This is a genomic window from Ruegeria sp. HKCCA5839, assembly GCF_013035585.1.
Taxonomy (GTDB): Bacteria; Pseudomonadota; Alphaproteobacteria; order Rhodobacterales; family Rhodobacteraceae; genus Ruegeria.
The window spans coordinates 1-44,150 of record NZ_WQIE01000016.1; the positions used below are offsets into that span (position 1 = coordinate 1).

Sequence of the window (44,150 nt, forward strand, 5' to 3'; positions counted from 1 at the left end):
CAAACGGTTTGTCTCAGACAGGATATCTCAATGAAAATACATATGAGATGCTGCTTTCTTTGGCGTCGCGGCAAAGGACAACAGGTTCAGTAGACAGCGGAACAAACGCAACGGAAAGCATCATTGCAAAAGCTTCACCTGACAGTCGGCTATCCCGTGTGCGCAGAGTGTTTCCCGGTAAAGACCTCGTCGTTGGAAACTTCGACGGAAGGCTGTATGTTGTTGTGCTGACCTGGTCGTCTCACTCATTGGCGGAGGCGCGTGCCCTTGCGCGGCGTAGTGGCGGTACCCTTGCGTCAATAACCTCGGCGGCAGAATACGACTTCGTTATGAAGCTTGCTCAGAGCGACAGCCGATTGTGGACTTCGGATGATCCCGAACACCGCCACGGGCCCAGTATCGGACTGTATCAGTCGAAAGGCGCTCGTGAACCTTCGGGGGGTTGGGTATGGGATTCTGGTGAAAGCTATACCCTAAATCGGTGGACGCGTAGCGAACCCAATAACCATGATGGCGGAGAAGATGTTGCCGCTCTTTGGATCAAAAATGGGGGTGGAGGGCGGACCGTTGGCTGGAACGACACCAAAGGAATCTCTCGATCCTTTATTATTGAGATACCCTAGTGCGGGGTCGCAGAACAAGCCACGCCGCAAGTCCGTCACCTATCTCAGCTAGTAAACCCGCGTTGTCGCGCTTTCTGGAGGGGACAGAGACAACGCGGGCCGTCAGTGAGTGGGGTACCATGAATGTAGTGCTGAAATCGGCTCAATCAATCACGCTCTGGACAAGTCAAGCTTAGACAGCTGTCAGGACAAAAAAGATTACGGCCTCTATCTGTCCTCATTTCGCAATGACGGAAAGGAATGACCACTAAACACGCGAGCCAACGGTTCTTTCAGACAAACTATGCGGGGAAAGAAGAAGGCAGGTATTGGCGCAATCCAGAGCGAATACCTAAGAAATACGGACCGGTGCGCATGCGTTGACCAACGACCGCTTCGAGCCCGAAGCCGGCTCTGCGGAGACGGGCGAAACGCTTCTTTTAGTCTCCATTAGGAGATGCAACTCAAAAGGAGCCAAGTCAACAATGCTTCGAGTAGCCGGGCTTGTGGCGCGGCTTACCAGCATCTTTCGGCAACTTGCATTGAAAACATCTGAGTCTTTTGCGTTACTCAGCGCATAAAGGAGAGGCATTCACCATGGGAAACACGTCCAGACGCGCATTTATAAGATCCTTTCTGACAAGCACAACGATCCTCGCTACTCCGAGTACATTGTTCGGACAAGAAGGCACGCTGACCGATCTTGGCGGAGCGATACTGGATCTTGATGAAGTCACAATTTTTACGGCTCGCGAGATCGTCACACTTGATCCTGACCTTCCGAGCGCCGAAGCAGTTGCCGTTGTGAACGGTCGGATTTTGGCGACTGGCACGATAGATCAAGTACAAGAGGCGATTGGTGAGCAACCCTTCACCGTTGATGACACCTTCGCAGACTACATCATCGTTCCCGGTTTTATCGCCCAGCATGATCACCCAGTTTTGGGCGGTTTAAGCCTGTCCTCCGTCATTCTGTCAATCGAGGACTGGGACCTGCCGCAAGGTTTGTCGCGCGCCGTCGTGGACAAGGATGACTTTTTGACGCGGTTGTCAGACGCTGCGAATGCTCAGGCAGCCCCTGACACACCTGTCATGACGTGGGGATACCACGCGGCATTCTATGGTCCTCTGACAAGGAATGATCTGGACCAGATCAGCAGTGACCGCCCGATCTTTGTTTGGTCGAGGTCCTGTCACGAATTCGTTCTGAATTCAGCGGCCATGGAAATCGCAGGTATTACTCAAGAGGTCATGGATGCCTGGTCCGACTCGGAAAAGATGCAGTCCAGCTTCGAGAATGGACACTTCTGGGAACAGGGCTTATTTGCGGTTCTGCCTTTGATTGCGCCATACGTGGCAACCCCTGAAAAGTTCCGCTCCGGTTTAGAGACCATGCGCGATTACCTGCATGCAAAAGGCGTGACCTACGGCAACGAGCCCGGCGGTATTCTGGCGCGCCCGGTTCAGGACGCGGTGAACGCTATATTCTCGGCACCCTCAATGCCGTTTCGTTGGAGCTTCATTCCGGATGGAAAAAGCCTGATTGCCAAATTTGACAATGATGTCGAGGTGATCGAACAGACCGAAGCCTTGGTCGATTGGTATGGTGGCAAGACCAGCATGGCGCAAGGCAGCGTCAAGCTATTTGCTGACGGTGCGATCTATTCCCTTGCCATCCAACTCAGGGATGATCCGCTTGGCGACTATCACGGCGAATGGATGATGGACCTTTCGGCCTTTGAGCGCGCATTTCAAACCTATTGGGACGCCGGATACCAAGTCCATGTTCACGTCAACGGCGATGCTGGGTTGGACCGTGTATTGAACGCCTTAGAGAAAAACTTGCGCAGAAACCCGCGTTTCGATCATAGAACGGTGATCGTGCACTTTGCTGTGAGCGCGCCAGATCAGATCGATCGTATCAAGCGTCTGGGTGCGATTGTTTCCGCAAATCCCTACTACGTTACGGCACTTGCGGATCAATACAGTAAAACCGGTCTTGGTCCTGCACGCGCCAATGAGATGGTCCGTCTTGGCGATCTGGATCGGGCGGGTGTTTCCTGGTCACTGCATTCAGATATGCCGATGGCACCCGGTGATCCATTGTTCCTGATGTGGTGCGCCGTGAACCGCGTGACGAGTTCCGGTCGGGTGGCGGGACAGGACCAAACAGTCCCGGTCGAACAGGCCTTGCGCGGGGTGACAATCAACGCCGCTTATTCTCATCGTCTTGAACAGGACCTTGGGAGCATCGAACCCGGCAAGCGGGCGAACTTCACGATACTGGAAAACAACCCATTGACTGTCGACCCCATGGGACTCAAGGATATAAAGGTTTGGGGCACAGTATTGGAAGGCGATAAGTTTCCAGTGGGCGACAAGGCAGAACAGGAAGACGCAGGTTTGCCTCTGAATGATCCAGACAATAAACGAGAGTTCGCAGTGAACACTCTCAATCACGCGCTGTCAGTTGTTCACGCCCATCTTTAGGCGCTTTCACTCTAGCAGCAAAATAAGCCGAAATCCTTTGTGCCTGATCTTAAGGCGAGACCGCGCTGAATACCAAATTTACGCATACTTCTGGTGCCGGGTTTGGCGCAATGGCTGTCGCCATTTTCATGTAACCGTGAATGGCCCTTTAGTCCGGCGGTCTCAATGGATCGCCGCAACACTTCACTTTGCGATCAAGGCTAAGACAAAAAACCTGTGCGAGGTTTACCGTTCGGGTTTCCGCTGATCGACCGTGCGAAAGGACAATAAGGTGTGGTCGTATAGGACACGGGCAACTATGCGTACAGCGTCTTCCAGGGGAGTGCCGTCCGCTTCGAAAGTCTCGCGCAACGCCCATGTGGTATCAAAAATAAGTTCCGCATCACCGGTTGCTGTTTTACGCTGTTCCGTCAATGTCTGAACGATCAGGTCCAAATGTTTCATTTTTGGTTCATTACCGCTTTAGTCTGCTGTTACTTGGCAGATGGTTCGCGGTGATGAATTGCGCTTGTGAATTTCGGTCAATCGAAACGTTAAATGGTCATTTTGTGGCGTATTCTCACCTCCCGTAGTGCAATGACAATTCCCAAAACCCAAAGTACCGCCAATGCCATTGCATCAGTGCAGGAATCGAACGGCGGTTTTATCCGCTCATTCGAAATCGGCTACTCAATAAGCGTCATAAAACTTGGCGAAGTCTGAACACTTCTCCCAAGTCATTCCTTTGCAGCGTGCCGTCCGATGAAGAAGATGTAATTTTCGCTTAATCGTTACCAAAGCTTCGAACACCAAATCCATTGTACTACATGTCAGTGGGTTAATAGGGTTTTGAAAACAATGGTTTATGAAATCGGTGTAGACATGGCGCTTTCGGCCATGAAGGTATCTTTGGTAGTGAGTGAAAGAGATGACCAGCTCTATGCAATGGGGGTCTGTGAGGCGATGGGACTTACACCGCGTGAAGCTGCCATCGTCATTTTGGCGAAAGATAGTGATTTTGCGAGACCCAGAGATACGGAAGTATGCATCAAAAAATGGGCGCGCGAAGGAAGTTTGAATCCGACAGAACCGGCTGTCGCCAGCGCCCTTTCAAGGCTGGGCTATTCAGAGATCTAGGAGCCCGTCATAGCTGCACAGACTTGCGCGTCTCAAGTTGGCGAGGGGATCTTGGGGCAAGGCTGGGCAAAGGTGCTGTTCTGGACGAAAAAGGGCGCGCTCTAACTAAGCGCGCCCCAGTTGACAGGGAGGACAGTGAAAAAATCTCGCGCTCCAAACTCAACATGAGCGCTAACTCTTTAACTGAACCCAATATCGTTGATTCTACCGCGTTGGTCAGTGAAGTGGGTTACACAGATTTGGTTATTCTGAGAATTCAAAGGTTGGCCCCGGTAGGCCGGCGTTTCCGAAATCCGTGTGTGGATCGGATTGCAAGCTTTTAGTTGCAGACTGATTGTCCCGCATACATCCCAACGCCTGCACCCGCTGCAGTCGCTAATGTCTTGCCCGATCCGCCACCGAAGCGATTTCCAACGACCCCTCCAAGAGCAGCGCCACCCAGGATCCCTGCAGCGCAGCGAGCGTCATGCTGGACCTGAGCCTGAGTTGGCGTGGTCGGTGCTCCGCATGCGGCCACAAGCAGCGAAATGCCAATCGCACATGTTAACGTTACTTTGTTCATCTTGAATGCCTCTCAAGATACCAATGAGTTATCTGACTAGGTGGCCCCAGGGCGCTTATCGTACAAGGTTTCAATCCCCCGAGGATTTGAGATTAACCAAATCTTAATGAAGACCGCTTTGGGTTGGGCCTTTCATTCGATGCCCGTGGAACTGATCGGAAAAAGGCCCACAAACGCTTTCATCTTTCAGATAAGCTTCTCCAATGTGCGGACGACTCGGCAGACCTGATATGACATGGGCAGAGCTCTATGCCCTTCAGAACTGGATCGTGAATGGTGTCCCGATCCCGACAAAGCGGGACCCGAACGCCAAAGACCTGAGGATGAGCTGGAACGTGAAGCCCACTCAGATGTTGGATATGGCCTTCATCCAAGACGACCGCTTGATAAGCTCAACGGCCCGGTGGTGGCTTGTCCCGCACTGGTTCAAGGAAGACGTAAAGCAGTGGAAACCGACCACATTCAACGCGAAGATAGAAACAGCGAATAAACTGGGTTCGTTCCGGGTCGCTTGGAAGAGCAGCCGGTGCATTATCCCGGCCAGTTTCTACTATGAATGGACAGGTTCCAAAGGGGCCAAGCAGCCTTGGGTTATCAAGGCAGATACCAATGACCCTTGTATGTACTTCGCGGGCCTCTACTCGCGCCTCTCATCCGGCCTGAATACTTGTACAATCCTCACCCGTCCCGCTTTACATCAAATAGAACACATCCACGCCAGGTCACCGGTCATCCTGACAAATGAGAAGCTGGTGCCGTGGATGGCTGGCGAAATTGATCATGATGAAGCCCAAGAACTCGGGACCGAATGGGATGGGCGCATGCGTTACCACAAGGTTGCACCCATTGGACGCGACGATGACGGGCCGGAGTTGATTGAGGAGTTTGTGGAATAGCAGTGAAATCTCGAAAAGAGTTTTGCGGTCATCTTTTCCCGGTGACAGCAAGCGCGCCGGTTTTGTTTACGAAAATGAGCATTCAGACAACCCACCTGGATTCGAGCGATCTTCATTGGCTTGCCGCCCAAACACCTTTCGCTCTGACAACGCTCCAAAGATATGATCTTTGTCCCCTATATGTCCCCCAGGCGCGCAAAAACAGGATGTCTTGGTCGAAGCTCGCGTCGGCCGGATGTTGCGTAAGATACTGTTTTATTTACGAGAAACAGTGGGGACCCGTATAGGAATCGAACCTGCGACTACTTAGGCCGTACGATGCAATATGAACACAAGACCAATGGCGGTATGATCGCCGACTTGGGTTGATTCAAAGGCAGATGGAAGTCAAGGTAAATCCATTAACCATTTGGCAGCGATATGTTTTTCGGAAGAAGTGGTGCCCAGGAGAGGACTCGAACCTCCACGTCCATACGGACACTAGCACCTGAAGCTAGCGCGTCTACCAATTCCGCCACCTGGGCAGGTGTCGTGGAGGGGCGTTTAAGCCGAGTGGCCGGGGGCGTCAACCTGATTCAGGCAGTTTTTGAAAGTTTTTTGAACCGGCGTTTGACAGACTGTTGAACTGGGTCAGCGCGACGCAATTGCAGCTTGTTTGCACGACGCGAGAACGCTACATCAATTCAGGACCCAGACAGCAGGAGCGCCATCATGTCCAAACTGGTCACGGTATACGGTGGATCGGGATTTGTCGGCCGGTATATCACGCGTCGACTGGCAGCCGAGGGCTGGCGCGTTCGGGTGGCTGTGCGGCGACCGAACGAGGCGATGTTTGTGCGCCCCTATGGTGCGGTGGGGCAGGTCGAACCTGTCTTGTGCAACATTCGCGACGATGGCTCGGTTGATGCGGCCATGCATGGAGCAGACGCGGTGGTCAATTGCGTGGGCATCCTGAGCGAGATGGGCAAAAACGAATTCGACAGCGTGCAGGCCGAGGGCGCTGAACGTGTCGCGCGATTGGCAGCGGCGAATGGCATTCCCCGGATGGTGCATGTGTCGGCAATTGGTGCCGATGCGGACGCCGCCAGCGCCTATTCCCGCACAAAAGCCGAAGGCGAGGCCGGAGTTCTGGCCCATATGCCCAACGCGATCATCCTGCGCCCTTCTGTGATTTTTGGCCCCGAAGACCAGTTCTTTAACCGGTTTGCAGCCATGACACGGATGGGTCCGTTTCTGCCTTTGGTGGGGGCCGAGACCAGATTCCAGCCGGTTTATGTGGATGATGTGGCTCAGGCGGCGGTCAAAGGCGTATTGGGACAAGCTGCCCCCGGTACCTATGAGTTGGGCGGGCCCGAAGTTGCGACCTTCCGCGCGCTGATGCAGCAAATGTTGGATGTGATCCATCGCCGTCGGGTGATCTTGTCGGTGCCCTTCTTTGCGGCGCGTATCATGGCTGGTGTCCTGGACATCCTCAAATTCGTCAGTTTCAAGCTGTTCCCGAACAATATCCTGACACGTGATCAGTTGAAAAACCTGGCACGTGACAATGTTATGGCGGATGATGCAAAAGGCTTTGCCGAATTGGGTATCCGCCCCACGGCGCTTGAGTCTGTTTTGCCAGAATACCTATGGAAGTACCGTCCAAATGGTCAATACGATGACATTCAGAACTCGGCCCAGAACCTGCGCAGCTGATCAGCTATAGGCGATCACCAACAGAATGATGCCCACGATCACCCGATAGATCACATAGGGCGTGAAGCTGATACTGCGCAGCAGGCGCATCATGAGCGTCAGAGCAAGCAAGGCAGCAATGAACGCAAATGCGGCCGCGATAGCACCGTCCTTGGCCAATTGCGCATCCGCTTGACGGATCACATCGACCGACAGCAGCGCACCCGAGGCCAGAATCGTCGGGATCGACATGAGCATGGCGATGCGTGCGCCGTCCTCGCGAGAATATCCCAGCTGCCTTGCGCCGGTGATTGTGATCCCGGATCGCGACGTGCCGGGGATCAGTGCCAGAACTTGCCACAGACCCATGACAACCGCATCACGGATCCCCCAATCTGCGGCTGTTTTGGTCTGCGCACCGCGCTGATCCATCACGTATAAGACCAGACCAAAGCCCAACATTGCCCAGCCTATTACGGCAACCGACCGCATCGCCTCGTTCCAGCCTGTGACATGCAGGACCAGACCGACAAGTACAACTGGGATAGTCGCAATCCCAAGGCACAACGCCAAACGCGCCTGAGGAGAGGTGATCCGTCCCGATAAGATCTGCGGTATTCCGATCAGAGCCTGTTTTACATCCTGCCAGAAATACAGAACCACCGCCCCAAGTGTTCCAACGTGCACGGCTACGTCGATCGCCAACCCCTGATCGTCCAAGCCGGTCAGGCCGGGGAGAAGAATAAGATGTCCCGATGACGAAATTGGCAGAAATTCAGTGACCCCCTGAATGATCGCCACGAGAATCAATTGAAAAAGACTCATCAACCCAGCCGTGAAATTGTAACGCTAAACTTGGGTTCAATGGGTATTCTTGTGACGTCAGAAAGGGAAGAGCTCATAATAGGTCCGATTCGGTTCTATTTTCCGCACATTTTTTCCGAAAATTGGCGGTGTGGGGTGGTATTTTGTCATTTATGTCAGTAATACTGACTTTTCATCCTCTACCCTATCCCCTAAACAGGCGCGACCAAGCCAATTCATGGAGTCTGACCCGTGGCCAAGCAACCGATGCTCAAGTTTGTGCAGATCGATCGCGACATGCCGGAAAAGCGTGCCGCAGACGACCGCCGAGAAGACTTTGACGAAATCTATGCGGAATATGCCGCCGAGAAGGCCGCTGAGCAGGCCAGCCGGTGCAGCCAGTGCGGTGTGCCTTATTGTCAGTCGCATTGCCCCTTGCACAACAACATCCCTGACTGGCTTCGCCTGACTGCAACCGGTCGGTTGGAAGAGGCGTATGAGACCAGCCAAGCCACCAATACCTTCCCGGAAATCTGTGGCCGCATCTGCCCGCAGGATCGCCTGTGTGAAGGCAATTGTGTGATCGAGCAATCGGGGCATGGTACGGTCACCATTGGCACGATTGAAAAATACATCACCGATACCGCTTGGGACAAAGGCTGGGTGAAGCCCGTGGCACCGAGCGTCGAGCGCGGCGAAAGCGTTGGCATTATTGGTGGCGGCCCCGGTGGCCTTGCCGCGGCCGACATGTTGCGGCGCGCGGGTATTCAGGTGACCGTCTATGACCGCTACGACCGCGCAGGTGGATTGCTGATGTATGGCATTCCGGGGTTCAAACTGGAAAAAGACGTGGTTCAGCGGCGCAACGAATTGCTGGCCGATGGCGGGGTCGAGTTTGTTTTGAACTGCGACGTCGATGCCGACAAGTTTCAAGAGATCCGCAGCAAACATGACGCTGTGATCATCGCCACGGGTGTCTATAAATCGCGTGACCTTTCAATGCCTGGCAGCGGGTTGAACGGGATTGAGAAAGCCATTGATTTCCTCACGGCCTCAAACCGCAAAAGCATTGGCGACGATGTTGAAGACTTCGACAATGGCCGCCTGAATGCAGCGGGCAAAAAGGTCGTGGTGATTGGCGGTGGTGATACCGCGATGGATTGTGTGCGGACCTCGGTTCGACAGGGCGCGACCTCGGTCAAATGCCTTTATCGCCGTGACCGTGCCAACATGCCTGGTTCACAGCGCGAAACGCAAAACGCCGAAGAAGAAGGCGTGATCTTTGAATGGTTGAGCGCGCCCAAAGGCTTTACCGGCGATGACAAGGTTTCGGGCGTCATGGTGCAGAAAATGCGTTTGGGTCAGCCCGATGCCTCGGGCCGCCAAGCCCCCGAAGTGATCGAGGGCGCTGATTATGTCGAAGAGGCTGATCTGGTGATCAAGGCGCTGGGCTTTGAACCTGAAGACCTGCCCACCTTGTTCGGCCAGCCCGATCTGCCTGTGACCCGCTGGGGCACCGTCAAGGCGGCGTTCCAAACCGGCGCGACCGAAATGGACGGCGTTTATGCCATCGGCGATATTGTACGCGGTGCGTCACTGGTGGTCTGGGCCATCCGTGACGGGCGCGACTGCGCTGACGCAATCATCGACCGGTTCAACGCGAAAGCGGCAGTCGCGGCGGAATAACGGCCCGCAGCAGTTCATCAAAACATGCTCTGTAAGGGGCGGCGTTCGCAGCCGGACGCCAGCACAGATCAAACCCGGGGACGACGCAGCGATGCCCCTCGGAAGAAGGAGACAGCCAATGACCAAATACGATGCCGATTGGGTGCGGGCGGAAGAGAACAAGCGCAAGTGGATGGCGGAAAATGGTCTCTATTCCGAGGAGGAAGAGCATTCGTCCTGCGGCGTCGGGCTTGTTGTGTCCGTCGATGGAAAGCCGTCGCGCAAGGTAGTTGACGCGGGCATTGATGCGCTCAAGGCGATTTGGCACCGAGGCGCGGTGGATGCGGATGGCAAAACCGGTGACGGCGCAGGGATCCATGTGCAGATCCCGGTTTCGTTTTTCTACGACCAGATCCGTCGCACCGGGCATGAGCCCAAGCTGGATCAGCTGATCGCGGTCGGTCAGGTCTTTCTGCCGCGCACCGATTTCGGTGCGCAGGAGCAATGTCGGACGATTGTTGAAACCGAAGTGCTGCGCATGGGTTACTACATCTATGGATGGCGCCATGTGCCGGTTGATGTGACCTGTCTGGGTGAAAAGGCCAACGCGACCCGCCCCGAGATCGAACAAATCCTGATCTCGAACTCCAAAGGTGTGGACGAAGAGACATTCGAGCGCGAGCTGTATGTCATCCGTCGCCGTATCGAAAAAGCGGCGGCGGCGGTGGGAATTTCGGGCCTGTATCTGGCGTCGCTGTCCTGCCGGTCGATCATCTACAAGGGCATGATGCTGGCCGAGCAGGTTGCGGTATTCTATCCCGACCTGATGGACGAGCGGTTCGAATCTGCCTTTGCCATTTATCACCAGCGGTATTCTACAAACACCTTCCCGCAATGGTGGCTGGCGCAACCATTCCGCATGTTGGCCCATAACGGCGAGATCAACACGCTGAAGGGCAACATCAACTGGATGAAAAGCCACGAAATCCGCATGGCCAGCGGCACCTTTGGCGACTATGCCGAAGACATCAAGCCGATCATCGCCGGAGGATCGTCGGATTCGGCCGCATTAGACTCGGTTTTTGAGGTTTTGGTGCGTGCAGGTCGTTCCGCGCCCATGGCGAAAACCATGCTGGTGCCGGAAAGCTGGTCCAAACAGGCGGTCGAACTGCCGCAAGCCTGGCGGGACATGTATTCCTATTGCAACTCGGTGATGGAGCCGTGGGATGGTCCGGCGGCTTTGGCGATGACCGATGGCCGTTGGGTATGTGCCGGGTTGGACCGGAACGGCCTGCGCCCGATGCGCTATGTGGTCACTGGTGACGGGCTGGTCATCGCTGGATCTGAGGCGGGTATGGTGCCCATTGACGAATCCAGCGTTGTCGAAAAGGGCGCGCTTGGCCCCGGTCAAATGCTGGCCGTCGACATGAAAAAGGGCAAGCTGTACCGCGACAAGCAGATCAAGGACAAACTGGCCCGGGCGCTGCCGTTTGGTGAATGGGTCGCCAAGATCAACGATCTGGATGAATCGCTGGCAGGCGTAACCGAAACCCCAATCTTCTCGGGCCCAGAGCTGCGCAAGCGGCAAATCGCAGCCGGGTATTCGGTTGAGGAACTGGAGCAGATCCTGGCGCCGATGGCCGAAGATGGCAAAGAATCTCTGGCCTCTATGGGCGATGATACCCCTTCGGCGGTTCTGTCCAAGCAATACCGCCCGCTCAGCCATTTCTTCCGGCAGAATTTCAGCCAGGTCACCAACCCGCCGATCGACAGTTTGCGCGAATACCGTGTGATGTCGCTGAAGACGCGGTTTGCCAACCTCAAGAACGTGTTGGACGAAGACAGCAGTCAGACCGAAATCGTGGTTCTGGAAAGCCCCTTTGTCGGCAATGCGCAATGGGACAAGCTCGTCGAAAGCTTCGACGCGCCACTGGCAGAGATTGACTGTAGCTTCGAGCCTGGACAAGGCGCGCTCAGCGCCGCCTTGGCCCGTGTTAGAGCCGAAGCAGAAGAGGCCGTGCGCTCGGGCGCCGGGCATCTGGTTCTGTCGGACATGAACTCAGGCGAAGGTCGCGTGGCGATGCCGATGATCCTGGCGACCAGCGCGGTGCATTCGCATCTGACGCGGCAGGGGCTGCGGACCTTCTGTTCGCTGAACGTGCGGTCAGCGGAATGTGTTGATCCGCACTATTTCGCCGTCCTGATCGGTTGCGGTGCGACCGTTGTAAACGCTTATTTGGCCGAAGATTCGCTGGCCGACCGTATTGATCGTGGCTTGCTGGATGGCACTTTGACCGAGAATGTCGCGCGTTATCGCGAAGCCATTGACCAGGGTCTGCTGAAGATCATGGCCAAGATGGGGATCTCGGTGATTTCGTCCTATCGCGGTGGTCTGAACTTTGAGGCCGTTGGCCTCAGCCGTGCGATGGTGGCTGAGTACTTCCCCGGCATGACCAGCCGTATTTCAGGCATCGGTGTTACCGGGATCCAGACCAAGCTTGAAGAGATTCACGCCAAAGGTTGGGACAGTGGATTGGACGTGTTGCCCATCGGCGGTTTCTACAAGGCGCGCCAGTCGGGTGAGACCCATGCGTGGGAAGCGACCTCGATGCATATGATGCAGATGGCCTGTAACAGAGCCTCATATGAGCTGTGGAAGCAGTATTCGGCCAAGATGCAATCGAACCCGCCGATCCATCTGCGTGATCTGATGGATTTCAAACCAATGGGCAAGCCGGTGCCGATTGAAGAGGTCGAGTCGATCACCTCGATCCGCAAACGTTTTGTCACGCCGGGCATGAGCCTTGGTGCATTGAGCCCAGAGGCCCACAAAACGCTGAACGTGGCGATGAACCGGATCGGGGCCAAGTCCGACTCGGGCGAAGGCGGTGAAGATCCGGCGCATTTTGTGCCAGAGCCCAATGGCGACAACCCGTCCGCCAAGATCAAACAGGTGGCCTCGGGCCGGTTCGGTGTGACGGCTGAGTACCTGAACCAATGTGAGGAACTTGAGATCAAGGTGGCCCAGGGGGCGAAACCTGGTGAGGGTGGTCAGCTGCCGGGCATGAAGGTCACCGACCTGATCGCACGTCTGCGTCACTCGACCAAGGGCGTGACGCTGATCTCTCCGCCGCCGCATCACGATATCTATTCGATCGAGGATCTGGCGCAGCTGATCTATGACCTCAAGCAGATCAATCCGCGCTGCAAGGTGACCGTGAAACTGGTAGCGTCCTCGGGCGTGGGCACGATTGCTGCCGGTGTGGCCAAGGCCAAGGCGGACGTGATCCTGATCTCGGGCCATAATGGCGGCACCGGGGCCTCGCCCGCGACCAGCATTAAATATGCCGGTCTGCCATGGGAGATGGGCCTGACCGAGGCGCATCAGGTTCTGGCGATGAACAACCTGCGCGACCGCGTGACCCTGCGCACCGATGGCGGGTTGCGCACCGGGCGCGACATCGTCATGGCCGCGATGATGGGGGCCGAGGAATACGGGATCGGCACTGCCGCGCTGATCGCGATGGGCTGTATCATGGTGCGTCAGTGCCAGTCGAACACCTGCCCGGTTGGCGTCTGTACGCAGGACGAAAGCTTGCGGGCCAAATTCACCGGCAATGCGGACAAGGTTGTCAATCTGATCACCTTCTACGCGCAGGAAGTGCGCGAGCTGCTGGCCAGCCTGGGCGCGCGGTCCATTGAAGAGATCATCGGGCGCGCGGACCTTCTGGCGCAGGTCAGCCGGGGTTCAGCGCATCTGGATGATCTGGACCTCAACCCGTTGCTGATCACTGTCGATGGCGCACATGACATCGTTTATGACCGCGAAAAAGAGCGCAACGCGGTACCCGATACGCTGGACGCCGAGATCGTGCGTGACGCGGCCCGGTTCCTGAAAGATGGTGAGAAAATGCAGCTGTCCTATGCGGTGCAGAACACGCACCGCACGGTGGGTACGCGCGTCTCCAGCCATATCGTGCAGAATTTTGGAATGCGGAACACGTTCCAGGACGATCACCTGCATGTGAAACTGCAAGGCTCGGCCGGTCAGTCTTTGGGCGCGTTTGCAGCACCGGGTCTCAAGCTTGAAGTTTCGGGCGACGCCAATGACTATGTCGGCAAGGGCCTGTCGGGGGGCACCATTGTCGTGCGCCCGCCACAGATCAGCCCCTTGAAAGCGGATGAGAACACCATCATCGGCAACACGGTCCTTTACGGGGCCACCGACGGCCACCTGTTCGCCGCAGGCCGCGCGGGTGAACGCTTTGCGGTACGAAACTCGGGCGCCAAGGTGGTGATTGAGGGCTGCGGCTCGAACGGGTGTGAATACATGACCGGAGGCGTGGCCGTCATTCTGGGTGAGATCGGTGCCAACTTTGGCGCTGGCATGACCGGCGGCATGGCTTACCTGTACGACCCCGATGGCAAAGCAGAGGCGTTGATGAATCTGGAAACGCTGGTGACCTGCCCGGTAACGGTGGACCATTGGGAAGATCAGCTGAGATCGCTTGTCGAACGTCACGCGGCAGAAACGCACAGCCGCAAGGCAGCCGACGTATTGCAGCACTGGGATGTGGAAAAGGGTAACTTTATTCAGGTCTGCCCCAAGGAAATGCTGAACAAGCTCAGCCATCCGCTGACCAACGAAGCTGAGGCTGTTCCAGCAGAGTAGGCCCACTTGTCGAACACGTTCCAAAGCCCTGCGTGACTCAGAAACCACGCAGGTCTTTTCGTTTTCGACGCCAATTTGTGTCAAATCTTGCGATCCAACACCTAAAACGCCTAGCTTTGGCCACGGTTTCTTCGGGAACGCGCAATAGAATGCCTGGTGATACCCCGGCAGAAGTGGATTCTGAATGCCTACGACGTATACAGATCAGTTCTTTGTGCTCGACCCAGCAAACCCCGGTGCCAACGGTACCGTAGTCGGGTCGACTCTGACCGTTTCGCAATTTGATATTGTTGATCAGAATGACAACGGTCTGATCAATCGATTGAATAACGATTCCGTCGATGGGCAGGACATAACGGCATCCTATTTCGACGATATCGTGACGATCCAACTGCCAGGTGGTGGTCAGGTGACCTATACAGGGGTGACGTTTTATCTGGCCGACGGTCGTGAGGTTTTCACGCCAACCGACGGTCAGCTTCTGCAGCAAGGGACCTTTGTCAGTTCGTCTGTTACCGATTTCAGCGATACCGGTGGGTCTTTTGGTTCGGTCGACATTGCCGGTGGCGAATTGGCGCCGCCCTGTTTTACTGCGGGGACATTGATCGAAACGCCGAAGTGTCAGCGCAGAGTTGAAGACTTGCAGCCCGGTGATCTGGTCATGACTCTGGATCGTGGTGCGCAGCCGTTGTTGTGGACCGGAAAAACAACGGTTGCGGCAAATGACACGTTTGCGCCGGTCAGGTTTTCAGCAGGCACCTTTGGCTTGTCACACCCGTTGTTGGTATCGCCGCAGCATCGCATGTTAATCGACGACTGGCGCGCGCAGTATTTCTATGGTCATTCCGAAATTCTGATTGCAGCGCATTGTTTGGTAAACGGCGATACGGTCACGCGCGCTCCGGTGGATGAGATCGACTATTACCATCTTTTGTTTGATCGCCATGAAATCATCTTCGCAAATGGTGCCAAGAACGAAAGCTATTACCCAGGGCACGCTGTGACGCAGGCTGAACGGCGGACGCAGGCTGAAATACTGGCATTATTTCCGGAATTAAGCCGGACCGAGCTGGGCAACTCCAAAACTGTTCGACCAGTCATTCGCTCAAGAGAGGCGCGGTTGATCGCGAATTAGGCCGTTCCAAATCGCCAAGTCGCGACGTATAGAAAAAACATGGCAAAGAAAGCAGCGCGCAAAGCGCGTGGGAAAAAGAAGCAGGCATCAAAATCGAAAACCGGCCGGTCGCTGTTTGCGCGGCTGCGGCGTTGGATTGTGATGGCCGCATTGGGTTTTGCGGCCTTTGTTCTTGCGCTGGTTTTGCTGTTTTCCGTGGTCAATCCGCCGGTCACCCACACGATCTGGTCGGAATGGCGCAGGTTGGGCAAGGTCGAACGGGAATGGGTTCCGATTGAAGAGATCTCTCCGGTCATGGCGCGGTCGGTTGTGGCGGCAGAGGATGCGAACTTCTGTCTGCATTGGGGCTTTGACGTCGAAGCCATTCGCGACGCGCTGGAAGACGGTGGCGGCCGGGGCGCCTCGACCATATCGCAGCAAGTGGTCAAGAATGTTTTCCTCTGGCAAGGGCGCAGCTGGGTCCGCAAAGCGGTTGAAACCTCGATCACGCCGGTGGTCGAGATGGTCTGGACCAAAGAGCGTATTCTTGAGGTCTATCTGAACGTGGCAGAGACCGGGCAGGGCGTGTTTGGCGTTGAGGCCGCGGCACAGCAGTATTTTGGAACCAGTGCCGATAAGCTGACCCCGGTACAGGCTGCGCGCCTGGCTGCGATCCTGCCGTCACCGCGCAACCGATCGGTCAACGACCCCTCGGCCAGAACCCGCAGACGTGCCGCTGCAATCATGGACGGGGCGGCCACCATCCGCGCAGATGGTCGCGCGGATTGTTTCGAGGATTGAAACTCTGCCCCCTGAACGGCTAAAGCTGGTGGGGTCAAAGCTGGTTTCGAGTGGAATTTCATGGCGCGTCTGTTTCACGTCCCCCTATCCCCTTATTGCCGAAAAGTGCGGTTATCGCTTGCCGAGAAAAAGATCGAGGTCGAGCTGGTCGAGGAGAGGTATTGGGAACAGGATCCCGACTTCCTGCGTCGCAACCCGGCAGGCAAGGTCCCGGTTTTGCGATTGGACGGGCAGATCATGTCGGAAAGCACCGCGATCTGTGAGTACATCGAAGAGACCCGGCCAGAGCCGCCCTTGATGCCCAAATCACCCGAAGCGCGGTTCGAAGTCCGCCGTCTTGTGGGCTGGTTCGATGATAAGTTCCATCATGAAGTGACAGCGAACCTGCTTTATGAACGGGTCAACAAGAAGGTCACCGGGCAAGGCTACCCTGACAGCAAGAATGTCAAAGCCGGGGCCAAGGCGATCAAGTACCATCTGGACTACATGGCCTGGCTGCTGGATCACCGCCGCTGGCTGGCCGGCGATCAGATGACATTGGCTGATTTTGCCGCTGCTGCGCACCTTTCGGCGCTAGATTACATCTCGGACGTGGATTGGAACCGGAGCTCGGCGGTCAAGGATTGGTATGCCAAAATCAAGTCGCGTCCGGCCTTTCGCTCGATCCTGGCGGATCAGGTGCCCGGGTTCCGGCCACCGCCCCATTATGCTGACCTGGATTTCTGATTGGGCGGAATCGAAAGGGGGGCCGTCTGCCCTCCATCGCGCCGGGGCGCGTTTCCCCGCGAGGATATGTTCAGCCAGATGAAGAGCGGACCCGAGTTGAAAGAGCGGCTGGTGGCGCAGGCCTTGTCAGAGGGGTTTGTGGCCTGTCGGATCTGCAGGCCCTGGGATGTGCCCCATGTGCCGGAGCGTTTGCAGGCCTTTCTGGACGCGGGATATCACGGTCAGATGGGTTGGATGGCCGAGCGCAGCCATTGGCGCGGCAACCCGGCGGCGCTTTGGCCTGAGGCGAAATCGGTGATCATGTTGGCCGAGAGCTATTCGCCTGAACATGATCCGACCGAGATATTGCAGCACCCGCAGCAGGGGGCGATTTCGGTCTATGCGCAAAACAAAGATTACCACGATCTGGTCAAAAAGCGCCTCAAGCGTTTGGCGCGGTGGTTGATTGCCGAGGCCGGTGGTGAGGTGAAAGTGTTTGTGGACACAGCACCTGTGCCCGAGAAAGCGCTGGGCCAGGCGGCGGGGCTGGGATGGCAGGGCAAGCACACTAACCTTGTCAGTCGAGAATTGGGGAATTGGGTCTTTTTAGGCTCTGTTTTTACAACTTTGGATCTGCCTGAGGATAAGGCGGAGAGGGATCATTGTGGATCCTGCCGGGCTTGTCTGGATGTGTGCCCAACCGATGCGTTTCCGGCGCCCTACCAGTTGGATGCGCGCCGCTGTATCTCGTATCTCACGATTGAACACAAAGGCCCGGTTGACGAAGAGTTGCGCGGAAAACTGGGCAATCACATCTATGGCTGCGATGATTGCCTAGCGGCTTGCCCCTGGAACAAGTTCGCGGTGGCAGCCAGCGATATCCGCTATGCCGCGCGCGAGGATCTGATGGCGCCGAACCTGTCTGATCTGGCGGCGCTGGATGATACCGCGTTTCGGGCGAAGTTTTCGGGCTCACCCATCAAGCGGATTGGGCGCAACCGGTTTGTGCGCAATGTGCTTTATGCGATTGGCAATTCAGGGCTGCCTGATCTGTTGCCATCGGCTATGGCCTTAACCGACGACCCTGAGCCAACGGTGGCGGACGCGGCGCGTTGGGCTGTGCAACAACTGACATAAGTGCCGCAAACAGGCTGGACGTGTCGCGCAGGACCGCTAGACCCATTCCAAGCAAGTAAGAGGAGAACCCGATGGCTTTGGCTTTGGGGGTGGATACCGGCGGGACCTATACGGACGCGGTTCTGATCCAGGATGAAACAGAGGTGATCGCCTCGGCCAAATCGCTGACGACGCGCAGTGACCTAGCGATTGGAGTAGGCAAGGCGATTTCTGCAGTTCTGGAGGCGGCTGAGGTCGCGCCTGATCAGATCGCCTTGGCATCGCTCTCGACCACTTTGGCGACCAATGCGCTGGTGGAAGGACAAGGCGGCCGGGTTGCGTTGATCTATATCGGGTTTCGCGACGGTGATCTTGCGAAGCACGGGCTGAGCGAAGCGTTGAAAGGGGATCCGGCGCTGGTTCTGACCGGGGGCCATAACCATGCAGGGGGTGAGGCCGCGCCGCTGGACGTGGACGCCTTGCAACGTTTTCTAAAGTCCCATGAGGGCATTTCAGGTTTCGCCGTTGCGGGGCAGTTTGCGACGCGCAACCCGAGCCATGAGTTGGAAGCGGCCCGGATCATTGCCGCGCAGACCGGGGTTCCGGTGACCTGTTCGCACCAATTGTCGGCCAAGCTGAACGGCCCGAAACGGGCGGTGACAGCGGTGTTGAATGCGCGGTTGATTGGGATGATCGACCGGTTGATCGGGCGGGCTCAAGATCAGCTGCGTGACTTGGGAATTTCCGCGCCCATGATGGTCGTGCGCGGCGATGGCGCTTTGATGAGCGCGGAACAGGCGCGCGCGCGTCCGATTGAAACCATCCTCAGCGGCCCTGCGGCCTCGATCGTTGGTGCGCGCTGGCTGACGGGGGCGGAAAACGCGATCGTGTCGGATATTGGCGGCACAACAACGGATGTGGCTTTGATCCGCGATGGAAAGCCCGCCATTGATCCTGCAGGCGCGCAGGTTGGTGGGTTCCGCACCATGGTCGAGGCAGTCGCGATGCGGACCCATGGTCTTGGCGGTGACAGTCAAGTGCATGTCGCGGCTGAAGGGCTGAGCGGTGGCGTCTTTCTGGGGCCGCGCCGGGTGCTGCCTGTCTCACTGCTGGCCACTGAGGCACCCGAGGTGGTGCATGCTGCGCTGGACGAACAGCTACGGGCCACCACTGTGGGTGAGCATGATACCCGGTTTGCACGAAAACTGCCGGGCATGTCCGCGCAGGGTATCGGCGCGCGCGAAGCCGCGTTGCTGGACCGCTTGGGTGACGCTGTCGTGCCACTAGGCAAATTGTTGCAAAACCGCATGGAGGGGGCTGCACTGAACCGGTTGGTCGATCGCGGCTTGCTTCAGGTGTCGGGCATCACGCCGTCAGATGCCAGCCATGTTTTGGGGCGGCTGGATGTGTGGGATGGCGATGCTGCGACTAAAGCTTTGGAGCTGATCGCACGCAAACGGGTTGGATCGGGTGACCTGCTGGCGACATCCCCGCAACAATTGGCTCAGATAATCATCGACCAGCTGACGGAACAAACCGCTCTGACCTTGTTAGAGACTGCTTTTGCAGAGGAAGCAGACGCCTTTGGCTCCAACCCGCAAGAACTGGCCCGCCATGTTCTGACCCAATGCGGATTGGAGCGCCACCGGGGGCTTTTAGCCCTCGACACTGCGCTGAACGTGGATGTGGTCGGGCTTGGGGCATCAGCCCTCAGCTATTACCCCGCCGTGGGCGCGCGCTTACGGTGCAAAATGATTTTGCCGGAACACGCAGGCGTGGCCAATGCTATCGGTGCAGTGGTCGGGCGGTTGACGCTGCGCCGGTCCGGCACCATCACCTCACCCGCCGAAGGGCGGTACCGCGTCCATCTGGAAGACGGGCCACAGGATTTTGCAGATGAGCGCGAAGCATTGGACCTGATCGAGGCCATATTACGGAACGAGGCTGAACAGGCCGTACGCGAGGCCGGGGCCGAAGACATCCGCGTGACCGTCGAACGCGATATCCGAACCGCGAAGGTCGAGGCCAAAGACGTTTTCGTCGAGGCGTTGATCACGGTCGAGGCCAGCGGCCGCCCTCGGGTGGCCACCGGTTGAAGCGTTGGTTACTCGGCCGCATCCACGCGTTTGGGCAAGACCCAATCGGGCCGAATGAAATGGCAGGTGTATCCGTTGGGGATACGCTCCAGGTAGTCCTGATGCTCGGGCTCGGCCTCCCAGAAATCGCCGACCGGCTCCAACTCGGTCACCACTTTGCCCGGCCACAGACCGCTGGCATTCACATCGGCGATGGTGTCCAGCGCGGTCTCTTTCTGGGCGTCATCCACATAGTAGATGGCCGACCGATAGCTGAGACCCCGGTCATTGCCCTGGCGGTTGACCGTCGTCGGGTCGTGGATCTGAAAGAAAAACTCTAGCAGACGCCGATACGAGATCTGTGCAGGATCGAACCAGATCTCAATACCTTCAGCATGGGTGCCGTGGTTGCGATAGGTGGCGTTGGGCACGTCGCCGCCGGTATACCCGACACGCGTGCGCAATACGCCGGGCATCTTGCGGATCAGATCCTGCATCCCCCAAAAGCAGCCCCCGGCCAGAACAGCGCGTTCTTCGGTCATCAGATATCCTCCACATGGATCAGAAATTCGCCATAGCCCTCGGCCTCCATCTCATCGCGATGGATAAACCGCAGCGAGGCGGAGTTGATGCAATAGCGTAGCCCACCATGTTCACGAGGGCCATCCGGGAAGACGTGACCCAAATGACTGTCCCCATGTTTCGACCGCACCTCGGTGCGGATCATGCCGTGAGTGGTGTCGCGAAACTCTTCCACATGTTCGTGGACGATGGGCTTTGTGAAACTGGGCCAACCGCAGCCGGATTCGTATTTGTGGGTCGAAGCAAAGAGCGGCTCGCCCGAGACGATGTCCACATAGATGCCCGGTTCCTTGTTGTTCAACAGCTTGCCCGTACCCGGCCGTTCCGTCCCACTGCGTTGGGTGACGTGAAACTCTTCGGGTGAGAGGGACGCAATGACCTGTGGGTCTTTGGTATAGCGGGACATGGAACCTCCGGTCGTTTGGTTGATGTTCTATAATTTGGGGGCGGGGGCTGGGAAATCAAAATCAATTTACGACCAGCCTCGCAGTCCCGATACTGCGAACCTCAGGCAGAGGCTCGGTGTTGGCCGGCAGGTTGACGGGAAAGCTGCACGGCCAGAATGCCCAATGTGGTGATCAGTACACCCAATGCGTCCAGCGGTCTTAGCTGTTCGCCCAGCAGAACATAAGCGACTGCCACTCCAAAAACGGGGTTCAGAAAGTGGAATGTCGCGGCTCGGACGGCGCCGATACGGTCCAACAGCAGAAACCAGATCAGCGTCGCAACCAGGCCCGGCATTACCGTGGTATAGGCAAAGGCCAAGGCCAGCGGCAGCGTCGGGTTGACGAAGATGGTTTCAAAGATCGGGGCCGCGACGAACAAAAGGGCCGAACCGACCAACATCTGCAACCCCACCACCATCATGAAATTCCCACCCGAGGTGGCGCCGCGCACCGCCAGAGTCGCCGAAGCCAGCGCCAAAGCACCCAACCCACACAACGCAACGCCAAACAGATCAACCCCGTCACTGATCCGGCTGCCCATGATCAACGCGACCCCGGCGAAACCGGCCAACAAACCGGCAATCCCAAGGGGCCGCAGCTTTTCGCTGAAGATCAACCATCCGGCCAGCGCGACCAGCAACGGCATAGTCGAGGCGATGATGGCCGCCAACGACGCCTGAACCGTTTGCATCGCATAGAAATTCAGACCCAAATAAAGGGCATTCTGACAAATCCCGAAAATAATCGTTGCCCGCCATTGCCCTTTTGTCAGACGCCAGCTTTGGCCCATCATCCTGGCAATGGCCACCCCCAGAAGCCCTGAAATCAAAAACCGCACAGCCAGAGAAAATAGCGGGGACGCATCGGCCACAATGATACGCGCCGACGTAAAGGCCGAAGACCAGATCAGGGCAAAAACCAACCCCATCGCAATGGCGCGCAGATCCATTTTTCGGCCTCTTTTCCGTTTGCGGGGACTGTTTCTGAAATTCGTCAGGTTCGCAAGCGGTTGATCTCTCTGGGCTGGCGGGGTTTTCGAGGAAAACGAGGTTGGTCTGCAAGGCTCGGTTACTCGAATGTCAGCAACGCGGGCCGAAAAAGACAATCACGTTCCCGAATTGAATGATTGCTTTGGGCGACTTTCACTTAGCCATTTACCTTATCAGTATTGTGGGGGAGTCCCTCACTCCATTTGCGAAGCTCATCGAGGAACCCGAGCGCGGTTCTCCCAAAGTCTGTCACTTCGTAAATGACCGATAGCGGCTTGGTTTCGACGACATCGCGGCGCACCAATCCCTGTGCCTCTAATTGACGAAGTCTTTCTGTGATCATCTTCTTGCTGGCACCGCCGATCATGCGCGAGAGATCATTAAAGCGTACGGGTCCGTCCTTGAGGTGCCACAGGATCGAACCGGTCCATTTCCCGCCGATGATCCTCATGCCGCGTTCAATCGCGCATGGCGTTGTACATGCGTCATCGACGCTCTTGCGACCACGTTGGTCCTGTCTGACGCGGGCTTCCATCCGTCGAACCACTTCACTGATCTAGGTTACAAAAAGTATACTAGTTGATTTTCTTCACCTTGTAATCAGTTTAGGTCAAGCCCCTTTGGATGTGGTCGCAAATGGAGACTTAAGATGACCCAACCCGCAGTTCACCTTTACACCGCCGCGACGATGAACGGTTACAAACCTGTCATTTTCTTGGAAGAGGCAGGAGTGCCCTATGACCTCACGGTTGTGAATTTCTCAAAGCAGGAACAAAAGACTCCCGACTATCTGAGGCTAAACCCAAACGGCAAAATCCCAACTATTGTTGACCGCGACGAGAATCGCGCCATTTTTGAAAGCGGCGCCATCCTTTGGCATCTTGCAGAGAAATACGGCAAATTCCTTCCCAAAGAGCCGACAAAGCGCTCGGAAGTTATGCAATGGATGTTTTTCCAGGTCGGGCACGTTGGACCCATGATGGGGCAAGCCATGTACTTTCAGCATATCGCCGCGCCGAACGGGCATGAGGAGCCGTTTTCGATAAAGCGGTACGTGGACGAATCCCGCCGGTTGCTAGGAGTTCTTGACACGCATCTCGAAGGTCGCGAATGGCTGGCGGCAGGCGAATACACGATCGCTGATATGATGACCTATCCTTGGGCGCGGGCCTATGTCTGGGCACGTGCGAGCGTGGAAGGCCTGCCTCATTTGCAGACGTGGTTTGATCGGATCGACGCGCGCCCTGCAGTGCAAAAAGCTCTGACCATACCCAAAGCCAACCCGCAGTTCTGGGATGAAAGTGCTGATGCAAGTGCCTTTGCCAAAGAAAATGCCGCGCGGTTCGCCGGTGACGTGAAATCTTGAAAGGACACAGAGGCGGACACTCGCACGGGCTGCTGCATTGAGCACACTGGGCTTAGAGCGGACCATGAAAAAAAGACCTCCGTGTACCCTTAAAATCAATCTCCGCGTAGCAAAGAAAAAGGGCCCCCAATCGGCGGCCCTTGATCATTTAACGATGACGGCTGGGATCAGCCGTTCACGCTGTCTTTCAGTGCCTTGGCGATGGTCATTTTGACCACCTTGTCGGCCTCTTTCTTGAACTGTTCGCCGGTGGCAGGGTTGCGTACCATGCGCTCGGGGCGCTCGCGGCAGTAGATTTTGCCAACGCCGGGCAGGGTGACTGCACCGCCAGCGGATACTTCGCGCGTGATCAGGCCAGTAATTGCCTCCAGCGCAGAGTTGGCGGATTTCTTGTCAGTCCCCATTTCCTCAGCGAGAGCAGCAACCAGCTGAGTCTTTGTCATAGGCTTTGCCATTTCTTGGTCTCCTTAACGTGCCCGATAATTTGGGCCTCACCGCGTAACTGTAACGGGATATTGTAGGGGAACACAACGAATAGTAGCGCCGAAAACCCTAAAAATATGGGGAAATCGTTGCTTTTTTGCTTCAGAGAAAGGCGGTTTCATCAAAGGAACGCAATTTCCGGCTGTGCAAACGCTCAAGCGGCATGCCCCTCAGATGCTCCATCGCGCGGATTCCGATGGCCAGATGACGGCTGACCTGGGTGGTATAAAAGGCCGAGGCCATGCCCGGCAGCTTCAACTCACCATGCAGGGGCTTGTCGGAAACGCAGAGCAAAGTGCCATAGGGTACACGGAAGCGATAGCCATTTGCCGCGATCGTGGCGCTTTCCATATCCAACGCAATGGCGCGGGATTGGCTGAGCCGTTGCACAGGGCCCGACTGGTCCCGCAACTCCCAATTGCGGTTATCGACCGAGGCAACGGTGCCCGTGCGCATGATCCGCTTGAGCTCATACCCTTCCAACTTGGTCACCTCGGCCACCGCGCGTTCAAGCGCCACTTGCACCTCGGCCAAGGGCGGGATGGGAACCCAGACGGGCAGATCGTCGTCCAGCACCTTGTCGTCGCGCAGATAGGCATGGGCCAGCACGAAATCCCCCAGCGCCTGCGTGTTGCGCAGCCCGGCGCAATGGCCCACCATCAGCCAAGCATGGGGCCGCAGAACTGCGATATGGTCAGTGGCGGTTTTTGCATTGGATGGCCCAACCCCGATATTGACTAGCGTTATGCCCGATCCGTCGGCGCGTTTCAGGTGATAGGTCGGCATTTGCGGCAGCTTGAGTGGTTGCTCCAGCGCGGCATCCTTGGTTGTTATCTCGACATTTCCGGTCGAGACAAAGCTGGTATAGCCGCTGTCAGGGTCGGCAAGCTGTTCACGCGCGTAGGCTTCGAATTCCGAGACATAGAACTGGTAGTTGGTGAACAGCACATGATTCTGGAAATGGCTGGGATCCGTCGCTGTATAATGCGCCAGCCGGGCCAGCGAGTAATCCACACGCTGGGCGGTGAACAGAGACAGTGACCCAACCTCATCATCCGGATCGCTGACACCATTAACGATGTCATCATTGGTTGTGGTGAGGTCGGGCACATCGAATACATCGCGCAGCGTGAATCCCGCCGCCCCTTGATGCGGAACATGAAGGTTCGGATTGTTGGCCACGGCGAAATGCACCGGGATTGGCGTGTCTGACAGCCCGATTGTCACAGGTTGTGCGTGGTTCTTGATCAGCAACGCGATCTGCTGCGTCAGGTAGGAGCGGAACAGGTCCGGTCGGGTCACTGTGGTCGCGTGAATGCCGGGTTCGGAAACGTGACCAAAACTCAGCCGGCTGTCGACCTGCGCATAAGACAGGGTTTTGATGCGAATTTCCGGGTAATAGGCTCTGATCCGCTCAGCAGGCGCGCCATGTTGCAGAGCGTGCGCAAAAGCATCGCACAAGAAATGCGTGGCCGTTGCATAAAGCTCCTCCAGCCGCGCGACAGCGGCTTTGGGATCGGTGAAGTCTTCGGCTTGAGGGGTCTCAGGTGTTTTTATTGTTGTCATGAGAGAGGTTCCAAGAGGTCTATTTTTTCGAATGTGCGCACATCCACTAGCCCGATGTCTGATATCCGTAGTTCCGGGATCACCACCAGAGCCAGCAGAGAATGTTGCATATACGCGTTGTTGAGCGAGCAACCGCAGGCCTGCATTGCGGCAACCATCTGCTCGGCCTTTGCGGCGACCTGAGCGGCAGGGCTGTCGGACATGAGGCCAGCGATAGGCAGTTCGACCAGCGCCAGTTCTTCGCTGTCGCGGAAAATGGTGATGCCGCCGCCCACCTCGGCCAGCCTGTTCGCAGCCATGGCCATCTGTGCGCGATCAGTGCCAACAACGATCATATGGTGGCTGTCATGCGCAACGGTTGAGGCCATGGCCATTTTGCCCTGATAGCCAAAGCCGGACACAAAGGCGTTTGTAACGCCCCCTGTTGCACGGTGACGCTCCACCAGTGCGATCTGGCACACGCCGTCTTCGCCTTCGACCAGCCCGCCGATAATCGGCAGCTCGGCCTTCAACGCTTTGGTGGGCGCCTGATTTTCAACCACCCCGATCACATTGGCCCGAACGCGATTGGCCCCGGCTGGGGCTTTGATCTCAAAATCCGTTTCGTCAAGCGCGTGGCCCAGATGGACTGTATTGCGAGCGGTGTCGGGCCAGTTCAAGTGCGGGCAATCCACGGTGATTGCGCCATTCTGGGCCACGATTTGACCGCGCGCAATCACGGTTTCGATCGGCAGTTCAGTGAGATCCGCGCTGAGGATGATATCCGCGCGCCGCCCGGGCGTGATCGACCCGATCTCACGCTCTAGCCCGAAATGGGTGGCGGTGTTGATCGTGGCCATTTGCAGGGCGATCAAAGGATCACAGCCGCAGGCAATCGCGTGGCGCACGACGCGGTTCATATGGCCGTCATTGACCAGCGTGCCGGAATGGCAATCATCAGTGCACAGGATGAAATTGCGCGGGTCCAGCCCCTTTTCAGTAATGGCCGTGATCTGGCTTTCGACATCATACCAGGCCGAGCCCAATCGCATCATCGACCGCATTCCCTGGCGCACACGTGCGATGGCATCGGCCTCGCAGGTGCCTTCGTGATCATCGGCGGGGCCACCAGCCACGTAAGCGGCAAATTCAGGCCCTAAATCAGGCGATGCATAATGACCGCCCACGGTTTTGCCGGCCCTTTGCGTGGCTGCAATCTCAGCCAGCATCTTGGGGTCGCCGTGGATCACACCGGGAAAGTTCATCATCTCACCCAGGCCGATAATACCGGGCCAGTTCATTGCCTCGGCCACGTCCTCGGGTGTGATCTCATACCCGGTGGTTTCCAGGCCCGGCGCAGATGGTGCGCAAGACGGCATCTGGGTGAAGATATTCACCGGTTGCAACAGCGCCTCGTCATGCATCATCCGCACACCATTCAGGCCCAGCACATTGGCGATCTCATGCGGGTCAGTGAACATACTGGTTGTGCCATGCGGGATGACAGCGCGGGCGAACTCTGCCGGGGTCAGCATCCCGGATTCGATATGCATATGCCCGTCGCACAGGCCCGGGATCATATAGCGCCCGTTTGCCTCAATGATCTGCGTGTCGGGCCCGATGCAATGCGTGGCGTCGGGCCCCACAAAGGCGATCCGACCGGCGGCGATGGCAATGTCATGATCCGGAAGCGCCTCGCGGCTGTGCACATTGACCCAAATGCCACCCTTGATCACCGTATCTGCGGCCTCGCGGCCTGCGGCGACAGCAATGAGTTTGGGGGCAGAGTCGGGCCAACTGGGGAAAGGTGTGTATTCCATGGCCCAACTTTCCCCAATGTGCAGGAAGGTGCAACCCCTGCAAAAGCGGTATCATGAAACCGTCACAGGTTGCATGGGCGACGGCGTGCCGGGCCTCAAAAGGTCTGCCACCGAATGACTCTGCTCCGATTTTCGTTGGCCGAACCCGAATGATAGGGCAAGCTTTCAATACGCGGCAGCAAAAACCGGAGACCGAAGATGAGCGTGACGAATCTGCGAACCAACATCGACCATTGGTCGGAACGGGTGGATATGGCTGCGGCGTTCCGGTGGACCGTGCGGCTGAACATGCATGAGGCTGTGGCCAACCACTATAGCCTGGCGGTCAACGAGGATGGCTCCCAGTTCCTGATGAACCCCAACCAGATGCATTTTGGACGGATCAAAGCGTCTGATCTGATGTTGCTGGATGCCAATGATCCTGACGTGATGTCTCAACCCGGCGCACCGGATCCGACAGCGTGGGGTCTGCACGGCGCGATCCATCGCCACTGCCCACATGCGCGCTGTGTTCTGCATGTGCATTCAATCTTTGCCACCGTTCTGGCCAGCTTGGCGGACAGTACATTGCCGCCGATCGATCAGAATACAGCCACTTTCTACAACCGTTACGTGGTGGATGACGCTTTTGGCGGCTTGGCCTTTGAAAGTGAGGGCGAGCGCTGTGCGCAGATGCTGTCCGACCCCAAAATGAAGGTCATGATCATGGGCAACCATGGAGTTCTGGTGATCGGACGTGACGTCGCGGATGCCTTTAACAGGCTCTTTTACTTCGAGCGGGCTGCAGAAACATATATCCGCGCGCTGCAAACCGGACAAAAGCTTCGGATCCTGTCGGACGAGATCGCAGAAAAAACGGCGCAAGAGCTGGAAGACTATCCCGAACAGGCCGAGGCTCATATGCGCGAAATCAAGGCTTTGCTGGACGCTGAGGGATCAGATTACGCCAGCTAAGCAGGCAGCAGGGGAGGAGTTGCCATGAGTGATGCAAGCCACGACGCGGAAGCCGCGCGCTGGAACTACCGGCCTGAAGGGCCTGTAGTGTTGAACCCGTTGTTCAGTTGGCCGCCGCGCCCAATGGAAGTCCTGAACTGGTACAAGGGCGCGTGGTTGCAAATAACAGCGCTGACCTTGTGCATGTCCATCGCGCTGATCGTTTATTTCGCGTTTCTACCGCCGCTTGAGGCGATGCAAAGCTTTGAACCGGGCTGGATGTTTCGCATCTGGCTGATGAACATGGTGCCTCAGATCCTTGTGGCCGGAACGCTGCATTGGTGGCTTTATATGCGCAAGGGGCAGGGGCTCTACAAAAAGTTCGACCGCCGTGACCTGACGCGAAAGAACGGCAATTTCACCTTCAGCAATCAGGTCTGGGACAATATCTGGTGGACGCTGGGCAGCGCGATGAGCGTCGCGACCGTGTATCAGTGGGTGATCTTCTGGGCCATGGCCAATGGATATGTTCCAACGGTCACATGGGCCGCCGCGCCGGTCTGGTTTGTGGTCTGGATGCTGTTCATTCCGATGTGGTCGGGCCTGCATTTCTATTGGGTGCACCGGCTGGAACATCACCCGAAGCTGTACAAGCATGTGCACGCCGTGCACCACCGAAACGTCAATATCGGGCCGTGGTCAGGGATTTCGAACCATTGGTACGAGAACCTTCTGTATTTCTCGACCTATTTCATCCACCTGATCGTGCCATCCCATCCCTTGCACCTTCTGTTTCACGTCTACTTCCAGCAGATCAGCCCGGTCCTGTCGCATTCAGGTTTCGAAAAACTGAAAGCGGGCGAGGCCGACGCGGCCAAGGCTGGCGATTTCTTTCACCAGCTTCACCACAGGTATTTCGAGTGCAACTATGGCACTTCAGAGATTCCCTTCGACAAGTGGTTTGGCACCTTTCACGACGGATCTGCCGAAGCGACGGTGCGGACGCGGGCGTTCAAGAAACAGATGTATACCTAGGCGGTGCGCATCGCGCGCGGGGTGGTGCCAAACTCGGTTCGAAACGCGCGCGTGAGGGCGCTCGGGTCTTGGTACCCGGCACGCAAGGCAATCTCGGCGATGGACATGTCGGTCTCGGTCACCAGCTTGCGCGCCAGGTTCAGGCGGAGGCGACGATAGACATGGGCGGGGCCTGCACCCAATTCCGCCCTCATACGTGCCTCGAGCACACGCTGCGACCGCCCGACCCGCTTGGCCAGATCGGGGATGGTCAAAGGCGTCTCCAGATACTCCTGCATCACAGCCAGCGCTTTGTTCACCGGCCCTGTCCGCGCCGTATGAGAGCGTGCGGACTCGCGGGTCATAAAGGTTTGCGCGATCTCAAGCGCCAACGCTTGGCCGTGATCCTGCCCGATCAGATGCAGGATCAGATCAAACGCCGCCATCGCGCCCGAACAGGTGATCCGGTTTCGGTCGATGACAAACCGTTCGCGGCAAGTTTCGATTTGCGGGAAACGTTCGGTAAAGGCCGTAAGCTCTTCCCAATGAATTGTGGCCCGGTACCCATCCAGTAGACCGGCCTGTGCCAACAGCCAACTGCCGGTGTCCAGCCCTGCCAGAGTGGGAAAGCGCTGCGCGGCGGCCCTGAGGCTGGCCTGCGTGCGCCAACCCCCAAGATCCTGAAACCCATAAGACGGCATCACCATCAGAATATCCCCCGACGCGTCCTGTAACCGCGCCTGCGGAGCAACCTGTAGCCCCGAGGATGAGGTGACCGGATCTGGCGTCATCGCCAGAAATTGCCAAGTATAAAGCTGCCGCCCAGACAGGGTGTTGGCCGCGCGCATCGGTTCAACCGTGTTGGCAAGGCAGTGGTTGGAAAAGCCATCGAACAGCACAACACCGATTTGCCGCGTCTCGGCAGAGGATTTCGACCAAACTTGCATGGTCAATACCTAATCCTGCATGAACTTAACCTCAAGCTGGTTCACTCTATCCCCAGCGAAAAACGGGAGCCCATGATGCAATACGGCCTGTTAGAAGAGCAGGAAATGATCGCTTCGACTGTGCGCAGCTTTGTCGAGAACGAGATTTATCCTCATGAAGACCTCGTTGAACGTAGCGGTGAGGTGCCGAAAGAGATCGCGGATGAGATCAAGCGCAAGACGCTTGAGCTGGGCTTCTATGCCTGCAACTTCCCCGAAAGTGTCGGATGCGCTGGGCTGAACCACTTGGAATTTGCCTTGGTTGAGCGTGAATTGGGGCGTGGTTCCATGGCGCTGAACCACTTTTTCGGCAGACCGCAGAACATTCTGATGGCCTGCGAAGGGGAACAGATCGAACGTTATCTGATGCCAGCGGTGCGCGGCGAAAAGATGGATGCGCTTGCCATGACCGAACCGGGCGCGGGCTCGGATGTGCGCGGAATGAAATGCGCGGCCGTCCGGGATGGTGGCGATTGGGTCGTGAACGGGACCAAACATTTTATCTCGGGTGCTGAGCACGCAGATTTCATCATTGTCTTTATCGCAACCGGCGAAGATCAGACGCCAAAAGGGCCAAAAAAGCGCATAACGGCTTTTCTGGTCGATCGCGGCACGCCCGGGTTTACCATCCGCGACGGGTACAAGTCGGTCAGCCATCGCGGTTACAAGAACATGGTGCTGGATTTCGACGATTGCCGCTTGCCGGATACGCAGGTTCTGGGTGAAGTCGACGGCGGGTTCGAGGTGATGAACACCTGGCTCTATGCCACGCGCATCACCGTGGCCGCGATGTCGGTCGGGCGCGCGCGGCGGGCCTTTGACTATGCGTTGGATTATGCCGCCACGCGCGAGCAGTTCGGGCAGAAAATCGGCAAATTCCAAGGCGTTTCGTTCCAGATCGCCGATATGATCACCGAGATCGATGCCGCCGACCTGTTGACGCTGGCTGCGGCGGACCGGTTGGACAAAGGGCTGCCCGCCAACCGTGAGATCGCCTCGGCCAAGCTTTACGCCTCAGAGATGCTGGCCCGCGTGACGGATGCGGCGATTCAGGTGCATGGTGGAATGGGGTTGATGGACGACTATCCGCTGGAACGGTTCTGGCGAGACGCGCGGGTCGAGCGTATCTGGGACGGTACCAGCGAGATTCAGCGCCATATCATAAGCCGTGATCTATTGCGCGCGCTGGGCGCCTAAGGAGTCTTCATGCCAGCGCTAAGCCGCCTCGTTACCCCCAAGACCCTTGCCGTGATCGGTGGCGGCGCATGGTGTCGTGCCGTGATCGAGCAGGCGCAAAAGTTTGGGTTCACCGGTCAGATCTGGCCCGTGCATCCCAAGGCGGATGCAATTGCCGGCTTACCTGCTTTCGCTTCCATCGAGGATCTGCCTCATGCGCCGGACGTGGCTTTTGTGGGTATCAACCGTCATTCGACCGTTCAAGCTGTTGCCGCGCTCAGCCAAGCGGGCGCGGGGGGGGCGGTGTGTTTCGCCTCGGGCTTTACCGAAGCACAGGCCGAGGATGAAACCTCGGCGGATTTGCAGGCGGAATTGGTGGCCGCAGCGGCAGAAATGCCAATATTAGGGCCGAATTGCTATGGGTTCGTCAATGCGCTCGATCATATTGCCGTCTGGCCGGACCAGCATGGAATGCAGCCGGTAGATCGTGGCGTCGCGATCCTCACCCAAAGTTCGAACATCGCGATCAACATGACCATGCAGCGCCGGGCGCTGCCGCTGGCCTTCATGCTGACTTGCGGCAACCAGGCGCAAACCCATCAGGCGGATATCGCGGCGTCGCTGCTGGATGATCCCCGCATCACCGCGATTGGGGTCCATATCGAAGGTTTTGGCGATCTGAGGAAATGGGAAGCACTGGCCGCCAAGGCACAGGCACACGGGGTACGTGTTGTTGCGCTCAAGATGGGGCGGTCGAGCCACGCTCAGGCGGCCACAATCTCGCACACAGCCTCACTGGCTGGCAGTGACGCGGGCGCGCAGGCATTTCTGGATCGGCTGGGGATCGCGCGACTGGAGGATGTGCCGAGTTTTCTGGAAACGCTCAAGCTGTTGCATGTGACCGGCGGGTTGGATGGAAACGGGCTGAGCATGATAAGCTGCTCGGGTGGCGAGGCCAGCCTTGGCTCGGATATGGCCGAGCAGCGACATGTGTATTTCCCGCCGCTGACCGCAGCGCAAAAAACAGAACTGCGCACGGCGTTGGGGCCGATGGTGGCCGTCGCCAATCCGCTGGATTACCACACCTATATCTGGCGCGATGCAGAAGCGATGAGCCGGGCCTGGTCAGCGATGATGGGGCCTGAAACGGCTCTAACATTGTCGATTGTGGACTATCCACACACCAATGCCGAGGATTGGGATTGTGCGACGCAGGCCGCTTTGAACTGTGCCGAACGCGTCGGTCGCCCCTTTGCCGTTGCCGCAACACTGCCCGAGTTGATGCCCGAAGATGTTGCCCACCGCCTGATGGCAGGCGGTGTCGTGCCGTTTGCAGGGCTGAATGAGGCGCTCGCGGCGGCAGAGGCCGCATCCTTGGCGCCTCCGGCTTTGGCTGACCCGGTTCTGTTGCCGTCGGACCGTAACGCTGATCAGGTTTTGACCGAAGCGCAAGCAAAGGCGCAGCTGTCACAGCATGGCTTGCCCGTGCCGCGAAATGTTGTCACCCGTTTGGACGCGCTGGGCGCGGCGGACAAGCTGAACGCGCCGTTTGCGGTGAAAGGCGTCGGTCTGGCCCATAAATCCGAACACGGGGCGGTGCATCTGAATGTCTCTCGCGCAGAGCTGTCGGCAGTTGCGGCATCGATCGGAACGCCCGAAGTTCTGATCGAGGAAATGGCCCCACCCGCTGTGGCCGAGCTGCTGATCGGTGTCACACCCGACCCTGCCCACGGCTATGTTCTGACCTTGGGTGCGGGCGGTGTTTTGACCGAAATCCTGCGCGATACTGCGCAGCTTTTGATCCCTGCATCGCGAGAGGCCATTCACCGCGCTTTGATGAGCTTGCGTTGCGCGCCTTTGCTGCAAGGGTATCGCGGCAAAGCCGCTGCTGAACTCAATGCTGTTCTCGACACGATTGAGGCCGTGCAAAGCTATGTCATTGCCAATGCCGACACACTCGGCGAAGTTGAAATAAACCCGCTGATCTGCACGGCCCACGGGGCGGTTGCGGTGGATGCGCTGATCCGAAAGGCACGTTCATGAACCCGATCAAAACCCGCCGCGATGGGGCCATTCTGGAAGTCACCCTGGACCGGCCCAAGGCAAATGCCATTGATCTGGCGACCAGTCGGATCATGGGCGAGGTCTTTCGCGAGTTCCGAGACGACCCCGAGCTGCGCGTTGCGATACTTACGGGTGGTGGTGAAAAGTTCTTTTGCCCCGGTTGGGATCTGAAAGCCGCCGCGGATGGAGACGCCGTGGATGGTGACTACGGCGTTGGTGGGTTTGGCGGGCTGCAAGAGCTGCGCGATATGAACAAACCGGTGATTGCGGCTGTGAACGGAATCGCCTGTGGCGGCGGGCTGGAACTGGCGCTGAGTGCAGATATGTTGGTGGCAGCTGATCACGCCACTTTTGCCCTGCCGGAAATCCGGTCCGGTACGGTGGCCGATGCGGCAAGTGTCAAACTGCCCAAACGTATCCCCTACCATATCGCGATGGAGCTGCTTTTGACCGGTCGCTGGTTCGATGCGGAGGAAGCGCATCGCTGGGGGCTGGTGAACGAAATCGTTCCTGCCGACCAGCTGATGGACCGCGCCTGGGAGCTGGCGCGCCTATTGGCAAGCGGCCCCCCTCTGGTCTACGCGGCGATCAAAGAGATTGTGCGTGAGGCCGAGGATTCCAAATTCCAGGACGTGATGAACCGGATCACCAAACGCCAATTGGCGACCGTGGATGTCCTCTATGGTTCGGAAGACAATCTGGAAGGCGCGCGTGCCTTTGCAGAAAAGCGCGATCCTGTCTGGAAGGGTCGTTAACGTTTCTCGAACAGGGTAATTAAGGCTTCGTCGTCTTTGTTCGGCCCGGTCGCAAGGTCTCCGTAAATCCGAACTGTCTGCAGCGCCGGAGTGGTGATTTGAGTCACTGCCAGATCAGCAAGCGCGTCAGCAAAACCAAGCGAGGAATAGTGCTTGGCGTTGATCGACAGCGTAAACAAAGCACCGGGTCGCGCGACGCGCAACAAAGCGGGCAAAACATCGGGGCCAAGATGCCCGTGCGTGAAGGTGCCAGACGATACAATGCCCGCATAGCTGTCGCGCGGTACGGGTAAACCGACATGCAGGTCAGCCTCGATCGCGTCGCGGTATACATCCTTGCGCATGGCTTCGGCCAACATCTCGGCGCTGATATCGGCGGCATCAATGGGCCCGACGCCCAGTCCTGACAAAACCGCGCCGCACAGCCCGGTTCCTGCGCCGACATCCAACACCGGGCCTTGTCCATGGGCTGCCACAAAGGCCCGCGCCGTGTGGATATGCAGCTGATAATCCTCGAAGGCCGCAAATCCGTCATCATAGTCACCGGCCCATTCCGCATAGAGGCGTTTGTTATCTTCGGGCGATTTCAGGGCATAGGCCGAGTGCAGGTTCGGTGTCTTGTCGCTCATGGTTTCATCAAGCCGCAGCTTCGGATTCGAATCAAGTGCGGCCATCAGGCTCTTGCATCCCGGCGCTTGGCAGCCCATCAAAGGGCCATGACGGGGACACTCTTTTCATTCGGACATGGTTATTCCGCCCGGGCATTGTCGCGTGTTCTGGTGCCGCAGGGATGGCGCGTGATTGGCACGTCACGTGACCCGGAACAGATAGACGCCATCCGCGATGCGTGTGCCGAGCCGTTGGTGTGGCCGGGCGATGACGTGAATTTCGATGGCGTCACGCATCTGCTGATCTCGACCGCGCCGACGAAAGAGGGCGATCCTGTATTGGCGCAATTGCAGGATGCAATCTCTGCGCGCGCGCGCCAGTTCGAATGGGTGGGGTATCTGTCTACGACGGCTGTATACGGTGACCACCAGGGGCGGTGGGTGGACGAAACGACCCTTGCGACGCCAACGGCTGAACGCGGACGTTGGCGCCTGCGGGCCGAGGAGCAATGGGCCTCAATCCCCGCTTTGCCTCTGCATATCTTTCGCCTGGCCGGTATTTATGGCCCTGGTCGTGGGCCATTCTCGAAGCTGCGCAAGGGTGGTCTGCGCCGGATCATCAAACCTGGTCAGGTGTTTTCACGCATCCATGTGGATGACATAGCGCAGGTATTGGCGGCCTCGATGGCCCAGCCCAATCCGGGCGCGATCTATAATGTCTGCGATGATGAGCCGGTGCCACCACAGGACGTGATCGGATATGCGGCGCAGCTGCAAGGTTTGCCGCTGCCACCTGCGGTTCCGTATGATGAGGCCAATCTGACACCCATGGCGCGCAGTTTTTACAATGAAAACAAGCGTGTGAAGAATGACCGGATCAAATCAGAGCTGGGTGTCAAACTGCGCTATCCCAACTACCGTTTGGGTCTTGAGGCGCTGATGCAAGACTGAGCCAGCGCCCCAAGCGTTTGCTTTATTCAGCGTCGATGCCGCCCATGCAGATATATTTCATCTCCATGAAATCGTCCAAACCATAGCGCGAACCTTCGCGGCCCAGACCCGACAGTTTGACGCCACCAAATGGAGCCTCAGCTGTTGAGATCAGGCCGGTATTGACGCCGACCATCCCGTAATCCAGTCCCTCGGACACACGCCAGACGCGCGCCAGATCGCGGGAATAAAAGTAGGACGCCAGGCCAAAATCGGTGTCGTTGGCGGCCGCCACAACCTCGCTCTCTGTCTCAAACTTGAAGAGTGGAGCGACGGGGCCAAAGGTTTCCTCGGTCGCGACGGCCATATCGGATGTGACACCGGTCAGGATTGTGGGCTGGAAGAACGTGCCACCCAGCTCATGCGGTTGACCACCCAGCGTGACCTGAGCGCCTTTTGAGGTCGCGTCCGAGATATGCTCGGTCACTTTCTCAACCGCGGCCTGATCGATCAGCGGGCCAAACACGATGCCTTCGTCAAACCCGTTGCCCGTGGGCAGGGTCGCCACCTTGGCGGCCAGCTTTTCGGCGAACGTGTCATAGACACCGCTTTGCACGTAGATGCGGTTGGCGCAAACGCAGGTTTGCCCATTGTTGCGAAACTTCGAGATGACGGCACCGTCAACCGCCGCGTCGATATCTGCGTCGTCGAACACGATAAAGGGTGCGTTGCCTCCCAGCTCCAAACCCAGTTTCTTGATGGTCGGGGCACATTGCGCGTAAAGCTGCGCGCCGATTTCGGTCGAGCCGGTAAAGGTCAGTTTGCGCACAGTGGCATTCCCGGTCATCTCACCCCCGATCGCGCGCGCGGATCCGGTCACGACCGAGAACAGACCGTCCGGCAGCCTGGCGCGTTCGGCCAGAACTGCCAGCGCGATGGCCGAAAACGGCGTTTGGCTGGCGGGTTTCAGAACCATAGCGCAACCAGCCGCCAGCGCGGGGCCGGCTTTGCGTGTGATCATCGCGTTGGGAAAGTTCCAGGGCGTGATGGCCGCAACAACACCGATGGGCTGTTTCACCGTCAATATGCGTTTGTCTGGCGCGTGGCCCGGTGTGACGTCGCCATATGCGCGGCGGGCCTCTTCGGCAAACCATTCGATAAAGCTTGCACCATAGGCGATTTCGCCCGTGGCCTCGGCCAGAGGTTTGCCCTGTTCCGCGGTCAGGATGGCCCCCAGATCGCTTTGGTTCTCCATCATCAGCTCATACCAACGGCGCAATACCTGGCTCCGCTCTTTTGCGGTGCGCTTGGCCCAGCCATGGCGGGCCTCTTCGGCGGCGGCTATGGCCTCGGCGGTCTCATCCGCGCCCAGTTTGGGGACGTGGCCGATCAGTTCGCCGGTTGCCGGGTTGGTAACGGCGAGATCTTTTTCAGGATCAGCTTCAATCCATCGCGCACCCACAAGGGCGGCCTGTCGCAACAAACTTGGGTCTTTTAGTGTGATCATTGCTGATTCCTTTGGATTACACAGTGGAGGTTCGGTGCGATGCGCCCGAGACAGCGGGACCATACTCTTAGTTGACCTGTGCCGAAAGGCAGGTTTCGCGGCAAACTGCCTATGAATTCGCGTTCCTTTGCCGGTTTTCTGAGGTTCTGGCTTCAAATCTTTTTCCAGACCCGTCATAGGTAGACGCCGCATACCGGGTGACCAGGTCGTGGCAATCGAAGTTGCACGGGATTGAACAAGGCAGACTTAATGACGTTGCAAAACCCTTTTGACGAACCCGGTCCTGAAGAGCTTCGAGCATTCTATCTGGATACAGCACATTTCGACCATGAATTTGTTGCGCAAAAAATGGGAATTCCCGGGGCAGTCGGGCGGGCCGATATCCTTGATCGGTGGATGAAAGCTGGTGCCTCGTCCAAGTCGAACCCAAACGCGTATTTTGATCTCAAAGCCTATGATTCCAAATGGAAAACCAAGCCTTCGCATGCGCTTCACGATTTCCTGGTTCATGGCTGGCGTGTTTGTCGTGACCCTTCAGAGTCGCTGGATATCTGCCAGTTTCTATTTCACACCAGCACGGATTCCTTAGCGCGAGAAGCCGCGTTAAGTAGTTTGTTGTCTCAGAGTATTCGAGACAAAGTGGCTGCGTCAGATGAGTTAAGTGAGCAAGACAGATCGCTTTCCGTGGTGACGATCAATTACAACAACAGAAACGGGCTGTTGCGCACCATTGAATCGGTGGCCAGTCAATCCGACCAGAATTTTGAATTTGTGGTTGTCGATGGTGGATCAACAGACGGATCTGTTGAACTTATCAAAAAGAACCAAGATCGCATCAACATTCACGTGTCAGAGCGCGACAACGGCATATTTGACGCCATGAACAAAGGAGCTCGAATGAGCAGCCGCGAATATGTGGTGTTCATGAACTCGGGCGATGCGTTCTTTGATGATCAAGCGGTCGAAGATGTGAAGTCATGTCTTGGATATGCGGATATTGTCTATGGGCATACTTGCACCATGGGATCAGACAAGATCATGCCGCACAAAGCCCTGATGTCGACGGGCATGGCGTTTTCTCATCAGGCGCAATACACGCGCCGAGACTGGTTGCTGCATCAACCTCTGGATACCACGTCGCCCCTATCCGATTGGAAATTCAATGCCGTCGCGTATCTTAACGGCGCTACCTATCGCGCGCTGGACAGAAGGCTTGCAAGTGTAGAGCCCTATGGATACTCAGACGAAAATCATTTGATGCGCTACCTTGAACGACGGTCAATCGCGCAAAAGCTTTATCCTTTCTCAAAAACCTACAATTGGTTTCAAGGAGAATTGGAGCGACGCAACGACTTGAAAAAGGCGATTGAAGAAGCGGAGCAATTGTCGCAATGAGAGATCAGAGTGCATCTAAAAGCATGAATGTGAAAGGTGACGGCGTGGACGCATCGGCGAACAGCGTAGTAATTTTCGGCGTGGGACGATCAGGCACGACCGCTTTGTTCCACTACCTTCACAAAGCTTATCAATCGATGCAGCAGGATCACCAGATACGGTACGAGCCCTTTTTGTGGGGTGTCAAACAAGATGATCTGGACACTGCGTTTACGACCACAGACGAACTCTCTGTACCGGGCATGTATGCGCACACGCAAACCCCATTGTTCCTGAAAGGCGCCGAGCATGAGGCGCTTGACCGGTTCATCTCGGATTTGACGCTGGATGACACACCTTTTTTGGTGAAATTCATCAAGGCCAATGGACGGATCGATCACTTTCTGAAGCGCTGGCCAAATGCAAAATTCGTTTTCATTTTTCGCGAACCCTGTTCGGTGGTGAACTCTGTGTTGCCGATGTTCAGTTTCTTCGGCGATGAATACCATCCTTCGGATACGCGCAGGTTTCCGTCTCAGGCCCTTCTTGATCCTTCCGTTTTTCATGCAGCATCTTATGCGGTCAAACAGTTGATGTATTGGCGCGTCATGAACGAAGCAGCCATTGAAAGCCTGGATCGCCATCCCGACCGAATTCTTCCGGTGTCGCAGGAAGCTTTGTTGCTCGACCCAAAAGCAACATTGAGCAAGGTTATGGACTTTTGCTTCCCCGGGGCAGAGAACAATAGCGCGATCGTTGACGAGCTGGCCGCCGGACGCGAAGGTCAAAAACCAAGATTTGCGTTCAAAAACTTGGGTGTGACCGACTTTGACGAGTTCCGGTCGCAAATGGACTGGTACGAAAAAACACTTTTGCCGCGTTGCCAATCTGGTGTCGATGTCAACTATTCCAAAATGCGTGACACCATAAACGCCGCTTGGACCAAGGGACGATTTGCTGACTCGTTGCCAGAAGGCATTCCCAGAAACACGATCTCGATGGCGCTCAGGCATGACTATCTGGACAATTTCGGCACAACGAGGCGGATTTTTAACAGCGAAGGTGCTGTTGTCTTCCGTGGATCACTGTTTTCGCGCTTTCCGTTGAGTTGGAAAACCATAGTTGGTGGTGCCATGCCACTTGGGCGCACCACTTATCTAAGATTGCATAGTGCAACCAGCGTGGAAGACGGGCTTTTGCCGGAAACCTGCGAGTTGAAAAAACGAAATGCGGTTTTCAAGCTTAAGGTCTACTTGCTCTGTGCGCTGGGAAAGACACTTCCAGCCGACAAGTACTTTTCGGGAATACCGTCAACATCCAATGATCACGGGATCGTCTTGTCGCGAAAAGGGAATGTGTTCAGGCGAGTTTTTTCATCCTTGAGAATTTTAAGGAAAAGGGAAATCCCGCTGCGCAAATTTGACGTTTTCGTCGTTGACAAGTAACCGAATGAATTGGGTTACACCCTGCCGAATACGTGGTGCGCAGACACTGCAAAAGCGGTTTTGTCGGGCGCCATAAGGAAAAAGTAATGAGCGATACACCTGCGGTTCCTGTCTATTTCGAAGGTAAAACCTTGGCCGAATTGGAAGCGGGTTTACGCAAAGGGTATCTTCGAAAAAGCGGATGGATCGAAAGCGCAACGCGGAAGATGTCGGTGCGCATGGGCGAGCCTATTCCGCGTTACACCTATCCCGCGCTTGAGTTCTTGGAAAAAGAGATCAAGTCAGATGTCAGCCTGTTCGAATATGGTGGCGGGCAGTCGACGGTGTTCTGGTCAAAGCGGGTCAACCGTATTGTCAGCGTTGATCACGACCCTCGGTTTATTGCACATCTCAGAAAGCAACTGGACCGCAAAGCTGAATTGCACGTGGTCGAGGAAAACGCCGCCCTTTCCGAGACGGCGTCCGAGCATTTGTCTGCAGCCCCCGCATTCCAGGACCCTGAGCGAAGTAACAACGCCTTCCTGACGGGACAATTGAACACACCGTTTCAAGCCTACGGCCTGCACATTCTGGAGTACCCAAAAGACACGTTCGATGTAGCGATCATCGATGGAATGGCACGCAATTTGTCAACCTGGGCTGCGCTTCGGTATCTGCAAAAAGACGGGATCATCATCTTTGATGATGCCGAGCAGGCCTATTACAGCCAGGCCTTGCAAATGCTTGAGGATGCCGGATATCGCCGGATCGACTTTTCCGGTTTAGGTCCGGTCAGCGCCGAGGGGTGGACAACATCGGTGTTTCATCAGGCACCCCGGTTTCTCAATGTGGGCGGTGCCACCCCCGTGACACCAGAGGTGGCAGCGGTAGAGCAGCAGGGCAAGACCGGTATCATGGTCATCGGCTATAACCGGCCCAAACATCTGCAAACTGTGCTTGAAAGCCTGAAGCTGCAGGGTCGGCTTTCAGATGTTCATGTCTGGATCGACGGCACCCAGGGGCGCGGTGAGTTTGACGGCGTGAACAAAGAAACGCTTAAAATCGCAGAATCTTATGACGTTGCCGAAATTCATGCACTGCGATCACATGTTGGCATAGAAAAGCTGATGCTGGACTCGCTGGATTGGATGAGCCTTCGCTATAGCCGTGTTCTGGTTCTTGAGGATGATTGCTTCCCGGTAGAAGGCGCGATTGATGCTTTCGATGCCGTTCTGGACGAAGTGAAGAACAACCCAAACGTCTATTCGGTTTATGGCCATCATTTTGGGGTCGAACCCGAGCACGACCCGAATTTCACGCGTTTTCAAGGTTGGGGCTGGGCTGCTCATTCAAGCCGCATCCGTGCGCTTATTCCGGAACTACGCGACATGTTCCTGATGTCCGAAGACGACTATATCGCGCATGTTGAAGACACCAAAACCAAAGATGTGGTCGAACGCCTTGATCGGACGCCGGGCCGCGATGTTTTGAATGTTCTCAAGCTGTATTTCTCGTGGGATTCGGCAACGGCATTTGTAACCGCGCGTCGCGGGATGACACATCGCAGAACACCAGACCCAGTGATTTTGAACAGCGGCATCGTTGCCGGGATCGGCCATTTCCGGGAAGACAAGCCGTGGCTGCGCAAACCGCCATTCAACATGGTGACGGTCGATGAGGTTTGGGACCTTTATAGTCAGCCCAAGGCCAAGAAAGGCACGGCCAAATAGGCCACTTTGATCGTCGAAACTTCTAAGGTGCGGTTGAGTTTTCTTGATCCTCAAGGATCATATCGGCAGCCTTTTCCGCGATCATGATTGTAGGGGCATTTGTGTTTCCCGAAACCAGAGTGGGCATCACCGATGCATCGACAACGCGTAACCCGCTGACGCCGCGTACGCGCAGTGCCGGATCAACAACCGCCATTTCATCAGTACCCATTTTGCAGGTGCCGACTGGGTGATAGATCGTATCCGCCCGCGCGCGAATGTGTTGTTCCCAGTCGGCATCCGTCTGCGCCGTCTCGGTCCCGAACATCTCACGATGTTTGTACGTGCCAAGCGCTGGGGCCTCCATGATCTCGCGGGTCATGCGCGCGCCTTTGATCAGCGTATCCAGATCTCGGGCGTCGGACAGAAATCGCGGATCGATCGCTGGCACCGCCATCGGATCAGCGCTGCCAAGCGTCACTGTTCCTCGGCTCTCGGGTCGCAACTTGCAGACATGGCAACTGTACCCGTATCCCATATGCAATTTGCGAGCGTGGTCATCGACCAGCGCGATGGTAAAATGCAATTGGATATCTGGTCGATCTAGATCGGGGTTTGTTTTCAGAAAGGCAGCGCCCTCGGCAAAAGGAGTCGCGGCCATGGACTTTCCGCTTTGCCGCCAACGCCAAATATGGCGCAGCAGGTTCGCAGTTCCTGTGAGCCCGATACCGAAATTGTCGGTATCCCTGGTTTTATACGATAGTATGAAATCCAAGTGGTCCTGTAGGTTCTGACCAACACCAGGTAGCGCATGTACCGTATCGATCCCATGCGCGGTCAGGGTGTTCGGGTCGCCGATCCCCGACAGCATCAAAAGTTGCGGCGACTTGAATGCGCCTCCGCATAGTATGACTTCGCGCCGGGCTGTGACCGAGATGTCCGGGCCCTTTCCATTCTTGCGATACACCACGCCGTTTGCGCGCCGTTCGTTGAAGGTGACGCGCTGAGCAAAAGCGCCCGTGATCACACTCAGGTTCGCGCGCTTCATGACCGGAAACAAATAGGCCGCCGCGGCCGAGCATCGCTCGCCATTGCGGGCGGTGTCATGAAACTGGGTCACCTGATACAGGCCTGCCCCTTCATTGTCGCCTCTGTTGAAGTCATGCGTTTCCCGATGCTGCAATTGGGTTGCCGCTTCGACAAAGGCGCGCGACATCGGGCGCTCTGCCTTTTGATCCGAAACCTGTAGTGGACCATCACCTCCGTGATCGTCATCCGATCCGCGTTCATTGTTTTCAGCCCTTTTGAAGTAAGGCAGAACGCTGTCCCAATCCCAACCCGTGCAACCCTGGCTGGCCCAACCGTCATAATCCTGGCGTTGCCCTCGAATATACAGCATTGCATTGATCGCGCTGGATCCTCCGAGCGCCTTGCCGCGCGGCTGGTATCCTTTGCGCCCGTTCAAACCGGGTTGTGGAACCGTTTCGAAGGCCCAATTGTTGATCTTGGGGCGTCCCGGCAGCATCGCGACAACCCCCGCTGGCATACGCACAAGAATGCTATCGCCTGATCCCCCGGCTTCCAGAAGACACACTTTTATGCGTGGGTTCGCACTCAGACGGTTCGCCAGAACTGACCCGGCAGAGCCTCCTCCTACAATGACATAGTCAAATTCCATACCATCCTCCCTGAAGTCCCTGTAACGCCGGTCACGCGTCGCAGCTGTATGGAACCACTCTGATAGGTTGTGTGAAAAACACAATCGGGCGGGCTGGGAACGTCGCGTCAGGTGGTCCGAGATCTCTACATCGGAGTTTGTTCAGGCTGAAACCATGTGGGGCTGAGTGCGATCGGTTAGGGCTCTGTCCGTGAACAAGAAGACACTCCCCTCCGAAGCTCCGCAATCCCACCGAATCCAGACCTTGCCTTTGGTTTGGGCTCGGTGCTGCTGTGTTCTGTATCGGCAAATCAGACATTTCAGCGGAAAAGTTAACTTAACATATTGTTTTTGTTAAGTTTCAGAAACCTCCCGAATTATTTTGAAGTTTTTTCAAAATGGGGGTTGCGGCTGACAGACCTAATCCGTAAATACCCCTTCACCGGCGCAGCTGAGGTTGTGCGGACCCACTGGAGAGACGGTGTGACGG

36 protein-coding genes and 1 tRNA gene are annotated in these 44,150 nt (G+C 56.8%); 22 read left to right on the forward strand and 15 right to left on the reverse strand.

All coding sequences use genetic code 11. The features are described from left to right. Together GOV38_RS21655 and GOV38_RS21660 are read left to right on the forward strand one after the other, a co-directional pair. The coding region (locus GOV38_RS21655; RefSeq protein ID WP_305848769.1) for a lectin-like protein at positions 1-623 on the forward strand (623 nt) is incomplete at its 5' end. 576 nt (positions 624-1,199) lie between these two features. Beyond that, positions 1,200-3,092, forward strand: coding sequence for an amidohydrolase (locus GOV38_RS21660; protein WP_171210300.1), 1,893 nt, complete (start codon positions 1,200-1,202; stop codon positions 3,090-3,092). Positions 3,093-3,317: 225 nt separating this feature from the next. Here the strand turns inward: GOV38_RS21660 and GOV38_RS21665 are convergent, their stop codons facing one another. Then, entirely contained in the window at positions 3,318-3,536 is a 219-nt protein-coding gene (locus GOV38_RS21665; RefSeq protein ID WP_171133855.1) for a hypothetical protein, read from the reverse strand. 384 nt (positions 3,537-3,920) lie between these two features. Between GOV38_RS21665 and GOV38_RS21670 the strand changes: the two genes are divergently transcribed. Then, a complete protein-coding gene (locus GOV38_RS21670) occupies positions 3,921-4,208 on the forward strand; it encodes a hypothetical protein (RefSeq protein WP_171210301.1) in 288 nt (95 codons plus the stop codon). Positions 4,209-4,527: 319 nt separating this feature from the next. Here the strand turns inward: GOV38_RS21670 and GOV38_RS22510 are convergent, their stop codons facing one another. Next, positions 4,528-4,770, reverse strand: a complete 243-nt coding sequence (locus GOV38_RS22510) for a glycine zipper 2TM domain-containing protein (protein WP_171100176.1) — start codon at positions 4,768-4,770, stop codon at positions 4,528-4,530. Positions 4,771-4,973: 203 nt separating this feature from the next. Between GOV38_RS22510 and GOV38_RS21680 the strand changes: the two genes are divergently transcribed. Further along, positions 4,974-5,666 (forward strand): SOS response-associated peptidase, encoded by a 693-nt coding sequence (locus GOV38_RS21680; protein ID WP_171210302.1) that lies wholly within the window; start codon positions 4,974-4,976, stop codon positions 5,664-5,666. Positions 5,667-6,103: 437 nt separating this feature from the next. On the opposite strand, the gene GOV38_RS21685 is transcribed toward GOV38_RS21680, so the two are convergent. Continuing rightward, positions 6,104-6,190, reverse strand: a tRNA-Leu gene (locus GOV38_RS21685). Between the two features lie 187 nt (positions 6,191-6,377). Between GOV38_RS21685 and GOV38_RS21690 the strand changes: the two genes are divergently transcribed. Continuing rightward, the gene (locus GOV38_RS21690; protein WP_171210303.1) at positions 6,378-7,361 is read left to right on the forward strand and encodes a complex I NDUFA9 subunit family protein; all 984 of its coding nucleotides are present in this window, start codon (positions 6,378-6,380) and stop codon (positions 7,359-7,361) included. Here GOV38_RS21690 and GOV38_RS21695 read toward each other — a convergent pair whose 3' ends face one another. Further along, a complete protein-coding gene (locus GOV38_RS21695; RefSeq protein WP_171210304.1) occupies positions 7,362-8,165 on the reverse strand; it encodes an undecaprenyl-diphosphate phosphatase in 804 nt (267 codons plus the stop codon). Positions 8,166-8,396: 231 nt separating this feature from the next. Here GOV38_RS21695 and GOV38_RS21700 point away from each other — a divergent pair, with 231 nt between their 5' ends. From GOV38_RS21700 to GOV38_RS21730, 7 genes are all read left to right on the forward strand, one after another. After that, entirely contained in the window at positions 8,397-9,830 is a 1,434-nt protein-coding gene (locus GOV38_RS21700; RefSeq protein ID WP_171213038.1) for an NAD(P)-dependent oxidoreductase, read from the forward strand. A gap of 118 nt (positions 9,831-9,948) precedes the next feature. Beyond that, entirely contained in the window at positions 9,949-14,481 is a 4,533-nt protein-coding gene (gene gltB, locus GOV38_RS21705; RefSeq protein WP_171210305.1) for a glutamate synthase large subunit, read from the forward strand. Positions 14,482-14,665: 184 nt separating this feature from the next. Beyond that, positions 14,666-15,616, forward strand: a complete 951-nt coding sequence (locus tag GOV38_RS21710; RefSeq protein ID WP_171210306.1) for a Hint domain-containing protein — start codon at positions 14,666-14,668, stop codon at positions 15,614-15,616. Between the two features lie 39 nt (positions 15,617-15,655). Beyond that, positions 15,656-16,396, forward strand: coding sequence for a monofunctional biosynthetic peptidoglycan transglycosylase (gene mtgA / locus GOV38_RS21715; RefSeq protein ID WP_171210307.1), 741 nt, complete (start codon positions 15,656-15,658; stop codon positions 16,394-16,396). 60 nt (positions 16,397-16,456) lie between these two features. Further along, positions 16,457-17,122 carry a glutathione S-transferase family protein gene (locus GOV38_RS21720; RefSeq protein WP_171103914.1) on the forward strand — a complete coding sequence of 222 codons (666 nt, stop codon included), beginning with the start codon at positions 16,457-16,459 and terminating at the stop codon, positions 17,120-17,122. Between the two features lie 78 nt (positions 17,123-17,200). Continuing rightward, positions 17,201-18,238 (forward strand): tRNA epoxyqueuosine(34) reductase QueG, encoded by a 1,038-nt coding sequence (gene queG / locus GOV38_RS21725; protein ID WP_171210308.1) that lies wholly within the window; start codon positions 17,201-17,203, stop codon positions 18,236-18,238. Between the two features lie 71 nt (positions 18,239-18,309). Continuing rightward, positions 18,310-20,313, forward strand: coding sequence for a hydantoinase/oxoprolinase family protein (locus GOV38_RS21730; protein ID WP_171210309.1), 2,004 nt, complete (start codon positions 18,310-18,312; stop codon positions 20,311-20,313). Between the two features lie 8 nt (positions 20,314-20,321). On the opposite strand, the gene msrA is transcribed toward GOV38_RS21730, so the two are convergent. The 4 genes from msrA to GOV38_RS21750 form a co-directional block, all read right to left on the reverse strand. Further along, the gene (gene msrA / locus GOV38_RS21735; protein WP_171210310.1) at positions 20,322-20,834 is read right to left on the reverse strand and encodes a peptide-methionine (S)-S-oxide reductase MsrA; all 513 of its coding nucleotides are present in this window, start codon (positions 20,832-20,834) and stop codon (positions 20,322-20,324) included. Then, a complete protein-coding gene (gene msrB / locus GOV38_RS21740; protein WP_171103906.1) occupies positions 20,834-21,280 on the reverse strand; it encodes a peptide-methionine (R)-S-oxide reductase MsrB in 447 nt (148 codons plus the stop codon). The genes msrA and msrB overlap by 1 nt, the downstream gene beginning before the upstream one ends. Before the next feature lie 101 nt (positions 21,281-21,381). Beyond that, complete coding sequence (locus GOV38_RS21745; protein WP_171133771.1) at positions 21,382-22,269, reverse strand: DMT family transporter; 888 nt, start codon at positions 22,267-22,269, stop codon at positions 21,382-21,384. 197 nt (positions 22,270-22,466) lie between these two features. Then, positions 22,467-22,844, reverse strand: coding sequence for a helix-turn-helix domain-containing protein (locus GOV38_RS21750; RefSeq protein WP_171133770.1), 378 nt, complete (start codon positions 22,842-22,844; stop codon positions 22,467-22,469). 114 nt (positions 22,845-22,958) lie between these two features. On the opposite strand from GOV38_RS21750, the gene GOV38_RS21755 reads away from it, so the two are divergent. Then, the gene (locus tag GOV38_RS21755) at positions 22,959-23,675 is read left to right on the forward strand and encodes a glutathione S-transferase family protein (protein WP_171210311.1); all 717 of its coding nucleotides are present in this window, start codon (positions 22,959-22,961) and stop codon (positions 23,673-23,675) included. Positions 23,676-23,842: 167 nt separating this feature from the next. Here GOV38_RS21755 and GOV38_RS21760 read toward each other — a convergent pair whose 3' ends face one another. The 3 genes from GOV38_RS21760 to ade form a co-directional block, all read right to left on the reverse strand. Beyond that, a complete protein-coding gene (locus GOV38_RS21760; RefSeq protein WP_170453278.1) occupies positions 23,843-24,130 on the reverse strand; it encodes an HU family DNA-binding protein in 288 nt (95 codons plus the stop codon). A 130-nt stretch (positions 24,131-24,260) separates the two neighbouring features. Then, positions 24,261-25,724 carry an AMP nucleosidase gene (locus GOV38_RS21765; protein WP_171103898.1) on the reverse strand — a complete coding sequence of 488 codons (1,464 nt, stop codon included), beginning with the start codon at positions 25,722-25,724 and terminating at the stop codon, positions 24,261-24,263. After that, complete coding sequence (ade, locus tag GOV38_RS21770; protein ID WP_171210312.1) at positions 25,721-27,523, reverse strand: adenine deaminase; 1,803 nt, start codon at positions 27,521-27,523, stop codon at positions 25,721-25,723. The genes GOV38_RS21765 and ade overlap by 4 nt, the downstream gene beginning before the upstream one ends. Before the next feature lie 198 nt (positions 27,524-27,721). On the opposite strand from ade, the gene GOV38_RS21775 reads away from it, so the two are divergent. Together GOV38_RS21775 and GOV38_RS21780 are read left to right on the forward strand one after the other, a co-directional pair. Next, positions 27,722-28,477 (forward strand): class II aldolase and adducin N-terminal domain-containing protein, encoded by a 756-nt coding sequence (locus GOV38_RS21775; protein ID WP_171210313.1) that lies wholly within the window; start codon positions 27,722-27,724, stop codon positions 28,475-28,477. Positions 28,478-28,501: 24 nt separating this feature from the next. Next, on the forward strand, positions 28,502-29,491 hold the full coding sequence (locus GOV38_RS21780) for a sterol desaturase family protein (RefSeq protein WP_171210314.1): 990 nt from the start codon (positions 28,502-28,504) through the stop codon (positions 29,489-29,491). Here GOV38_RS21780 and GOV38_RS21785 read toward each other — a convergent pair. Further along, a complete protein-coding gene (locus GOV38_RS21785; RefSeq protein WP_171210323.1) occupies positions 29,488-30,417 on the reverse strand; it encodes a GlxA family transcriptional regulator in 930 nt (309 codons plus the stop codon). The two genes, GOV38_RS21780 and GOV38_RS21785, sit on opposite strands and share 4 nt — an antisense overlap. Positions 30,418-30,492: 75 nt before the next feature. Here GOV38_RS21785 and GOV38_RS21790 point away from each other — a divergent pair, with 75 nt between their 5' ends. From GOV38_RS21790 to GOV38_RS21800, 3 genes are read left to right on the forward strand one after another with little or no spacing between them, the layout of a single operon-like run. Next, the gene (locus GOV38_RS21790; RefSeq protein ID WP_171210315.1) at positions 30,493-31,653 is read left to right on the forward strand and encodes an acyl-CoA dehydrogenase family protein; all 1,161 of its coding nucleotides are present in this window, start codon (positions 30,493-30,495) and stop codon (positions 31,651-31,653) included. 9 nt (positions 31,654-31,662) lie between these two features. Beyond that, positions 31,663-33,675: an acetate--CoA ligase family protein gene (locus GOV38_RS21795; RefSeq protein ID WP_171210316.1), complete on the forward strand. Its 2,013-nt coding sequence runs from the start codon at positions 31,663-31,665 to the stop codon at positions 33,673-33,675. Continuing rightward, positions 33,672-34,451, forward strand: coding sequence for a carnitinyl-CoA dehydratase (locus GOV38_RS21800; protein ID WP_171210317.1), 780 nt, complete (start codon positions 33,672-33,674; stop codon positions 34,449-34,451). Before GOV38_RS21795 ends, GOV38_RS21800 begins: the two co-directional genes overlap by 4 nt. Here GOV38_RS21800 and GOV38_RS21805 read toward each other — a convergent pair. Next, a complete protein-coding gene (locus tag GOV38_RS21805; protein ID WP_171210324.1) occupies positions 34,448-35,080 on the reverse strand; it encodes a class I SAM-dependent methyltransferase in 633 nt (210 codons plus the stop codon). The genes GOV38_RS21800 and GOV38_RS21805 overlap by 4 nt on opposite strands. Positions 35,081-35,167: 87 nt before the next feature. Here GOV38_RS21805 and GOV38_RS21810 point away from each other — a divergent pair, with 87 nt between their 5' ends. Beyond that, positions 35,168-36,010 (forward strand): SDR family oxidoreductase, encoded by an 843-nt coding sequence (locus tag GOV38_RS21810; RefSeq protein WP_171210318.1) that lies wholly within the window; start codon positions 35,168-35,170, stop codon positions 36,008-36,010. 22 nt (positions 36,011-36,032) lie between these two features. On the opposite strand, the gene GOV38_RS21815 is transcribed toward GOV38_RS21810, so the two are convergent. Beyond that, on the reverse strand, positions 36,033-37,496 hold the full coding sequence (locus tag GOV38_RS21815) for an NAD-dependent succinate-semialdehyde dehydrogenase (RefSeq protein WP_174838947.1): 1,464 nt from the start codon (positions 37,494-37,496) through the stop codon (positions 36,033-36,035). A gap of 231 nt (positions 37,497-37,727) precedes the next feature. Between GOV38_RS21815 and GOV38_RS21820 the strand changes: the two genes are divergently transcribed. From GOV38_RS21820 to GOV38_RS21830, 3 genes are all read left to right on the forward strand, one after another. Beyond that, the gene (locus GOV38_RS21820) at positions 37,728-38,891 is read left to right on the forward strand and encodes a glycosyltransferase (protein ID WP_171210319.1); all 1,164 of its coding nucleotides are present in this window, start codon (positions 37,728-37,730) and stop codon (positions 38,889-38,891) included. Positions 38,892-38,914: 23 nt separating this feature from the next. Next, on the forward strand, positions 38,915-40,315 hold the full coding sequence (locus tag GOV38_RS21825; protein ID WP_254430679.1) for a sulfotransferase: 1,401 nt from the start codon (positions 38,915-38,917) through the stop codon (positions 40,313-40,315). Between the two features lie 86 nt (positions 40,316-40,401). Beyond that, positions 40,402-42,024, forward strand: a complete 1,623-nt coding sequence (locus GOV38_RS21830) for a hypothetical protein (RefSeq protein WP_171210321.1) — start codon at positions 40,402-40,404, stop codon at positions 42,022-42,024. A 22-nt stretch (positions 42,025-42,046) separates the two neighbouring features. On the opposite strand, the gene GOV38_RS21835 is transcribed toward GOV38_RS21830, so the two are convergent. Then, positions 42,047-43,681 (reverse strand): GMC family oxidoreductase, encoded by a 1,635-nt coding sequence (locus GOV38_RS21835; protein ID WP_171210322.1) that lies wholly within the window; start codon positions 43,679-43,681, stop codon positions 42,047-42,049. Positions 43,682-44,150 lie beyond the last annotated feature (469 nt).

What these genes read in the sequence shown, in the direction of transcription:
- GOV38_RS21830 (WP_171210321.1), top strand. Translation starts at nt 40,402, where the DNA reads ATGAGCGATACACCTGCGGTTCCTGTCTATTTCGAAGGTAAAACCTTG.
- GOV38_RS21745 (WP_171133771.1), bottom strand. Translation starts at nt 22,269, where the DNA reads ATGGATCTGCGCGCCATTGCGATGGGGTTGGTTTTTGCCCTGATCTGG.
- GOV38_RS21695 (WP_171210304.1), bottom strand. Translation starts at nt 8,165, where the DNA reads ATGAGTCTTTTTCAATTGATTCTCGTGGCGATCATTCAGGGGGTCACT.
- GOV38_RS21690 (WP_171210303.1), top strand. Translation starts at nt 6,378, where the DNA reads ATGTCCAAACTGGTCACGGTATACGGTGGATCGGGATTTGTCGGCCGG.
- GOV38_RS21775 (WP_171210313.1), top strand. Translation starts at nt 27,722, where the DNA reads ATGAGCGTGACGAATCTGCGAACCAACATCGACCATTGGTCGGAACGG.
- GOV38_RS21680 (WP_171210302.1), top strand. Translation starts at nt 4,974, where the DNA reads ATGTGCGGACGACTCGGCAGACCTGATATGACATGGGCAGAGCTCTAT.
- GOV38_RS21755 (WP_171210311.1), top strand. Translation starts at nt 22,959, where the DNA reads ATGACCCAACCCGCAGTTCACCTTTACACCGCCGCGACGATGAACGGT.
- gltB (WP_171210305.1), top strand. Translation starts at nt 9,949, where the DNA reads ATGACCAAATACGATGCCGATTGGGTGCGGGCGGAAGAGAACAAGCGC.
- GOV38_RS21805 (WP_171210324.1), bottom strand. Translation starts at nt 35,080, where the DNA reads ATGAGCGACAAGACACCGAACCTGCACTCGGCCTATGCCCTGAAATCG.
- GOV38_RS21765 (WP_171103898.1), bottom strand. Translation starts at nt 25,724, where the DNA reads ATGACAACAATAAAAACACCTGAGACCCCTCAAGCCGAAGACTTCACC.
- GOV38_RS21835 (WP_171210322.1), bottom strand. Translation starts at nt 43,681, where the DNA reads ATGGAATTTGACTATGTCATTGTAGGAGGAGGCTCTGCCGGGTCAGTT.
- GOV38_RS21760 (WP_170453278.1), bottom strand. Translation starts at nt 24,130, where the DNA reads ATGGCAAAGCCTATGACAAAGACTCAGCTGGTTGCTGCTCTCGCTGAG.
- GOV38_RS21815 (WP_174838947.1), bottom strand. Translation starts at nt 37,496, where the DNA reads ATGATCACACTAAAAGACCCAAGTTTGTTGCGACAGGCCGCCCTTGTG.
- GOV38_RS21795 (WP_171210316.1), top strand. Translation starts at nt 31,663, where the DNA reads ATGCCAGCGCTAAGCCGCCTCGTTACCCCCAAGACCCTTGCCGTGATC.
- ade (WP_171210312.1), bottom strand. Translation starts at nt 27,523, where the DNA reads ATGGAATACACACCTTTCCCCAGTTGGCCCGACTCTGCCCCCAAACTC.
- GOV38_RS21800 (WP_171210317.1), top strand. Translation starts at nt 33,672, where the DNA reads ATGAACCCGATCAAAACCCGCCGCGATGGGGCCATTCTGGAAGTCACC.
- GOV38_RS21785 (WP_171210323.1), bottom strand. Translation starts at nt 30,417, where the DNA reads ATGCAAGTTTGGTCGAAATCCTCTGCCGAGACGCGGCAAATCGGTGTT.
- GOV38_RS21720 (WP_171103914.1), top strand. Translation starts at nt 16,457, where the DNA reads ATGGCGCGTCTGTTTCACGTCCCCCTATCCCCTTATTGCCGAAAAGTG.
- GOV38_RS21665 (WP_171133855.1), bottom strand. Translation starts at nt 3,536, where the DNA reads ATGAAACATTTGGACCTGATCGTTCAGACATTGACGGAACAGCGTAAA.
- GOV38_RS21780 (WP_171210314.1), top strand. Translation starts at nt 28,502, where the DNA reads ATGAGTGATGCAAGCCACGACGCGGAAGCCGCGCGCTGGAACTACCGG.
- msrB (WP_171103906.1), bottom strand. Translation starts at nt 21,280, where the DNA reads ATGTCCCGCTATACCAAAGACCCACAGGTCATTGCGTCCCTCTCACCC.
- GOV38_RS21710 (WP_171210306.1), top strand. Translation starts at nt 14,666, where the DNA reads ATGCCTACGACGTATACAGATCAGTTCTTTGTGCTCGACCCAGCAAAC.
- GOV38_RS21810 (WP_171210318.1), top strand. Translation starts at nt 35,168, where the DNA reads ATGACGGGGACACTCTTTTCATTCGGACATGGTTATTCCGCCCGGGCA.
- msrA (WP_171210310.1), bottom strand. Translation starts at nt 20,834, where the DNA reads ATGACCGAAGAACGCGCTGTTCTGGCCGGGGGCTGCTTTTGGGGGATG.
- GOV38_RS21825 (WP_254430679.1), top strand. Translation starts at nt 38,915, where the DNA reads ATGAATGTGAAAGGTGACGGCGTGGACGCATCGGCGAACAGCGTAGTA.
- GOV38_RS22510 (WP_171100176.1), bottom strand. Translation starts at nt 4,770, where the DNA reads ATGAACAAAGTAACGTTAACATGTGCGATTGGCATTTCGCTGCTTGTG.
- GOV38_RS21790 (WP_171210315.1), top strand. Translation starts at nt 30,493, where the DNA reads ATGCAATACGGCCTGTTAGAAGAGCAGGAAATGATCGCTTCGACTGTG.
- mtgA (WP_171210307.1), top strand. Translation starts at nt 15,656, where the DNA reads ATGGCAAAGAAAGCAGCGCGCAAAGCGCGTGGGAAAAAGAAGCAGGCA.
- GOV38_RS21750 (WP_171133770.1), bottom strand. Translation starts at nt 22,844, where the DNA reads ATGGAAGCCCGCGTCAGACAGGACCAACGTGGTCGCAAGAGCGTCGAT.
- queG (WP_171210308.1), top strand. Translation starts at nt 17,201, where the DNA reads ATGAAGAGCGGACCCGAGTTGAAAGAGCGGCTGGTGGCGCAGGCCTTG.
- GOV38_RS21660 (WP_171210300.1), top strand. Translation starts at nt 1,200, where the DNA reads ATGGGAAACACGTCCAGACGCGCATTTATAAGATCCTTTCTGACAAGC.
- GOV38_RS21730 (WP_171210309.1), top strand. Translation starts at nt 18,310, where the DNA reads ATGGCTTTGGCTTTGGGGGTGGATACCGGCGGGACCTATACGGACGCG.